This is a genomic window from Streptomyces sp. NPDC096046, from assembly GCF_040303285.1.
Classification (GTDB): Bacteria; Actinomycetota; Actinomycetes; order Streptomycetales; family Streptomycetaceae; genus Streptomyces.
Map to the genome: position 1 here is coordinate 25,736 of NZ_JBEOSZ010000023.1, position 55,339 is coordinate 81,074.

53 protein-coding genes, 2 pseudogenes and 1 riboswitch (1 of these 56 only partly in view) are annotated in these 55,339 nt (G+C 71.6%); of the genes and pseudogenes, 34 read left to right on the forward strand and 21 right to left on the reverse strand.

Annotated features, from left to right (window positions below; all coding sequences use genetic code 11):
- The 3 genes from ABTX62_RS20840 to ABTX62_RS37940 all read right to left on the reverse strand — a co-directional run.
- On the reverse strand, positions 1 to 1,291 hold a 1,291-nt coding region (locus ABTX62_RS20840), incomplete at its 3' end, for a glutamine amidotransferase-related protein (RefSeq protein WP_352117551.1).
- Positions 1,292 to 1,321: 30 nt separating this feature from the next.
- Positions 1,322 to 1,900, reverse strand: a complete 579-nt coding sequence (locus ABTX62_RS20845) for a putative antibiotic biosynthesis monooxygenase (RefSeq protein WP_352117552.1) — start codon at positions 1,898 to 1,900, stop codon at positions 1,322 to 1,324.
- Positions 1,901 to 1,932: 32 nt separating this feature from the next.
- Positions 1,933 to 2,283: a hypothetical protein gene (locus ABTX62_RS37940; protein ID WP_502997987.1), complete on the reverse strand. Its 351-nt coding sequence runs from the start codon at positions 2,281 to 2,283 to the stop codon at positions 1,933 to 1,935.
- A gap of 114 nt (positions 2,284 to 2,397) precedes the next feature.
- On the opposite strand from ABTX62_RS37940, the gene ABTX62_RS20855 reads away from it, so the two are divergent.
- The 5 genes from ABTX62_RS20855 to ABTX62_RS20875 all read left to right on the forward strand — a co-directional run bounded on the left by ABTX62_RS20855 (position 2,398) and on the right by ABTX62_RS20875 (position 7,739).
- Entirely contained in the window at positions 2,398 to 2,751 is a 354-nt protein-coding gene (locus ABTX62_RS20855; RefSeq protein WP_352117553.1) for a hypothetical protein, read from the forward strand.
- 17 nt (positions 2,752 to 2,768) lie between these two features.
- Complete coding sequence (locus ABTX62_RS20860) at positions 2,769 to 3,950, forward strand: glutathionylspermidine synthase family protein (protein ID WP_352117554.1); 1,182 nt, start codon at positions 2,769 to 2,771, stop codon at positions 3,948 to 3,950.
- Between the two features lie 145 nt (positions 3,951 to 4,095).
- Positions 4,096 to 4,181, forward strand: a riboswitch (ZMP/ZTP riboswitch).
- A 33-nt stretch (positions 4,182 to 4,214) separates the two neighbouring features.
- Positions 4,215 to 5,663 carry a glycine hydroxymethyltransferase gene (locus ABTX62_RS20865; RefSeq protein ID WP_352117555.1) on the forward strand — a complete coding sequence of 483 codons (1,449 nt, stop codon included), beginning with the start codon at positions 4,215 to 4,217 and terminating at the stop codon, positions 5,661 to 5,663.
- A 344-nt stretch (positions 5,664 to 6,007) separates the two neighbouring features.
- Positions 6,008 to 7,021, forward strand: a complete 1,014-nt coding sequence (trpS, locus tag ABTX62_RS20870; protein WP_352117556.1) for a tryptophan--tRNA ligase — start codon at positions 6,008 to 6,010, stop codon at positions 7,019 to 7,021.
- Between the two features lie 139 nt (positions 7,022 to 7,160).
- A complete protein-coding gene (locus ABTX62_RS20875) occupies positions 7,161 to 7,739 on the forward strand; it encodes a 2'-5' RNA ligase family protein (protein WP_352117557.1) in 579 nt (192 codons plus the stop codon).
- Between the two features lie 11 nt (positions 7,740 to 7,750).
- Here the strand turns inward: ABTX62_RS20875 and dprE2 are convergent, their stop codons facing one another.
- Together dprE2 and dprE1 are read right to left on the reverse strand one after the other, a co-directional pair.
- Positions 7,751 to 8,506 carry a decaprenylphospho-beta-D-erythro-pentofuranosid-2-ulose 2-reductase gene (dprE2, locus tag ABTX62_RS20880; RefSeq protein WP_352117558.1) on the reverse strand — a complete coding sequence of 252 codons (756 nt, stop codon included), beginning with the start codon at positions 8,504 to 8,506 and terminating at the stop codon, positions 7,751 to 7,753.
- A gap of 22 nt (positions 8,507 to 8,528) precedes the next feature.
- Positions 8,529 to 9,911: a decaprenylphosphoryl-beta-D-ribose oxidase gene (dprE1, locus tag ABTX62_RS20885; protein ID WP_352117559.1), complete on the reverse strand. Its 1,383-nt coding sequence runs from the start codon at positions 9,909 to 9,911 to the stop codon at positions 8,529 to 8,531.
- A gap of 133 nt (positions 9,912 to 10,044) precedes the next feature.
- Here dprE1 and ABTX62_RS20890 point away from each other — a divergent pair, with 133 nt between their 5' ends.
- Genes ABTX62_RS20890 through ABTX62_RS20905 form a run of 4 tightly spaced genes read left to right on the forward strand, consistent with a single transcriptional unit; the run spans position 10,045 to position 12,857 of the window.
- Positions 10,045 to 10,566, forward strand: a complete 522-nt coding sequence (locus ABTX62_RS20890; protein ID WP_283969304.1) for a phosphatase PAP2 family protein — start codon at positions 10,045 to 10,047, stop codon at positions 10,564 to 10,566.
- A complete protein-coding gene (locus ABTX62_RS20895) occupies positions 10,559 to 11,503 on the forward strand; it encodes a decaprenyl-phosphate phosphoribosyltransferase (protein ID WP_352117560.1) in 945 nt (314 codons plus the stop codon). Before ABTX62_RS20890 ends, ABTX62_RS20895 begins: the two co-directional genes overlap by 8 nt.
- Complete coding sequence (locus ABTX62_RS20900) at positions 11,500 to 11,952, forward strand: GtrA family protein (RefSeq protein WP_352117561.1); 453 nt, start codon at positions 11,500 to 11,502, stop codon at positions 11,950 to 11,952. Before ABTX62_RS20895 ends, ABTX62_RS20900 begins: the two co-directional genes overlap by 4 nt.
- Entirely contained in the window at positions 11,940 to 12,857 is a 918-nt protein-coding gene (locus ABTX62_RS20905) for a YihY/virulence factor BrkB family protein (protein ID WP_352117562.1), read from the forward strand. The genes ABTX62_RS20900 and ABTX62_RS20905 overlap by 13 nt, the downstream gene beginning before the upstream one ends.
- Here ABTX62_RS20905 and ABTX62_RS20910 read toward each other — a convergent pair.
- Positions 12,805 to 14,157, reverse strand: coding sequence for a D-alanyl-D-alanine carboxypeptidase family protein (locus ABTX62_RS20910; protein ID WP_352117563.1), 1,353 nt, complete (start codon positions 14,155 to 14,157; stop codon positions 12,805 to 12,807). The two genes, ABTX62_RS20905 and ABTX62_RS20910, sit on opposite strands and share 53 nt — an antisense overlap.
- A 91-nt stretch (positions 14,158 to 14,248) precedes the next feature.
- Between ABTX62_RS20910 and ABTX62_RS20915 the strand changes: the two genes are divergently transcribed.
- The 3 genes and pseudogenes from ABTX62_RS20915 to ABTX62_RS20925 all read left to right on the forward strand — a co-directional run.
- Positions 14,249 to 14,488, forward strand: a complete 240-nt coding sequence (locus ABTX62_RS20915; protein ID WP_352117564.1) for an SCO4848 family membrane protein — start codon at positions 14,249 to 14,251, stop codon at positions 14,486 to 14,488.
- A 23-nt stretch (positions 14,489 to 14,511) separates the two neighbouring features.
- Positions 14,512 to 16,185, forward strand: coding sequence for a metallophosphoesterase (locus ABTX62_RS20920; protein WP_352117565.1), 1,674 nt, complete (start codon positions 14,512 to 14,514; stop codon positions 16,183 to 16,185).
- Between the two features lie 187 nt (positions 16,186 to 16,372).
- Positions 16,373 to 16,596 (forward strand): annotated as a pseudogene (locus ABTX62_RS20925) (ABC transporter substrate-binding protein); the annotation flags it as partial.
- Positions 16,597 to 16,692: 96 nt separating this feature from the next.
- Here ABTX62_RS20925 and ABTX62_RS20930 read toward each other — a convergent pair.
- The 3 genes from ABTX62_RS20930 to ABTX62_RS20940 are packed head-to-tail and all read right to left on the reverse strand — an operon-like array spanning position 16,693 to position 18,416.
- Positions 16,693 to 17,439 carry a TetR/AcrR family transcriptional regulator gene (locus tag ABTX62_RS20930; RefSeq protein WP_283969310.1) on the reverse strand — a complete coding sequence of 249 codons (747 nt, stop codon included), beginning with the start codon at positions 17,437 to 17,439 and terminating at the stop codon, positions 16,693 to 16,695.
- Between the two features lie 32 nt (positions 17,440 to 17,471).
- Positions 17,472 to 17,966 carry a thiol-disulfide oxidoreductase DCC family protein gene (locus ABTX62_RS20935; RefSeq protein WP_352117632.1) on the reverse strand — a complete coding sequence of 165 codons (495 nt, stop codon included), beginning with the start codon at positions 17,964 to 17,966 and terminating at the stop codon, positions 17,472 to 17,474.
- A 42-nt stretch (positions 17,967 to 18,008) separates the two neighbouring features.
- Entirely contained in the window at positions 18,009 to 18,416 is a 408-nt protein-coding gene (locus ABTX62_RS20940; RefSeq protein ID WP_352117566.1) for a hypothetical protein, read from the reverse strand.
- A 119-nt stretch (positions 18,417 to 18,535) separates the two neighbouring features.
- Here ABTX62_RS20940 and ABTX62_RS20945 point away from each other — a divergent pair, with 119 nt between their 5' ends.
- On the forward strand, positions 18,536 to 18,805 hold the full coding sequence (locus ABTX62_RS20945; RefSeq protein WP_352117567.1) for a hypothetical protein: 270 nt from the start codon (positions 18,536 to 18,538) through the stop codon (positions 18,803 to 18,805).
- 181 nt (positions 18,806 to 18,986) lie between these two features.
- Here the strand turns inward: ABTX62_RS20945 and ABTX62_RS20950 are convergent, their stop codons facing one another.
- The 6 genes from ABTX62_RS20950 to ABTX62_RS20975 form a co-directional block, all read right to left on the reverse strand.
- Complete coding sequence (locus tag ABTX62_RS20950) at positions 18,987 to 19,607, reverse strand: Uma2 family endonuclease (RefSeq protein WP_352117568.1); 621 nt, start codon at positions 19,605 to 19,607, stop codon at positions 18,987 to 18,989.
- 152 nt (positions 19,608 to 19,759) lie between these two features.
- Positions 19,760 to 20,539, reverse strand: coding sequence for a succinate dehydrogenase iron-sulfur subunit (locus ABTX62_RS20955; protein WP_352117569.1), 780 nt, complete (start codon positions 20,537 to 20,539; stop codon positions 19,760 to 19,762).
- A complete protein-coding gene (gene sdhA / locus ABTX62_RS20960; protein ID WP_352117570.1) occupies positions 20,539 to 22,293 on the reverse strand; it encodes a succinate dehydrogenase flavoprotein subunit in 1,755 nt (584 codons plus the stop codon). Before sdhA ends, ABTX62_RS20955 begins: the two co-directional genes overlap by 1 nt.
- A 19-nt stretch (positions 22,294 to 22,312) precedes the next feature.
- On the reverse strand, positions 22,313 to 22,795 hold the full coding sequence (locus ABTX62_RS20965) for a succinate dehydrogenase hydrophobic membrane anchor subunit (protein WP_352117571.1): 483 nt from the start codon (positions 22,793 to 22,795) through the stop codon (positions 22,313 to 22,315).
- 5 nt (positions 22,796 to 22,800) lie between these two features.
- Positions 22,801 to 23,181, reverse strand: a complete 381-nt coding sequence (sdhC, locus tag ABTX62_RS20970; protein WP_031107855.1) for a succinate dehydrogenase, cytochrome b556 subunit — start codon at positions 23,179 to 23,181, stop codon at positions 22,801 to 22,803.
- 221 nt (positions 23,182 to 23,402) lie between these two features.
- Positions 23,403 to 23,876, reverse strand: coding sequence for a 2-oxo-4-hydroxy-4-carboxy-5-ureidoimidazoline decarboxylase (locus ABTX62_RS20975; RefSeq protein ID WP_352117572.1), 474 nt, complete (start codon positions 23,874 to 23,876; stop codon positions 23,403 to 23,405).
- Between the two features lie 290 nt (positions 23,877 to 24,166).
- Between ABTX62_RS20975 and ABTX62_RS20980 the strand changes: the two genes are divergently transcribed.
- The 4 genes from ABTX62_RS20980 (at position 24,167) to ABTX62_RS20995 (ending at position 27,593) form a co-directional block, all read left to right on the forward strand.
- The gene (locus ABTX62_RS20980; protein WP_352117633.1) at positions 24,167 to 25,756 is read left to right on the forward strand and encodes a beta-N-acetylhexosaminidase; all 1,590 of its coding nucleotides are present in this window, start codon (positions 24,167 to 24,169) and stop codon (positions 25,754 to 25,756) included.
- A gap of 97 nt (positions 25,757 to 25,853) precedes the next feature.
- On the forward strand, positions 25,854 to 26,396 hold the full coding sequence (locus ABTX62_RS20985) for a hypothetical protein (protein WP_352117573.1): 543 nt from the start codon (positions 25,854 to 25,856) through the stop codon (positions 26,394 to 26,396).
- Between the two features lie 108 nt (positions 26,397 to 26,504).
- Positions 26,505 to 27,059, forward strand: a complete 555-nt coding sequence (locus ABTX62_RS20990; RefSeq protein WP_352117574.1) for a hypothetical protein — start codon at positions 26,505 to 26,507, stop codon at positions 27,057 to 27,059.
- Between the two features lie 138 nt (positions 27,060 to 27,197).
- Entirely contained in the window at positions 27,198 to 27,593 is a 396-nt protein-coding gene (locus ABTX62_RS20995; RefSeq protein WP_352117575.1) for a hypothetical protein, read from the forward strand.
- Here the strand turns inward: ABTX62_RS20995 and ABTX62_RS21000 are convergent.
- Positions 27,590 to 28,837 carry an N-acetylmuramoyl-L-alanine amidase gene (locus tag ABTX62_RS21000; protein ID WP_352117576.1) on the reverse strand — a complete coding sequence of 416 codons (1,248 nt, stop codon included), beginning with the start codon at positions 28,835 to 28,837 and terminating at the stop codon, positions 27,590 to 27,592. The two genes, ABTX62_RS20995 and ABTX62_RS21000, sit on opposite strands and share 4 nt — an antisense overlap.
- Before the next feature lie 214 nt (positions 28,838 to 29,051).
- Here ABTX62_RS21000 and ABTX62_RS21005 point away from each other — a divergent pair, with 214 nt between their 5' ends.
- From ABTX62_RS21005 to ABTX62_RS21020, 4 genes are all read left to right on the forward strand, one after another.
- Positions 29,052 to 29,669: an RNA polymerase sigma factor gene (locus ABTX62_RS21005; protein WP_283969321.1), complete on the forward strand. Its 618-nt coding sequence runs from the start codon at positions 29,052 to 29,054 to the stop codon at positions 29,667 to 29,669.
- A gap of 156 nt (positions 29,670 to 29,825) precedes the next feature.
- Complete coding sequence (locus tag ABTX62_RS21010; RefSeq protein ID WP_352117577.1) at positions 29,826 to 30,617, forward strand: hypothetical protein; 792 nt, start codon at positions 29,826 to 29,828, stop codon at positions 30,615 to 30,617.
- A 384-nt stretch (positions 30,618 to 31,001) separates the two neighbouring features.
- Positions 31,002 to 31,676: an RNA polymerase sigma factor gene (locus tag ABTX62_RS21015; RefSeq protein ID WP_283969323.1), complete on the forward strand. Its 675-nt coding sequence runs from the start codon at positions 31,002 to 31,004 to the stop codon at positions 31,674 to 31,676.
- Positions 31,676 to 32,776, forward strand: a complete 1,101-nt coding sequence (locus tag ABTX62_RS21020) for a hypothetical protein (protein ID WP_352117578.1) — start codon at positions 31,676 to 31,678, stop codon at positions 32,774 to 32,776. The genes ABTX62_RS21015 and ABTX62_RS21020 overlap by 1 nt, the downstream gene beginning before the upstream one ends.
- Positions 32,777 to 32,934: 158 nt before the next feature.
- Here ABTX62_RS21020 and ABTX62_RS21025 read toward each other — a convergent pair whose 3' ends face one another.
- A complete protein-coding gene (locus ABTX62_RS21025) occupies positions 32,935 to 33,789 on the reverse strand; it encodes a L,D-transpeptidase family protein (RefSeq protein ID WP_352117579.1) in 855 nt (284 codons plus the stop codon).
- Positions 33,790 to 33,931: 142 nt separating this feature from the next.
- On the opposite strand from ABTX62_RS21025, the gene ABTX62_RS21030 reads away from it, so the two are divergent.
- Positions 33,932 to 35,512 carry an acyl-CoA mutase large subunit family protein gene (locus tag ABTX62_RS21030; protein WP_352117580.1) on the forward strand — a complete coding sequence of 527 codons (1,581 nt, stop codon included), beginning with the start codon at positions 33,932 to 33,934 and terminating at the stop codon, positions 35,510 to 35,512.
- A 64-nt stretch (positions 35,513 to 35,576) separates the two neighbouring features.
- On the forward strand, positions 35,577 to 36,224 hold the full coding sequence (gene leuE / locus ABTX62_RS21035) for a leucine efflux protein LeuE (protein ID WP_352117581.1): 648 nt from the start codon (positions 35,577 to 35,579) through the stop codon (positions 36,222 to 36,224).
- A gap of 238 nt (positions 36,225 to 36,462) precedes the next feature.
- Here leuE and ABTX62_RS21040 read toward each other — a convergent pair whose 3' ends face one another.
- The 3 genes from ABTX62_RS21040 to ABTX62_RS21050 all read right to left on the reverse strand — a co-directional run bounded on the left by ABTX62_RS21040 (position 36,463) and on the right by ABTX62_RS21050 (position 40,108).
- Entirely contained in the window at positions 36,463 to 37,617 is a 1,155-nt protein-coding gene (locus tag ABTX62_RS21040) for an acyltransferase family protein (protein WP_502997988.1), read from the reverse strand.
- A gap of 173 nt (positions 37,618 to 37,790) precedes the next feature.
- Positions 37,791 to 39,122, reverse strand: coding sequence for an alpha-2,8-polysialyltransferase family protein (locus ABTX62_RS21045; RefSeq protein WP_352117582.1), 1,332 nt, complete (start codon positions 39,120 to 39,122; stop codon positions 37,791 to 37,793).
- On the reverse strand, positions 39,122 to 40,108 hold the full coding sequence (locus ABTX62_RS21050; protein ID WP_352117583.1) for a glycosyltransferase family 2 protein: 987 nt from the start codon (positions 40,106 to 40,108) through the stop codon (positions 39,122 to 39,124). The genes ABTX62_RS21045 and ABTX62_RS21050 overlap by 1 nt, the downstream gene beginning before the upstream one ends.
- 198 nt (positions 40,109 to 40,306) lie before the next feature.
- Between ABTX62_RS21050 and ABTX62_RS21055 the strand changes: the two genes are divergently transcribed.
- From ABTX62_RS21055 to ABTX62_RS21070, 4 genes and pseudogenes are all read left to right on the forward strand, one after another.
- A complete protein-coding gene (locus tag ABTX62_RS21055) occupies positions 40,307 to 41,653 on the forward strand; it encodes a DUF6716 putative glycosyltransferase (RefSeq protein ID WP_352117584.1) in 1,347 nt (448 codons plus the stop codon).
- 35 nt (positions 41,654 to 41,688) lie between these two features.
- On the forward strand, positions 41,689 to 42,963 hold the full coding sequence (locus tag ABTX62_RS21060) for a cytidylyltransferase domain-containing protein (protein WP_352117585.1): 1,275 nt from the start codon (positions 41,689 to 41,691) through the stop codon (positions 42,961 to 42,963).
- Between the two features lie 13 nt (positions 42,964 to 42,976).
- A complete protein-coding gene (locus ABTX62_RS21065) occupies positions 42,977 to 43,915 on the forward strand; it encodes an N-acetylneuraminate synthase family protein (protein ID WP_352117586.1) in 939 nt (312 codons plus the stop codon).
- 47 nt (positions 43,916 to 43,962) lie between these two features.
- Positions 43,963 to 45,021: pseudogene (locus ABTX62_RS21070) on the forward strand (ferritin family protein); the annotation flags it as partial.
- 683 nt (positions 45,022 to 45,704) lie between these two features.
- Here the strand turns inward: ABTX62_RS21070 and ABTX62_RS21075 are convergent.
- On the reverse strand, positions 45,705 to 46,391 hold the full coding sequence (locus ABTX62_RS21075; RefSeq protein ID WP_352117587.1) for a class I SAM-dependent DNA methyltransferase: 687 nt from the start codon (positions 46,389 to 46,391) through the stop codon (positions 45,705 to 45,707).
- A gap of 298 nt (positions 46,392 to 46,689) precedes the next feature.
- Here ABTX62_RS21075 and ABTX62_RS21080 point away from each other — a divergent pair, with 298 nt between their 5' ends.
- From ABTX62_RS21080 to ABTX62_RS21110, 7 genes are all read left to right on the forward strand, one after another.
- Positions 46,690 to 47,922, forward strand: a complete 1,233-nt coding sequence (locus ABTX62_RS21080; RefSeq protein ID WP_352117635.1) for a M20 family metallopeptidase — start codon at positions 46,690 to 46,692, stop codon at positions 47,920 to 47,922.
- Between the two features lie 750 nt (positions 47,923 to 48,672).
- The gene (locus tag ABTX62_RS21085) at positions 48,673 to 49,716 is read left to right on the forward strand and encodes a BMP family lipoprotein (protein WP_352117588.1); all 1,044 of its coding nucleotides are present in this window, start codon (positions 48,673 to 48,675) and stop codon (positions 49,714 to 49,716) included.
- A gap of 274 nt (positions 49,717 to 49,990) precedes the next feature.
- Positions 49,991 to 51,037, forward strand: a complete 1,047-nt coding sequence (locus ABTX62_RS21090) for a BMP family lipoprotein (protein WP_352117589.1) — start codon at positions 49,991 to 49,993, stop codon at positions 51,035 to 51,037.
- 210 nt (positions 51,038 to 51,247) lie between these two features.
- Positions 51,248 to 52,819 (forward strand): ABC transporter ATP-binding protein, encoded by a 1,572-nt coding sequence (locus tag ABTX62_RS21095; RefSeq protein ID WP_352117590.1) that lies wholly within the window; start codon positions 51,248 to 51,250, stop codon positions 52,817 to 52,819.
- Complete coding sequence (locus ABTX62_RS21100) at positions 52,819 to 53,937, forward strand: ABC transporter permease (protein ID WP_352117591.1); 1,119 nt, start codon at positions 52,819 to 52,821, stop codon at positions 53,935 to 53,937. The genes ABTX62_RS21095 and ABTX62_RS21100 overlap by 1 nt, the downstream gene beginning before the upstream one ends.
- Positions 53,934 to 55,199: an ABC transporter permease gene (locus ABTX62_RS21105; RefSeq protein ID WP_352117592.1), complete on the forward strand. Its 1,266-nt coding sequence runs from the start codon at positions 53,934 to 53,936 to the stop codon at positions 55,197 to 55,199. Before ABTX62_RS21100 ends, ABTX62_RS21105 begins: the two co-directional genes overlap by 4 nt.
- Positions 55,196 to 55,339: the beginning of a cytidine deaminase gene (locus ABTX62_RS21110; protein WP_352117593.1), read on the forward strand. Its footprint extends 261 nt past the window's final position; the window shows 144 of its 405 coding nt (coding positions 1-144); the start codon lies at positions 55,196 to 55,198; its stop codon lies beyond the right edge, outside the window. The genes ABTX62_RS21105 and ABTX62_RS21110 overlap by 4 nt, the downstream gene beginning before the upstream one ends.

Sequence of the window (55,339 nt, forward strand, 5' to 3'; positions counted from 1 at the left end):
CTGGGGCCGACGCGGTCCCGCCGGATGTCGCGCCTTCACCGGGCGCTTCCTGCTCTCCGGCTGCGATGGCCCTGCCGGGTGCCGGGGCAATCGGGTGGGACGGGGCTGTGCCGGTGGGTGTCTCCTGCCCTGGGGCCGACGCGGTCCCGCCGGATGTCGCGCCTTCACCGGGCGCTTCCTGCTCTCCGGCTGCGATGGCCCTGCCGGGTGCCGGGGCAATCGGGTCGGGCGGGGCTGCGTCGGTGGGTGTCTCCTGCCCGGGGGCCGACACGGTCCCACGGGCCACCGGGTTTTCACCGGGTGCTCCCCGCCCTCCGGCCGAGACGGCACCCGCGGACGCCGCGGGTGCCGCGGCGTCTTCGTCGGGTGCTCCAAGCCCCGCGGCCGATGCGGCGCCGCCGGATGCCTGTGCAACCGGGCCGGACGCCACGGACCCAGGGTGCAGCCCCACCCCCGCCGACGGAGCCGGCTTGCTCGACGTCGTGGTCTCGCCCAGGCCTGCCGCCCCGGGGCCACCGGACCCGTTCGCCGCCGCCCGTGAGACGGCGGCGACCTGGAAGACGGCCGCGGCCACCGGACGGCGAAGGCCGCCGAGGCCGAGAAGACCCCCCGGAGGGCGCCGGGCCCCCGCGTCGCACTCCGGGACGACGACCCGCCGCCGGACCTGCTCGTGCGAGGGCACGGCCGTGTTCTTCGTGCGCAGCTTGCCCGCCCGCTCGGCGGTGAGGTTGCGGAAGTTCACGAGCATGCGGTGCCCGTACTCCGTGAGGACCGACTCCGGGTGGAACTGCACTCCCCACAGCGGCCGGCTGCGGTGCCGGAGCCCCATCAGGACGCCGTCCTCCGCCCAGGCCGTGGCCTCCAGCGTCTCCGGCAGAGGCTCGCGCACGGCCAGCGAGTGGTAGCGGACGGCGGTGAAGTGCTGCGGCAGACCGTGGAACAGGTCCCGGCCGTCATGCCGGATCATGGAGAGATGCCCGTGCCGCGGCTCCGGAGCGGGCCCCACCAGCCCGGCCTCCCCGAGCGCGATCCCCTGATGCCCCAGACACACACCGAGCACCGGTACCGGGGAGGTCGCGAGCAGCCTGCTGCCGATACCGAAATCACGCGCCTCGCCCGGATGCCCGGGCCCGGGGGACACCACGAGGTTGTCGAACGCCCGGAGATCGGCAAGGCCGTCGACGGGAGCGTCGTTCCGGACGACCACCGGCTCCTCGCCGTTGACCTCGGCGATCAGCTGGAACAGGTTGTACGTGTACGAGTCGTAATTGTCGATGAGCAGGGTCTTCACCCGCCCACCTCCCTCTGTTCGTTCGCGGGCCTATATGGCCCGGCGTTTGTGCCGCCCGCGCAGTGCCTGGAGCGACGGGTACAGCCATTTCCGGAAGAAACGCTGGAGCCGCGGCATGAGAATCCAGGTGACAAGGGCCGTTACGCACAGACACAACAACAGCGTGCGAAACAGTGCATTGAGGTCACCGAGAAAGGGGAGCACCGTCAAATTGAACAGGAGCACCGGCGGAAAAACCGCGCTCATATTCACGAACCACAGTTTCCATTTCGACGGCGGAGCCGGCGGCGGGGGCGTCAGCGTCTGTGCGTCGAACCAGGCCCGAGCGCCCGGCACCCGCCTGCGCTCCGTCTCCTGGGCGACGCCCGCCAGCCGGGCGTCCCATTGTTCCCGGGAGGGTGATCTCTCCCAGGCCAGGGCCAGACCCTCGCTGGCGAAGCGATAGACGACATGCCACTCCGCCCCTCTGTCGACAAGTACCCCACCCCCCATGAATCCCGGCTGCCGCGCGGTCGCGCCCAGCATCGCCCACCCCCACGAGTGGAATTCGGCTGCACGGCCCGGCATCACGCGATAGGCCACGGTGACCGTGACGGGATTGCTGGTCACGCCGTCCCATACGGAAAGCGCTCACCGGGCGTTCAAGATTCAACAAAGAATTTTCCGGTTGCCCGGAAGATCGCCCCGAAGGTGAACGATCTCCGCAGGTCGGAAAGCGCGTCCGCGCAACTCGGCGTGACCGCGCTCTCCTCCGCCTCCACCGGCGCCTCCCCGAACCGCGGCAGAGCCGGCGCCCACGCCACCGCCACCGCGAAACCGATCCCGTCGAGCGCGCGACCGGCCGGGTACCGCCACTGCCGCAGCGCCCGCCACAGCAGTGCCACGTCCCCGCCCGGTCCGGTCGCCGCCGACCGCGCGGCGAATGCCTGCAACACTGTCGCCGTACCGAGACGGACCGCCGCACCAAGGGCGCACAGCATTCCGAACAGCACAAATCGACACCAGGCGAACGGTCATGGGCGGGGGGTCGTGCGCGCCCGTTCACAGCGATCTCTAGGCTGACCGTCTGTCGGTGCACAACGGGGAGAACCGGGGGAGACACACAGATGGCTGAGACACGGCGAAGGCTGCGTTCGAGCACGGTGGTGCTGGGCGGCATGGGCGTCCTCGCGGCGACCCTGTCCGCGTGCGGCTCCGATCCCGACCGCCGCTGTGTGGACCGCGACAGCTACGACTACATCAACGGTTACAAGATCGTCGCCGACAAGAACTGTGCGTCCGGCGCCGCCTCCTCCGGCAAGGGCCGCAAGAAGAGCGGCACGACCAGGGCCACCGACGCCGACTGGTACTACGACGCCGACGTCAGCGGCGGCTACGCCGAGCACGGCACCTTCAGCCGCAGCGAGGCCGTCGACCGGGGCGGCTTCGGCTGCTCCGGCTCCGGCAGCGGCGGCGGCTGACCGGGCGGACGCGAGCGATGGAACGCCGGATCACCGAGCCTCGGCCCGGCTGGCAGCAGATCGTCGAGGAACAGGGCCTGATCTACCCCCTGACCCGCTACCCCGACGACTCCCTGCGCCCCTACTGGGACGAGAGCGCGTACTACGTCTTCTCCCTGGAGGAGATCGAGGCCCTCGAAGAGGTGGTCGAGGACCTCCACCGCATGTGCCTGGCGGCGGCCGACCACATCGTCACCGCGGACCGCTTCGCCGACCTGGGCATCACCGACCCCCGCGTGGCCGACGCGGTCGCCGAGGCCTGGCACCGCCGCGCCGAACTCCCCTCCGTCTACGGTCGTTTCGACCTCCGCTACGACGGCACCGGCCCGGCCAAGCTCCTGGAGTACAACGCCGACACCCCCACCTCACTGGTGGAGGCCGCGTCGCCCCAGTGGTTCTGGATGGAGGACCGTTTCCCCGGCGCCGACCAGTGGAACTCCCTCCACGAACGCCTCATCGACGCGTGGAAGAACCAGGCCGCCCTGCTCCCGCCCGGCAGCCCCCTCCACTTCGCGTACTCCTCCGCCGACGAACTCGGCGAGGACATGATGACGGTGGCCTACCTGAAGGAGACCGCCGAGCAGGCGGGCCTCGCCACCGACTGGATCTCCATGGAGGAGATCGGCTGGGACCGTCTCTCCGGCCGCTTCGTCGACCAGCGCCTGCGCTTCATCCGCAGCGTCTTCAAGCTCTACCCCTGGGAATGGCTCACCACCGACCGCTTCGCCGGCCACGTCCTGGACACCCTCGACAACGGCGGCGGCACGGGCTCCACACTGTGGATAGAACCGGCCTGGAAGATGCTCCTCAGCAACAAGGCCCTGCTGGCCGTCCTGTGGGAGCTCCACCCAGGCCACCCCAACCTCCTCCCGGCCTACCTGGACGGCCCCCGGGACCTCACCACCACGGGCTGGGCGGCCAAGCCCCTCCTCGGCCGCGAGGGCGCCGGTGTCACGATCCACGAGCCCGGCTCCGCCCCCGCCCTCCGCGACGAACCGTGCTGCTACCAGGAACTGGCCCCCCTCCCCGACTTCGACGGCAACCGCGTCGTCCTGGGCGCCTGGGTGGTGGAGAACGAGTCGGCGGGCCTGGGCATCCGCGAGTCGTCGGGTCTGATCACCGACGAGTACGCACGGTTCCTTCCCCACGTGATCCTCTGACCGGGGGTGAGGGCCGATGCCCCAGGGGGCGCGGGGCTGTGTCCTGTGCGGTTCCGCCGCCTGGGCGCGACCAGCCACGAAGCACCCGAACCCGGCAACGCTCACCAACCCGGCCGACGCTTCCCCGGCCCAGCCGGTAGGCTGATCGCCGGGCCGTGACTGGCGCGCTGGGATGGACGAACCATCGGGGAGCGGTCCGTACGACGAGAGCCGTGCGCCTGGGCCGTACCGTGAACGCTGAACGCAACGTCCGGAGGTCCACACATGTCAGCCGAGCCCCTCTGCCCCGCTTCCACCGCCTACCGTGCCGCCCTCGACGTGATCCGCGCCGTCGAGCCCCGCGTGGCGGACGCCATCGGCCAGGAGGTCGCCGACCAGCGCGAGATGCTCAAGCTGATCGCCTCCGAGAACTACGCCTCCCCGGCCACGCTGCTGGCGATGGGCAACTGGTTCAGCGACAAGTACGCCGAGGGCACCATCGGCCGCCGCTTCTACGCCGGCTGCCGCAACGTCGACACCGTCGAGTCCCTCGCCGCCGAGCACGCCCGGGAACTCTTCGGCGCCCGCCACGCCTACGTCCAGCCGCACTCCGGCATCGACGCCAACCTGGTCGCCTTCTGGGCCGTCCTCGGCGCCCGCGTCGAGGTGCCCTTCCTGGAGAAGACCGGTGTCCGCCAGATCAACGACCTGACCGACGCCGACTGGGCCGAGCTGCGCCAGGCCTTCGGCAACCAGCGCATGCTCGGCATGTCCCTGGACGCCGGCGGCCACCTCACCCACGGCTTCCGCCCGAACATCTCCGGCAAGATGTTCGACCAGCGCTCCTACGGCACGGACCCCGCCACGGGCCTCATCGACTACGAGGCCCTGCGCGTCTCCGCCCGCGAGTTCAAGCCGCTGATCATCGTCGCCGGCTACTCCGCCTACCCCCGCCTGGTGAACTTCCGGATCATGCGCGAGATCGCCGACGAGGTCGGCGCGACGCTGATGGTCGACATGGCGCACTTCGCCGGTCTGGTCGCGGGCAAGGTCCTGACCGGCGACTTCGACCCGGTGCCGCACGCCCAGATCGTGACGACGACCACTCACAAGTCGCTGCGCGGCCCCCGCGGCGGCATGGTCCTGTGCGACGACTCCCTCAAGGACCAGGTCGACCGCGGCTGCCCGATGGTCCTCGGCGGCCCGCTGCCCCACGTCATGGCCGCCAAGGCCGTGGCCCTCGCGGAGGCCCGCCAGGAATCCTTCCGGGACTACGCGCAGCGCATCGTCGACAACTCCCGCGCCCTCGCCGAAGGCCTCATGCGCCGCGGCGCGACCCTCGTGACCGGCGGCACGGACAACCACCTGAACCTCATCGACGTCGCCTCCTCCTACGGCCTCACCGGCCGCCAGGCCGAGGTGGCCCTGCTCGAGTCGGGCATCGTCACCAACCGCAACGCCATCCCCGCCGACCCGAACGGCGCCTGGTACACCTCCGGCATCCGCATCGGCACCCCCGCCCTGACCACCCGCGGCCTGGGCACCGCCGAGATGGACGAGGTCGCCGGCCTCATCGACCGCGTCCTGTCCACCACGGAGCCGGGCACGACCAAGTCGGGCGCCCCCTCCAAGGCGGCCCACGTGCTCGACGCCAAGATCGCCGACGAGATCTCCCAGCGCGCCACCGACCTCGTGGCCGGTTTCCCGCTGTACCCGGAGATCGACCTGGGCTGACGCCCCCGGCCCGGTCACGGGTCCCGGTGGATCAGCACCTGACGCGGCTCCTCCCGCGGCGGTCCGGCTTCCCGCCGGGCCGCCGCGCGGCGTATGAGCAGCGTGCCGCCGGCACCGGCCACGAGCCCCAGGACCCCTTGCCGCCACGGCCCACCGCACACCACGCGCACCGGCACCGGGCCGGTCAGGCCCGCCCCGGCCGTGCTCCTCCCACCCCCCTGCGCATGGCCGGGGGCAGCCCCTCCCGGGGTCCTCACCCTTGTTACACCGCCGGAGCGGAACGGGGTCCCCTCTGTTCCCGACCGGTTCCGGATCGGGCCGCGAGACCTGAGAGAATGGTGTGCATGGCCTCTGACCGACCTCGCGTGCTCTCCGGGATCCAGCCCACCGCCGGCTCGTTCCACCTCGGCAACTACCTCGGCGCCGTCCGCCAGTGGGTGGCCCTCCAGGAGACCCACGACGCGTTCTACATGGTCGTCGACCTGCACGCGATCACCATCCCGCAGGACCCGAAGGACCTGCGCGCGAACACGCGCCTGGCCGCCGCCCAGCTCCTCGCGGCGGGCCTCGACCCGGACCGCTGCACGCTCTTCGTGCAGAGCCACGTCCCCGAGCACGCCCAGCTCGCCTGGATCATGAACTGTCTCACCGGTTTCGGCGAGGCCGGCCGGATGACCCAGTTCAAGGACAAGTCCGCCAAGCAGGGCGCCGAGCGCGCCTCGGTCGGCCTGTTCACGTACCCGATCCTCCAGGTAGCGGACATCCTGCTCTACCAGGCCCACGAGGTCCCGGTCGGCGAGGACCAGCGCCAGCACATCGAGCTCACCCGTGACCTCGCCACGCGCTTCAACGGCCGCTTCGGCGAGACCTTCACCCTCCCGAAGCCGTACATCCTCAAGGAGACGGCGAAGATCTACGACCTTCAGGACCCGTCGATCAAGATGAGCAAGTCGGCGTCCACGCCGAAGGGCCTCGTCAACCTCCTCGACGAGCCCAAGGCCACGGCCAAGAAGGTCAAGAGCGCCGTCACCGACACGGACACGGTGATCCGCTACGACGCCGAGAACAAGCCGGGCGTCAGCAACCTGCTGACGATCTACTCGACCCTCACCGGCGAGAGCGTCGGCGAGCTGGAGGCGAAGTACACCGGCAAGATGTACGGCGCGCTCAAGACCGACCTCGCCGAGATCATGGTCGACTTCGTCACGCCGTTCCGGGAGCGCACCCAGCAGTACCTGGATGACCCCGAGACGCTCGACTCGATCCTCGCCAAGGGCGCCGAGAAGGCCCGCGCGGTCGCCGCCGAGACCCTCGCGCAGGCGTACGACAAGGTCGGCTTCCTGCCCGCCAAGCACTGAACCCGCTCCCGCGCACAGCCGTACCCCCGAACAGCGCTGTACATCACTCCGGTTGCGCCTGCCCGTAACCCGGCCGTGGCCGTACAGTCGATAACCGGGTGGTCGTACCAGCGGCCACACTGACACGACAGGAGACGACGTGGGGACCGTAACGATCGGTGTCTCGATCGCGGTCCCGGAGCCTCACGGCAGCGAGCTCCAGCAGCTGCGCGCGGGCTTCGGCGACGCCGCGGCTCACGGCATCCCCACGCACGTCACCCTGCTGCCGCCGACGGAGGTCGACGAGAGCGCCCTGTCGGCCGTCGAGGCGCATCTGGCCGAGGTCGCCGCGGCCGGCCGCCCGTTCCCCATGCGGCTGTCCGGCACCGGCACCTTCCGGCCCCTGTCACCGGTGGTGTACGTCCGGGTCGTCTCGGGCGCGGAGGCCTGCACCCGGCTCCAGCAGCAGGTCCGCGACCCCGCCGGGCCGGCCGCGCGCGACCTGCAGTTCCCGTACCACCCGCACGTCACCGTGGCGCACGGCATCGACGAGGCGGCCATGGACCGCGCCTTCGAGGAGCTCGCCGGCTACGAGGCCGAGTGGCCCTGCACCGGCTTCGCCCTCTACGAGCAGGGCGCCGACGGCGTCTGGCGCAAGCTCCGCGAGTTCCCCTTCGGCGGCTCCGTGGTGCCCCCGCAGGCCGGGCGGGTGGAGCGCGGCTCGGTCCCCACCCTCTGACCCGCCCGGGGTCAGACCGGCAGCCGCCGGAACACCCCGCGCGGCAGGTGCCGCAGCGCCGCCATCACCGCCCGCAGCGCCCCCGGCACCCACACCGTCTCCGAGCGGCGGCGCAGGCCCAGCTCCACGGCCGTCGCGACCGCCTCGGGCGTGGTCGCGAGCGGCGCCTCGGGCAGACCGGCGGTCATCCGCGTCCGGACGAAGCCGGGGCGCACGACCATGACGTGCACGCCCGTGCCGTGCAGCGCGTCGCCCAGGCCCTGCGCGAAGGCGTCGAGCCCGGCCTTGCTGGAGCCGTAGATGAAGTTGGCGCGGCGGGCCCGCTCGCCCGCGACGGAGGACATCACGACCAGCGAGCCGTGCCCCTGCGACTGGAGTGAACGGGCGCACACCAGCCCCGCCGAGACCGCGCCGGTGTAGTTGGTCTGCGCGACCCGCACCGCCGCCTCCGGCTCGCGCTCGTCGCGGGCCTGGTCGCCGAGCAGCCCGAAGGCGAGCAGCACCAGGTCGATGTCGCCCTCGGCGAAGACCTTGCCGAGCACCGCCTCGTGGGAGGCCGGGTCAAGGGCGTCGAAGGCGACGGTGTGCACATCGGCCCCGAGCCCGCGCAGCCGCCCGGCGGCCTCCTCCAGGGCGGGGGAGGGGCGGCCCGCCAGCCAGACCGTACGGGTGCGGCGGGCGACCAGCCGGCGGGCGGTGGCCAGCGCGATCTCGGACGTACCGCCGAGGACGAGCAGGGACTGGGGGAGGCCGAAGGCGTCCTTCATGACAGCAGCTCCTTGAGGTTGCTCACAGACTGAGGCGGCGGGCCAGGTCGGACACGAACACCCCGCGCGGGTCCAGCTCGGCGCGCAGCTCGCGGAAGTCGTCGAGACGCGGGTACATGGTCGCGAGCAGCTCCGGTCGCAGCCGGGCGTCCTTGGCGAGGTAGACACGCCCGCCGGCGGCGGCGACCTCCTCGTCGAGTTCGTCGAGGAACGCGCCGAGGCCGGGCAGCCCCGCCGGGATGTCCAGCGCCAGGGTCCAGCCCGGCACGGGGAAGGACAGCCAGCCCGGGTCGGACTCCCCGAAGCGCTTGAGGACGGCCAGGAAGGACGGACAGCGGCGTTCGGAGATGCGGCGCACGATGCGGCGCAGGGCGTCCTCCCGGCCGTGGCCGACGACGAACTGGTACTGCACGAAGCCGCCGCGGCCGTAGACGCGGTTCCAGTGCGGCACGCCGTCCAGGGGGTGGAAGAAGGCGGAGATGCGCTGGAGTCGGCCGGTGCGGGCGCGGGGGGCCTTGCGGTACCAGAGTTCGTTGAACAGGCCCACGGTCGTCCGGCTGAGCAGGCCTTCTGGCAGCAGGGCGGGCGCGGCGGGCAGGCGTGAGGTGCGGAAGGCCAGCGGGTCCCGGCGCAACCGGGCCGGGAGCGCGTCCGCGGGCGCGTGGTCGCCGCGGGTGAGCACCGCGCGCCCGGTCGAGGCGCCCCGGGCCAGGAGGTCGATCCAGGCCACCGAGTAGCGGTAGCGGTGGTCGGTGGCGGCCAGCCGGGCCATCAGGTCGTCGAGGTCGGTCGCGCGCTCGGTGTCGACCGACACCAGCGAGGTCTCCACCGGCTGCAGCCGGATCGTAGCGGTGAGGATCACCCCCGTGAGGCCCATGCCGCCGGCGGTGGCGTCGAACAGGGGCGTGCCGGGGATCACCGTGCGGATCTCGCCGTCGGCGGTGAGCAGTTCGAGGGCGAGCACATGGCGGGCGAAGGAGCCCGAGACATGGTGGTTCTTGCCGTGGATGTCGGCGCCGATCGCCCCGCCGACGGTGACGTAGCGCGTGCCGGGGGTGACCGGCACGAACCAGCCGAGCGGCAGCAGCACCTCCATCAGCCGGTGCAGGGAGACCCCCGCGTCGCACAGCACGGTCCCGTCGGCGGCGTCGATGGCGTGCACACGGTCCAGGGCCGTCATGTCGAGCACGGAGCCGCCCGCGTTCTGCGCCGCGTCCCCGTACGCCCGCCCCAGTCCCCGGGGGATGCCGCCGCGGGCCCCGCAGTCCCGGACGGCCGCCGCGGCCTCCTCGTACGTCCGTGGGCGGATCAGCCGGGCGGCGGTGGGGGCGGTGCGGCCCCAGCCCGTGACGGTGGTGTGGTCCAGGCCCATGACGTCCGGGTCGAAATCGGTGTCGGCAGACATGTCCGCGACCGTATCGCCCCACTGTGAACGATTAGTTAGCGAACATGGCATCCCTCCCCGAAATGGGTGATTAATGGGATGTCGCCCAATATTGCCGGAGTTCAGGCGCGGTGGGCGTGAACAGTGAGTCCACATGGACGACCTCGACGACCTGCACGACATGGACCACCGGATCGTTTCGGCGCTCAGGGCGTGCGGCACCGACCCGCGCGTCGCCGGTGCCGCGCGTGCCCTGTCCTGGGCGGGGGAGCACGCGGCACTGTGGCTGGTGGCGGGGCTCGCCGGAGCCGCCGTGGACGCCGGCAGACGTGGCGTCTGGCTGCGCGGCACCGCCCTCACCGCCGGGGCGCACCTCGTCAGCATGGGGGTGAAACGGGTCGTGCGCAGGCCGCGCCCCGCGCACGTCGAGCCCCTGGTGCGTACCGCCGGCCGGCACTCCTTCCCCAGCTCGCACGCCACCTCGGCGGCGGCCGCCGCCGTCGCCTTCGGCGCCCTGGGGGCACACGCGGTCCCGCCGCTCGCCGCCGCCGTGTGCGTCTCGCGCCTCGTGGCCGGGGTCCACTACCCCTCCGACGTCGCCGCGGGCGCGGCGCTGGGCGCCCTCACGGCCCGGCTCGGCGCCCGCTGGATGCGGGGAGGCGCCCACCATGGCTGAGACGGCCGTCCTGCGGCAGCGCACCCGCCAGGAGCGGCCGGCACCACCCCGCAAGGGCGGTCTGCCGGCCGGTCTCCTCAGGACCGCGCGCCCCAGACAGTGGATCAAGAACGTTCTCGTGGTCGCCGCCCCGGCCGCCGCCGGCGAGCTCTTCTCCCGGCACGCCCTGATCCGACTCGCCCTGGTCTTCGTCCTCTTCACGGCCTGCGCCGCCGCCGTCTACCTCGTCAACGACGCCCGCGACGCCGACGCCGACCGCGCCCACCCCACCAAGCGGCACCGCCCGGTCGCCGCCGGGCAGGTCCCCGTGCCCGTGGCCTACGCCGTCGGAGGCGCCCTCGGCCTCCTCGCGCCCGCCGCCGCGGCCTGGCTGTGCGGCCCGGCCGTCGCCGCGCTGCTGATCGCCTACCTCGGCATGCAACTGGCCTACTGCATCACTCTGAAGCACGTCCTCGTCGTCGATCTCGCCGTCGTCACCACCGGGTTCCTGATGCGGGCCATGGTCGGCGGACTCGCCCTCGGCATCCCGCTGTCGCGCTGGTTCCTCATCACCACCGGCTTCGGCGCGCTGTTCATGGTGTCGGCCAAGCGCTACTCGGAAGCCGTCCAGATGGCCGGAAAGGCGGGCGCCACACGGGCGTTGCTCACCGAGTACACCACCGGCTACCTCCGCTTCGTCTGGCAGCTCGCGGCCGGGGTCGCCGTCCTCGGCTACTGCCTGTGGGCCATGGAGGAGGGCGGTGTCCCGCACACCAGCGTGCTGCCCTGGCGGCAGCTGTCCATGGTCGCCTTCATCCTCGCGATCCTCCGCTACGCCGTGTTCGCCGACCGCGGCACCGCCGGCGAACCCGAGGACGTCGTCCTGCGCGACCGCGCCCTCGCCCTCATCGGTGTGGTGTGGGTGGCGATGTACGGCCTGGCAGTGGCCAATTGGTGACGACGCGCCCGGGGCGGGGCCCCGTGCTCCCGGGCCGCCGGGAACTGATCGGATTCGCCACCACCGGTCTCCTCGCCTACGCCGTCGACCTCGCCCTCTTCACGCACCTGCGCGGCCCTGCCGGACTCGACCCGCTCACCGCCAAGTCCGTGTCCTTCCTGGCCGCCTGCACGGTCGCCTACGCCGGCAACGCCCTGGGCACCTACCGGACCGCACGACCCCGGGGCCCGCGCCCGTACGCGGTGTTCTTCGCGGTGAACCTCGCCGGAGCCTGCGTACAACTGCTCTGCCTGGCCGTCAGCCACTACGGGCTCGGCCTCACCTCGCAGCGCGCGGACACCGTCTCCGGCGGAGTCGTCGGGATGGCGCTGGCCACAGTCCTGCGGTTCTGGGGTACCCGTACATGGGTGTTCCGGGCGGAGGGCAGAGTCGGATCATGGACTGGCTGAAAAGACTCCCGGTGGTCGGGCCGTGGGCGCAGCGGCTGATGATCACCCACGTGTGGCGGTCGTACGAGCGGCTGGACCGCGTGAAGTGGACGCGGCTGGCCGCCGCGATGACCTTCAGGAGTTTCGTCGCGCTGTTCCCGCTGCTGACGGTGTCCGCCACCATCGCCGCCGCCATGCTCAGCACGGAGCAGGAGGACCGGCTGCGGGACAAGGTCGCCGAGCAGGTCCCCGGCATCTCCGACCAGATGGACATCGCCGGTCTGGTGGACAACGCCGGCACGATCGGGCTCATCGCGGGCGCCCTGCTGTTCTTCACCGGGGTCAGCTGGGCCGGCTCGATGCGCGAGTGCCTGCGGGCGGTGTGGGACCTCGACGACGACGAGGAGAACCCCGCCGTGCGCTACGGCAAGGACGTGGGTGTCCTGATCGGCCTCGGCGGCGCGCTCCTCGTCACCATCGCCGCCTCCGCCGTCGCCTCGGCGCTGATCGGCTGGGTCACCCGGCAACTCGGTGTCGACGAGGGCGGCTGGGGCGGAGTCCTGCTGCACGTCGTCGCGTTCCTGATCGCCGTGCTGGCGAACTTCCTGCTGCTGCTCTACGTCCTCACGCTGCTGCCCGGTGTCGAGCCGACGCGCCACCGCCTCTTCGTGGCGGCGCTGACCGGCGCCATCGGCTTCGAACTGCTGAAGCTGCTGCTCAGCGGCTATCTGCAGGGCGTGGCCGCGAAGAGCATGTACGGCGCGTTCGGGGTCCCCGTCGCGCTGCTGCTGTGGATCAACTTCACCTCGAAGCTGGTGCTGTTCTGCGCCGCCTGGACGGCGACGCGGAGCAAGCAGGACGAAGTCCCGGGTCTCACGGACGAGTCCGACGGCGCACCAGATCCGGCAGCGGCCAGCGGCGGTTGACCAGGAACGCGCCGCCCGCGAGCAGCACCAGCACCCCGCCCGTGATGCCGAGCGCCGTCCCGATGCCGCTGGAGCCGTCCGCGGCCGGTGCGGCGGCCACCGGCTTCGCACCGGTCCCGGCCGTGCCGCCGCCGTCCCCGGAGCCACCGGCCTCGCCGGAGGGGTTCGCGCCGGGCTGCGCACTGGCCTGCGCGGCGCTCCTGGGCGGCACCAGCTCGCCCACCGGCCGTACCTTCCCGGCCGCCTTGAAGCCCCAGTCGAACAGCCGGGCGGTCTCCTTGTAGACCTCGTTGTGCCCGGACTTCTCCGGGTTCATCACCGTCACCAGCAGCACCTTGCCGCCGCGCTCGGCGACACCGGTGAAGGTGGCGCCCGCGTTGGTGGTGTTGCCGTTCTTGACGCCCGCGATGCCCTCGTAGACGGGCACGTCCAAGTCGCCGGTCAGCAGCCGGTTGGTGTTCTGGATCTCGAAGGACTCGCGGACCTTCTTGCCCTTCTTGCCCTTCTTGGTCTTCCCGGGGAACTTGGCGCGGACCGTCGAGGCGTACTCGCGGAAGTCCTTCTTCTGCATCCCGGAGCGGGCGATCAGTGTCAGGTCGTACGCCGAGGAGACCTGTCCCTCGGCGTCGTAGCCGTCCGGGCTGACGACGTGCGTGTCGAGGGCCTGGAGCTCCTCGGCGTGCTCGTTCATCTCCTTGACGGTGTTCTCGACGCCGTGGTTCATGGCGGACAGCACGTGCACGGCGTCGTTGCCGGAGCGCAGGAAGACGCCCAGCCACAGGTCGTGGACCGTGTACGTCTCCTCCTCCTTTATGCCGACCATGCTGGAGCCCGAGCCGATGCCCGCCAGGTCGGAGGGGACGACCTTGTGCTCGGTGTCCCTCGGGAACTTCGGCAGGAGCGTGTCCGCGAACAGCATCTTCAGGGTGCTCGCCGGGGCGAGGCGCCAGTGGGCGTTGTGCGCGGCCAGCACCTCGCCCGACTCGGCGTCGGCGACGATCCAGGAACGGGCGCTGACGTCCTTCGGCAGCACCGGGACGCCGCTCGCCGGATTCACCTGCGTTCCCGGCTTGCCGAGCCGGGCGCCGCCCACGCTCGACATCGACGCCGGGGGAGTGGCCGACGGGCTCGCCGAGGGACTGCCCGAAGGGCTGCCGGAGGGGCGGCTCGAAGGGCTGCCCGAGGGGTTCGGTGCGGCGACGGCGGCGGGCGCGGCCAGGGGCAGGGCCAGGGCCAGGGACGACAGGGCGGCGGAGGTGACCAGCAGGGATCGCCTGGTGGTCTTCTGCGGAGCGGGCACGGTCGGAAACGTACATGCCGTACGGTCGGAAGTCCCGCCTCCGGCCCCACCCCGGGAACGGAACCGGACACGGCCTGGCGATACTGGGTGCATGAAGCTCAGCCGCCCCGTCTCCTGGTTCCTGCTCGCCTTCGGGGTGTGGAGCTGGGTCATCTGGATCACTTTCGTCAAGAACCTGGTCGAGGACGGCAGCGGGCTCGCCTTCGACGACGGTCGTCCCACGGCCTACTTCTGGGTGCACCTGCTGCTCGCCGTCGTTTCCTTCGTATTGGGGACGGTCATCGGGGCCATCGGGTTGCGTGGTCTGCGCGCACTGCGCCGGACGTCATAACGGCGATCGGGAGACACGACACCGTGGTCATCGTTTTCGTACTCGTCGCGAGTCTGGTCCTGGCCGTCGTCGTGACGGCCAACTGGTACGTGTGGCGCCGTCTGTTCCGCGACACGACCAGCGGCCCGGGCCTCGTCCGCCGCGCGGGTGCGGTCCTGATCGCCGGCGGCTGGGTCCTGGCGATCACGGCCCTGGTCGCCGAACGCGCGGGCGCCCCCTTCCGGCTCCAGCAAGCCCTCGCATGGCCGGGCTTCCTGTGGCTGGCCCTGTCGATATACCTGCTGCTGGCGGTGGTGGCGGGGGAACTCGTCCGCCCGCTCCTGCGCCGCTTCCTCGAGCACCGCGCGAGACGCACGAACCAGGACCGGCGCCCGGGGACCACCGCCGAGCAGCCCACTGCCTCCGAGCCCGGCCCGCACGCCCCGGCCGGTGCCACGGCACCCGACTCACCCGCGGGCCGCACTCCCACCGCGAGCCTCTCCCCGGGAGCGGACGGCCCCCAGGGCGACGGCAGCGGCGCCGGGACGCCGACGGCCGCGCCGCGGGAGCACGCCGGCGACACGCCCACCGCGCCCGCGTCCACCGCACCCGTGCCTGCCGCGCCCGTCTCGCAGGCGGGCGGTTCCGGTGGAGCGGCAGCGTCCGGGACGGTGCCCACGACCGCCTCGCGGACGGGCGATTCCGGTGGAGTGCCTGTCTCGGGGACGGCGCCCGCGCTCGCCTCGCAGCCCGGCCGCGGCGACAGCGCGCCCTCCGCGACCGCCTCGCAGCCCGGCCGTGCCCGTTGCGCGACCGCCGTCGACCCGCAGGGCGACCCCGCGGCGGACCCTCCCGAGGCCTCCCCGCAGCCGCCCCCTGCCGCCCCTCCCTCGCCCTCCCGACGGCTCTTCGTCTCGCGGATCGTCGCCGGGGCCGCCGCGGCCGCCGCGGTCGGGACCGTGGGATACGGGACGTACGGCGTGCTGCGCGGGCCGCAGGTCAAGCGGGTCACCGTGCCCCTCGCCAAGCTGCCGCGCGCCGCGCACGGGTACCGGATCGCCGTGGTCAGTGACGTGCACCTCGGCCCGGTCCTGGGACGCGGTTTCGCGCAGAAGGTCGTCGACACGATCAACGCGACCCAGCCCGACCTGATCGCGGTCGTCGGCGACCTGGTAGACGGCAGTGTGAAGGACCTGGGACCCGCTGCGGCCCCGCTCGCCCAGCTGAGGGCCCGTCACGGGTCCTACTTCGTCACCGGCAACCACGAGTACTTCTCCGGTGCGGAGCAGTGGGTCGAGGAGATCCGCCGCCTGGGCATCGACCCCCTCGAGAACGCCCGCCGGGAGATGCCGTACTTCGACCTCGCCGGAGTCAACGACATCGCGGGCGAGGACGAGGGGCAGGGCCCGGACTTCGCGAAGGCGCTCGGCGACCGGGACACCGCCCGCGCCTGCGTGCTGCTCGCCCACCAGCCCGTCCAGATCCACGACGCCGTCGAGCACGGCGTCGACCTCCAGCTCTCCGGCCACACCCACGGCGGCCAGCTCTGGCCCGGCAATCTCATCGCCTCCGGCGCGAACCCCACCCTCGCGGGCCTGGAGCGCTACGGCGACACCCAGCTCTACGTCTCGCGCGGTGCCGGCGCCTGGGGTCCGCCCACCCGGGTGGGGGCACCGTCGGACATCACCGTGATCGAGCTCGCGTCGAAGCAGGCCTGAGCGCGCGCACCCTGTGAGTGGGCTGTGAAACCGGACCGAAACGCGCATCGGTAAGAACTTCCCCAACTCGTCAGATCTCCCTTCCCCCTGGTCAAAACCCTGTGATCGGGTGAGCCCGCCACGAAGGGGTGTGGCATACGCACAAGGGCCGCAACGGGCCTCAGAGGGCCTGGGGAGGGCACAGCCGATGCGATCGGTTCGCATACGGATACTCGCGGGGCTGCTGGTCCTGGCCGCCGCGGGCGTGGGCGCCTGGCAGCTCCTGCCGTCGAAGGGCGACGGGCAGACCATCACGGCGGCACGACGGACGGCGTCACCTCGCTCGACCCGGCCGGTGCCTACGACGCGGGTTCCTGGGCGTTGTTCAGCAACGTCTTCCAGTCGCTGCTGACCTTCGCGCCGGGCGGCACACCAAGCTCTGAACCGCCCGCCGAACCCTTTGAACCCGCTGAACCTCCGAGCCCTCTGAGACCTCCGAACCCCTGACGACCTGGGGCCGGTCGCCGGTCAGGGGTCGGAGCGCCGCCGGGCCGCCGGATCCGGGATGGCGTGCGTCATCCCCGGCAGGAAGTCCGTGAACAGCTCGTGCACCTCGCGCACGAGCGGCCGCAGCACCCGGAAGCGGGCCAGGGCCACGCCCCGCGCGGTGAGCCGGGCACCGCGTTCGGCGAGCCGGTAGCTGCGCTCGCGGCCCTCGGTCCGGTCGAAGATCCAGTACAGGCACAGTCCCATCTGGGACAGCCACATCAACTCGGGCAGGATGTCCCGCAGTTCCTCGGGCACCTTGGTCTTCGTCGCCCCGGCCAGCACGTCCCGGTGGACGCTGATGGCCTCCTCGCGCGCGTGCTCCGACTCCGGGGAGAAGGGGCTGAGCGGGCTGTCGGGGTCGGCGGCGTTCTTGAAGAACTGCACCGCGAACTCGTGGTAGGGCGCGGCGATGTCCAGCCAGGCCCGCAGCACCCCCGCGAGCCGGGTCTCCAGGTCGGTCTCCCGGTCCAGGATCTCCCGGACCGCCACCTGGTGCTCGGCGGCGATCCGGTCGTAGAAGCCCTGGATCAGGTGCTCCTTGCCCGCGAAGTAGTAGTAGGCGTTGCCGACGGAGACCCCGGCCTCCGTGGCGATGGCCCGCATCGTGGTCTTGTCGTAGCCACGCTCCTGGAACAGCCGCATGGCCGTCTCCAGGATCAGGGCGCGGGTCTGCTCGGACTTGGTGGGGGTGGCGCCGTCGTCGGGGCCGTCGTTCTTCGCGGGCACGGGAAGAGAGCCTAACGTCAGCACCCGTGCGGTCACCGAGGGGCGCAGGTGCCGTCGGCGCAGCCCGGGGCGGTGTAGCTCCAGCCGCTGTCCGGGGCGTACGACCATCCGTCCGCCCGCCGGTACACCCGGCCGCCCCACTGCGTCCCGCCGCGCTGCCCCCGAGGCCACCGCGCCCCGCGCCACTTGGCGGCGGCGAGCACCGCGCCCCTGGCGAGCAGAGCGCCGGACGGGGTGCTCAGCCGGTGGGCCAGCGGCCGGTGTTCGCGCAGCGCCCACAGGGTCACCACCCAGGCGGCGGGGCCCTGGTAGACCTGCCCGGCGTCACCGACGACGGTGATCTCGTCGAGGGTGGCGCCGTGGTCGAGGCCGGGAAAGCGTCGCCGGGCCTCCTCGGAGGCGGCCGGGACCAGCTCCAGCGGCACCAGGTGGGACTGCCGCAGGAGCCAGTCGCGCAGGAACGCGCACAGGGAGCACTCGGCGTCGTACAGGACGGTGAGCCGACGGAGCGGTGCGGGTGTGTTCATGCCGGTCGTGCCGGTGCCGGTGGCGTTCACGAGGGCCTCCGCTCAGGCCCGCGCCGACGGGGCGACCCAGCCCTGCGGCGGCACCGGCGGCACCTGCTCGCGCTCCATGGCCCCCCGGCGCCGGATCCGGTTCAGCACATAGACGTTGGCCAGGTGCATCGCACCGAGCACCAGCAGCACCACGCCGAGCTTCGTCGACAGGGCCTCGAAGACGCCGCGGGCGTCGGTGATGGTCCCGTCACCGCTCAGGTACAGGGCGACGAACCCGAGGTTGACCAGGTAGAAGCCGACCACCAGGAGGTGGTTGACGGCATCGGCGAGCTTCTCGTTGCCGTGCAGCACGTCGGCGAGGAAGACCTTGCCGTTCCGGCTGAGCGTGCGGGCCACCCAGACGGTCAGGCCGATGCTGACCAGCAGGTAGATGACGTAGGCGACGACCGTGCGGTCCATTGCCCCACCCTTCTTGAACACGTTCAAAACGCTGTCGGGAGTGACTCTAGACCTACTTTTGAACATGTTCAACACGTGGATCGGGGTGGTTGTCGGTGACGCCTCGTACTGTCGTCGGCATGGGAATGGTGACGTTCGTCGACGAGACCACGGCGGGGGAGCGGCGGACGGCCTGGGGGCTGGAGATCGCCGAAGAGCGCCTGACCGCACGGGAACTGATCCGGCGCCGGGTGTTCCAGGAGGTCGCAGGAGTGCAACGCCCGCAGACCGGAGATCTTCCAGGGCCTCGTACAGCCGGAGGACGCCGAACGCCTGCTGAACGGGTACGCGGTGCGCACGCCCCGCGCGGTATCGCCCCCGAGAGGCAGACGGCCCTGGCCGAGCGATGAGATCCGCAGACGTGTCCTGTTCCCCCGCCAACGGGAACGCTACGTTGAAGGCGCCGGATTCGAGGTCCTGGACATGAACGACGGCGCGGAGGCAGGGCTTACCGACCCCGCCGCGTACACAGGGGCGCGATAACTGACCTACGAAAGTTGACCGGAGTCACGCGAGGACTCCGGCTGGATCTCAGTCACTCGTCCTCGGCTGACCCGCCCTGAGGATCTCGGCCACGTCGAGGGTCACCTTGGCGCCGATGGAGTCGGGGAGGGTGACGAGCTCGCCGGGGGCGTGCGGGCGATGGTTCTCGTAGCCGCTTCCCACCGGGTTGGTCAGGACGTGGAGGCGTTGGTGCTTGCGGTCCACGATGACGTAGACCGGGACCTTGGCGTCGGCGTAGGCGGCAACCTTCGTCTTCAGGTCGTTCTTCCAGTTTGTGGAGGTGACCTCCACTACCAGGCGGAAGCAGACTGGTTCGTAGGCGTTGTTCTCGACGTGATGGTCCTCGAAATCGGCGTCCACGACCGCAAGATCGGGGATGGCGTAATCCTCCGGCTCCATGGGCAGCCAAAGACCGACGCCCTGAAGGACCTCGGTCCCGCCTCCATCCAGGTCGGCTGCCATGAAGGGACGCATGAGTTTGGTCAGCGCGCGAGCATGGGCGCCGTCAGGGGACGGGGTCACGAGGAGATGGCCTCCGATGATCTCGACGCGGTAGCCCGGATGGCGCTCCATGATCTCGTCGGCGATGGTCGTGAGGGTGACCGGCTCTTCGTCGTGGAAGGGCTGCTCGACGGAAGCTGCGGACATCAGGTGCCTCCTGGGAACTGGTGTCGAGAGCATCATCGTAGGCCGGACGACCTCGCTGCGACCCGTTCTGCTGCATTCACCCGATGGTGTGGCATATGCCAAAGGGCCCCGTCTCCAGCGGAAACAGGGCCCTCGAGCGCGGGCGGTCGACCTCAGTAGCGGCGCGTGATCAGCGCACGCTTCACTTCCGCGATCGCCTTCGTGACCTCGATGCCGCGCGGGCAGGCGTCCGTGCAGTTGAAGGTCGTGCGGCAGCGCCAGACGCCGTCGCGGTCGTTGAGGATCTCCAGGCGCTGCTCGCCGGCCTCGTCACGCGAGTCGAAGATGAAGCGGTGCGCGTTGACGATGGCGGCCGGGCCGAAGTACTGGCCGTCGTTCCAGAAGACCGGGCACGACGTGGTGCAGGCCGCGCAGAGGATGCACTTCGTGGTGTCGTCGAAGCGCTCGCGGTCCTCGGCCGTCTGGAGACGCTCACGCGTCGGCTCGTTCGTGTCCTTCGTGATGAGGAAGGGCATGACGTCCCGGTACGCCTGGAAGAACGGCTCCATGTCCACGACCAGGTCCTTCAGGACCGTCAGGCCCTTGATGGCCTCGACCGTGATCGGCTTCTCGGGGTTGATGTCCTTGATCAGCGTCTTGCAGGCCAGACGGTTCTTGCCGTTGATCCGCATGGCGTCCGAGCCGCAGATGCCGTGCGCGCAGGAGCGGCGGAACGTCAGCGAACCGTCGAGCTCCCACTTGATCTTGTGGAGGGCGTCGAGGACGCGCTCCTTGGGGTCGATCTCGACCTGGAAGTCCTCCCAGGTGGCGTCCGCCGCGACCTCCGGGTTGAAGCGGCGGACGCGGAACGTGACCGTGATGTAGGGGGAGTCGGCGAACCCGGGCTCGGGCTTGCCGGCCGCGTCTTCCTTGTCCAGAACAGGGGTAGCCATCAGTACTTACGCTCCATCGGCTGGTAGCGGGTCTGGACGACCGGCTTGTAGTCGAGACGGACGGTTTCGGAGCCGTCGGCGCCGACCTCGCGGTACGCCATGGTGTGCCGCATGAAGTTGACGTCGTCGCGGTTCGGGTAGTCCTCGCGGTAGTGACCGCCGCGGGACTCCTTGCGGGCGAGCGCGGAGACGGCCATGACCTCGGCGAGGTCGAGCAGGTTGCCCAGCTCGACGGCCTCCAGCAGGTCCGTGTTGAACCGCTTGCCCTTGTCCTGGATCGACACGTTCCGGTAGCGCTCGCGCAGCTCCGCGATCTTCTCGACCGCCGTCTTGATCGTCTGCTCGGTGCGGAACACCATGACGTTGGCGTCCATGGTCTCCTGCAGCTCGCGCCGCAGCTCCGCCACCCGCTCGGTGCCGGTGGAGTCGCGCAGCCGCTCCACCTGAGAGAGCACGAGCTCCGCCGGGTTCTCCGGCAGCTCGACGAACTCCGCCTTCTGCGCGTACTCCGCGGCGGCGATGCCCGCGCGCTTGCCGAAGACGTTGATGTCCAGCAGCGAGTTGGTGCCGAGGCGGTTGGCGCCGTGCACGGACACGCAGGCGACCTCGCCGGCCGCGTACAGGCCCGGGACGACCGTGGTGTTGTCCGCCAGGACCTCACCCTCGACGTTGGTCGGGATGCCGCCCATGGCGTAGTGCGCGGTGGGCTGGATCGGGATCGGGTCCGTGTAGGGCTCGATGCCGAGGTAGGTGCGGGCGAACTCCGTGATGTCGGGAAGCTTCGCGTCCAGCTGCTCCGGCGGGAGGTGCGTGAGGTCGAGGTAGACGTGGTCGCCCTCGGGACCGCAGCCGCGGCCCTCACGGATCTCCGTGTAGATGGAGCGGGACACGACGTCACGCGACGCCAGGTCCTTCATCACCGGCGCGTACTTCTCCATGAAGCGCTCGCCGTCCTTGTTGCGGAGGATGCCGCCCTCACCGCGGGCGCCCTCCGTCAGCAGGATGCCCATGCGCCAGATGCCGGTCGGGTGGAACTGGAAGAACTCCATGTCCTCCAGCGGCAGACCGCGGCGGTAGACCGCCGCCTGGCCGTCACCGGTCAGGGTGTGCGCGTTGGACGTCACCTTGAAGAACTTGCCGCAGCCGCCGGAGGCGTAGATCACGGACTTCGCGTGGAAGACGTGGATCTCGCCGGTGGCCAGCTCGTACGCCACGACACCGGCCGACTTCTTGACGCCGTCGACCTCGGTGATCAGCTGGTCCAGGACGTAGAACTCGTTGTAGAACTCCACGCCCTCCTTGACGCAGTTCTGGTACAGCGTCTGGAGGATCATGTGGCCGGTGCGGTCGGCCGCGTAGCAGGAGCGGCGGACCGGGGCCTCGCCGTGGTTGCGGCTGTGACCGCCGAAGCGGCGCTGGTCGATGGTGCCGTTCGGGGTGCGGTTGAACGGCAGGCCCATCTTCTCCAGGTCGAGGACGGAGTCGATGGCCTCCTTCGCCAGGATCTCGGCGGCGTCCTGGTCGACCAGGTAGTCACCGCCCTTGACCGTGTCGAAGGTGTGCCACTCCCAGTTGTCCTCCTCCACGTTGGCGAGCGCGGCGGCCATGCCGCCCTGCGCGGCACCCGTGTGGGAGCGGGTGGGGTAGAGCTTGGTCAGGACGGCGGTGCGGCTGCGCTTGGTCGACTCGATGGCCGCGCGCATGCCGGCGCCACCGGCGCCGACGATGACGGTGTCGTACTTGTGGATCTTCATGATTCTCGCAGCCCCGTGCCTAGCGGATGTTCGGGTCGAAGGTGAAGATCACCAGCGTGCCCAGCAGGATGGTGAACACCGTGGCGGTGTAGAGCAGGCCCTTGAGCCACAGCCGGGTGTTCGCGCGTTCCGCGTAGTCGTTGATGACCGTGCGCAGGCCGTTGGCGCCGTGCAGCATGGCGAGCCACAGCATCAGCAGGTCCCAGACCTGCCAGAACGGGGACGCCCAGCGGCCCGCCACGAAGGCGAAGCCGATCTTGGAGACGCCGCCGTCCAGCACGAGCTGGATCAGCAGGTGGCCGATGACGAGCACGACCAGCACGACGCCCGACAGGCGCATGAACAGCCAGGCCGCCAGCTCGAAGTTGCCGCGGGTGCTCTTCGGGCTCTTACGGGTGCGCTGGCGCGGGGCCTCGATGAGGGGCGCCGGGTTGTCGACGGTGTAGACGGCGCCGCCCTCGACGGGGCCGACGCCGGCGGCGGTCTTCTCAGACGTGGACATTGGCGTCAGCTCCCGAAGAGTTCACGAGCGGCGTGGCCGAGGACGGGGTAGATGGCCCCGAGCATCAGCACGACCCACAGGGCGACGACGGTCCAGAGCATCTGCTTCTGGTAGCGGGCGCCCTTGATCCAGAAGTCGACAGCGATGACGCGCAGACCGTTGAGCGCGTGGAAGAGGATGGCGGCGACGAGGCCGTACTCCAGCAGCGCGACGATCGGCGTCTTGTACGTGGCCACGACGGTGTCGTAGGCCTCCGGGGACACACGGACGAGCGCGGTGTCCAGCACGTGAACGAACAGGAAGAAGAAGATGAGGACGCCGGTGACTCGGTGAGCCACCCAGGACCACATTCCTTCCCGGCCGCGGTACAGCGTTCCAGCCGGCACGGAAGTTTCCTCCGGGAGCGGGGATTGGGGCCGCGCCGGCTTGGTGTGTCGGTCGGGCCCGGCCGGGTACGGTCCACCGGCCCCCAGCATCGTAGCGATGCGCTGCCGCTGGGCTGAGCGGGGGTCCCCCGGTGTGATCAAACTGGCACGCAAAGAGGTACGGGTGGGCTAGTGCGGCGAAGGGGGCGGGAGGGGTCTCCGGGGCCGCGGGGTGCGGGCCGTCAGTGGTCGATCGCGCAGTTCCCCGCACTCCTGAGGGCATCCAGCAGACGTCCCCGGGCGAGGCGCCGGAGCTCCTCCACCGCCACCACCCGCTCTTCCTCCGGATCGTTGGTCAATCGTGACCGGATGGCCGCGAGAAGGCGGTCCAGGGTCTCGGAGGGGGACAGACCGTCCAGGCAGATGACGAACGCGTGTCCGAAGCGGGCCTCGTAGGCGGCGTGGGCCGCGCTCAGGGCCGTGTGGGCCGCGGAGTAGGCGTCCGGCGGAAGGGTGGGCAGCGGCTCGACCGCCAGTGCCTCCGCGAGGTCGGACCAGGTCAGGTCGTAGGCCGCCTCGTCCGCGGCGGCCAGCAGGGAGTCCAGGTCCGGGTAGGGGCGGTGCTCCGCGACACGCCGGGCCCAGCGGTGGCTGCGCAGGCAGGAGAGGAGGGCCTGCTCCAGGTCCTCCTCGGAGGCCGCGTTGAAGTGCTCCACCGGTATGGCGAGCCGACCGGGGAGATCTGGGAGACGGTGCGCAGGCAGCGTGGGTCCTCGTGGGCGTCACGTGTGTCGGCAGGGCAAGCTGTGAGAGATGTGACGTCACGCTATCGAGTGCGACCATGACGTGTCCGAAGGATGCCTGAATTTCACCCGGCGGAGAGAGATTCGCAACGCGTGGTGGACGCGCGCCATCGAGCCCAGGGTTTTAGGTTGGCCGTGTGAGTCAGCACAGGCGCCGGGCTTCGGCGAAGCAGGAGAGCAAGCGGCAGGTGCTGACCGTGGCCATGGCGGTAGCCCTGGTCGTGGTCGCGGCCGGAGTGAGTCTCGGGCTCTGGGCGGCCTCGGGCGGTGCCGGCGGGACCACGGGCCAGGCGGCCGGGTCCTCGCGGGGGGCCACCGCGGCGGCGCCCCCGGACAGAGCGCCGGAGGCGAGCCCGACCCGCTCCTACCCCCTGTCCGAGGCGCCCCGCACCATCCCCGCCGTGCGCGAGCACGAGCCGGCGCGCGGCCCGGGCTGGCGTCCCGAGAAGGGCAACCGGGTGGTCGTGGACGACCCGGCGCTGGCCGACGAGGGGCGGCTGGTCGCCGGCGAGCTGGGGATGGCGTACGCCGGTGAGAAGGACGACCGGCGGGCCGGGGACCTGAGGCTGGCGCTCAACCGTGACAAGGGCGCGAACCCCGAGTCGTACGTGATGACCGTGCGCGACGGGCGGGTGGAGATCGACGGGCCGTCCGACACCGGGGTCTTCTACGGCACCCGCACGCTCAAGCAGGAGACGCGCGACGGCGGCACGGCGCCCGAGGGTGTCGTGAAGGACGAGCCGGCCAAGGCGCAGCGCGGGTTCATGCTGGACATCGCGCGCAAGCACTTCACGGCCGGCTGGATCGAGGACCGGATCCGGGAACTGGGCGACCTGAAGTTCAACCAGCTGGGACTGCACTTCTCCGACGACCAGGGGTTCCGGATCGAGTCAACCTCGCACCCCGAGATCGTGTCGCGGCAGCATCTGACCAAGGCGCAGGTGCGGAAGATCATCGACCTCGCGCAGAGCCGGCACATCACGATCGTGCCCGAGATCGACTCGCCCGGACACCTCGGCGCGGTCCTCGACGCCCACCCCGACCTGCAACTGCGCAGCGCGCAGGGGTCGGCGGTACGGGGCGCCATCGACATCTCCAAGGCCGAGAGCGCCGACCTCATCGACGACCTGCTGAACGAGTACGCGGACCTCTTCCCCGGCGGGCCCTGGCACCTCGGCGGCGACGAGTACCAGGCGCTGACCCGGTCGAACCCGGAGGCCTCGTTCCCGCAGCTGGCCGCCGCCGCCCGGGAGAGGTACGGCTCCGGCGCGACGGTCGCCGACCTCGCCACCGGCTGGCTGAACGACCGGGCCGACACCGTCCGGGCGCATCAGCGCGTCCCACGCGCGTGGAACGACGGCTTCTTCCGCGGCACCTCCGTCCAGGCCGCCGAGGACATCCGGGTCGCCTACTGGACCGGCAAGGAGATCGGCGCCCGGGCGCCCCTGGAGTACCTCCAGGCGGGCCGCGAGGTGATCAACTACAACGACGAGTTCCTGTACTACGTGCTCGGTGAGCCGCAGACCTTCGTCTATCCGACGGGGCAGCGCATCTACGAGCAGTGGACGCCGCGGGTGCTGCGCGGCACCGCGGCCGTGCCGGCGCGTTACGACGGCCAGATCCTCGGCGGGTCCTTCGCGGTGTGGTGCGACCTCGCCGACTCCCAGACGCAGGAGCAGGTGGCGGCCGGGATCCGGATGCCGCTGCGGGCGACCGTCCAGAAGCTGTGGGACCCGGGCAAGCCCGAACTGTCCTGGGCGGAGTTCCGGACGCTGGCGGACAGGCTCGGCTGACCCGGCATGAATTGCCCCATACGGCTGCGAACTCCCGTACGACTGTGGTGGTGTTCTGACCGCAGCAGGAAGCGAACACGCCGGGGGGAACCGGAACATGGGCTACTGGGGATACTTCGTCGTGGGCCGGGGGGAGCGGCCGCTGCCGGAGCTGGACGCGCTGGCGGGGGCCGCGGAGGGACTCGTACGGCACGCCTCGGCGCCGGGCGGCTGGCAGGTGTGGGAGTACCCGAGCGGCGACGGCGACATCGGGAACATGAACGCCCTCGCCCGGGAGACCGGGGCGCCCGCGCTCTTCGGGTACGTCATGAACAGCGAGTGCGTGGTGCTGGAGGCCGCGGCTCCCGAGAGCGGGGCGTGGACCACCTGCCTCGCGCGCTCCGCCATGGCCGGGTACCTGGGGGCGGACCGCGAGGGCCTCACGCTGGAGGACTACTTCCTGGAACCCGGCGACGCCGCCGAGCGTGCCGTGCGCTGGGCCACCGAGGCGGGGTGCGAGGTGAGCGCCGAGTCGCTGCTGGACGTACTCACGGCAGACCCCGATCCTCCCCCACTCTCGGCTTCGCTCGAGCGGGGGGACCCCACGGCCGAAAACCTGCTGTTCCGCTTTCTCGACAGGCTGGGCGTGGTGCCCCTGTGACACTCCGGGGCCGTTGCACGCAGTAAGGGGAAGTGCGGGTTCCGTGAGGGGCGAAGGCCGGTAACGGCCTGATCGGGCCCCCGGGGCGGCCCGCGGAGGGAGACGTGGATGAGCCTGGTGGAGTTGATCGCTCAGGCCGACGAACGCGGGCTGGCCGCGAGCGGGCTGGCTTGTTTGGACCGGTGCGTGCCCCTGCTGGGCGGCGACGACGAGATCCTGCGACCGGTGTGGGCGAGCCTCGGTGACGGCGCGGACGCCGGTGAGTGGGGTGAGCGGCTGGAGCAGGTGCGGGCGAAGCTGGACGCCGTCGGCGACGGGGACGAGGCGGTCGTGCTCGCCCACCGGATGCTGCGGGCCGCTCCCGCCGAGCGGTCCGCCGCCGCGGTGCGTGTGTGGGCCGACGCCTGCTCCGTCGCCGCCCTGCAGATCCACCGGTTCCTGGACACCGCCGAGGACGAGGCCGCGTCCGTGGACTCCCGCCGTGAGGGCCGGACGGAGGGCATGTCGCCCCTCGTCGCCGCCGAACTGCGCCGCCAGATCACCGTGCTGGAGGTCCTGGCCGGACACGGCCCGGCCGGTCTGCGCCGGGCGCTGGAGGTGTCGGTCGAGGGGCGCCGGGTGCTGCGCGCGGTGGTGTCCCGCCGGAGCCGCCGACGGGGCTGACGGTCCCCACCGGCCTAAACCCGCTTCCTGGAAGAGTCCTGTGACTGTCCCTCGAGCAAGGTGGGGCGGTCCTGCGCCGCTTCGGGGGAGCCGCCGATTCCGGGTGACGAAACGCTTCGCCGCAGCGCTTTCCGGAATGTGACGACTCAAGCGGAGACCAGGCCGTCGGCGGCTGCCAAGCCGCGGCGGTGGGCGGCGGACACGGTGGCGACGATGCGCGAGGGAGCACGGCTGCGCCTCGACTACTCGGAGCAGAGCCTGTGGAGCGTCGACCGGATGATCGAGGGGATACGGCGGGAAGGAGCGCCCGGCGCCGCCGTCCAGGAGGTGCTGCGCGGCTTCGGGGCGTACGCCGGTGAGGTGATGGCGCGTCAGACGGGCGCCGAGTGGTGGGCGACCGGCGGAGACCACTGGATCCGCACCCCCGACGGGCGCCTGTGGGACCCCATCGAGGAGGCCCGCCGCTGCTACGCGGGCCACGGATCGCTGCGGCTGCTGTGCCGGGACGCGGGGCGGGCCGCGCCCCGGCGTTAGCGTCGGCGCGCGAGCACGTCTTCGTCCACGTCCACCTCTTCGTCCTCGCCCTCGTCTTCGTCCTCGCTCTCGTCTTCGTCCACGTCCTCGTCCCAGAGTCCCGCTGGCTCCGGGGCGGTCACGGCGGTCACGGCGGGCGTGGCGGGGTTCGCGGCCAGGGTGCGGATCTCGGGCAGGTCGTCGTAGAGGTGCTGCCCGGGGCACGCGGTCGGGTAGCCGTCGCGGTGGCCGGAGATGCGGGGGAACGTCACTTTCTGCCCCAGCTTGTACTTGCCGTTGTCGGCACCGGAGGTCAGTACGACCGTCCCGGCCGGGTCGTGGCCGTAGAGGCCGAGCTTCCAGGCCGCGACCTTCGCGACCGACTTGCGCACGACGGCGCCGGGGACGGCCGTGGAGTATTCGCCGAGCACCGAGACGCTGCTGGTGGCGGTGTTGAACCCGAAGGTGTGCGCGCCGAGGACGGGCTTGTCGATGCCGCCCGCACGGCCCTCGAACACGGTGCCGCACTTGTCGACGAGGAAGTGGTAGCCGATGTCGTTCCAGCCGTTGCTCTTCACGTGGTAGAGGAAGACGCCGCGCACGATCGACGCCGACTCGGAGCACAAGTAGTCGTTGGTGCCCGCCGTGTGGTGGACGAACATCGCCTGGGTGCCACCGGTGTAGGTGGGCGGGTCCTTGACCAGGGACTCGTCGGCGCCCCAGGAGGAGCGCGAGGTCACGACGGGCCGCTCGGCGGCGAGCGGCCCGGCGGCCGGCCCGACCTCCTCCGGCCCGACGACCGAGGTGTGCACGGTGCCCGACCCGGCCTCGGGGTCGACCAGTTCGACCCGCAGCCCCGCCGGCAGGCGCGAGCCCGAGACCCGCACCTGGACGCCGTCCGAGGGCCCGGTCCACAGCGGCTGGGTGCTGCCGCGCACCCCGGCCCGGTCACGGTCGGGGCCGGCCTCGGGCGTCCGGACGTCGGTCTCCAGAGGGCGCCACGTGCTCCAGGCGCCGCTCTCGCGCGAGCGGGTGCGCACGTAGGCGGTGCCGTCCAGGGCCTCGTGCGGGTCGTCCCAGGTGATGCCGAGCAGGCTGAACGGCTCGGTGGTGCGCGGGGCGAGGGACCGCTCGTACGGGTCGCCGTCCGGCACGCGGAGCGTGTGCACCCCGTCCGAGGAGGAGGCCCGGGCAGGCTGGTTCAGGCCGAGGACACCGAGGGCCAGGACGGTGGCGACGGCGGTGCGCAGGAGGCGGGGTGTCATACGGCGCTCGCCTTTCGTGGGCGGTTGCATCGCGAGCAGAGCTCCCCGGTGGCGAACTCGGCCGAAACCTCGGCGGCGCCGGGCTCCCGAGGACGGCGGGCCGGGTTGACCCGAACGGGCGTGGGCCCTCCGCATCCGGCGCGCTGTGACACTTCCGCGCGGACCGGCGCTGATCACCGTGGGAGGGCGCGCTCGGCACGGACGAGGACGGTACTTGGGTCAGGGAGCGGAACCCCGGCGCGGGCAGGCGTACGACGGGGAACTGGGCGCGGCCGTCGCGCGGGCCCAGCAGGGTGACGAGGCGGCCTTCGCGGTCGCCTACCGGTTCGTGCAGCCCGGCCTGCTCGGCTATCTGCGCGGCCTGGTCGGGGACGACGCGGAGGACGTGGCGTCCGACGCCTGGCTGGAGATCGCCCGGGACCTCGGCCGCTTCCGGGGCGACGGGGCCGGCTTCCGGGGCTGGACGGCGACCATCGCCCGGCACCGGGCGCTGGACCACCTGCGCCGGCAGCGGGTACGACCCCGGTCGTCCGCGCTGGAGCAGGACGTCCTGGAACTGCCCGGGCCGCAGAGCACGCACGACCAGGCGCTGGAGGCCCTGTCCACCGAGCGCGCCCTGGAGCTGGTCCGTGGGCTGCCGCGCGACCAGGCCGAGGCCGTGCTGCTGCGTGTCGTGGTCGGCCTCGACGGCCCGGCCGCCGCGCGGGTCCTGGGCAAGCGGCCGGGCGCGGTCCGCACGGCCGCCCACCGGGGCCTGAAACGCCTCGCCGGGCAGCTGGGCGCGGAGAGTGTGACGGATGAAGCCCCCCGGACGCTGGGTGAGTCGACATGAGCGGAACCGGCGGTTTCGCTCACGGTCCGGGCGGGTCGCGTGGACCCGGCGCCCTGAACAGGGCGGACCGGCGGGACGTACTGGTGGAACCCGGCGGCCCGGCCGGCCCCACCGGGGCGGACGGATCGATCGAATCGAGCAGGGACGGATACGGACATGGGTGAACGGCAGAGCGGCGGCGGACTGTCCGGCCGTGGTTCCCGTCACGCCCTCCTGGACTCCGACGTCGAGGCGCTGCTCATCGCCTCCCTCGTCAGGGACGGTGTCGACGCCGAGGCCGAGCAGCGGGCCGTGGCCGCCTTCCGGGCCGCCCGGGACGCCGAGGGCCTGCACACCCGCGGCCACCGCCGGGACGACTGGCGGGCCGGGGAACGGCGGCACCTGGGCCGGTCCCTGAAGACCACGCTCTCCGTCCTGGCCGCCAGTCTCACGCTGGGCGGTGTCGCCGCGGCGGCGATCGGCGTGGCGGGGTCGCCGGAGGAGGGCACCACGGACGCCCCCGACCGCAAGCCCGCCCCGAGCAGCGCCCCGCAGGACCCGGCCGGGAAGCCTCCCCCCGGCGGTCACAGCCCCGGCACCGGCAGCGGCTCGGCCCCGGCCCACCCCGGTCGGCCGTCCCCCGCGCAGGACACCGAGGCCCACTGCCGCGCCTACGAGCGGGCCGGGGGGCGCGGCGAGGCCATGGAAGCGACGGCCTGGCAGCGTCTGGCGACCGCCGCGGGCGGTGAGAGGAACGTCACGGCGTACTGCGCCGGACAACTGGCCGAGCCCAAGAGCGGGAACGGTGGCTCCGGGAACGGCGACCCCGGCCGGGGCGGCGGCTCTTCCACCGCGGACAAGGGCCGGGCGAACCGGCCGGACAACGCCGGGAGCGGTGAGCCGGGCAACGGAACGGGCAAGGAGGGGAGCGACTCCGAGCGCTCCCAGCCCAAAAGCCGTCACCGGTAAGGGATTTCCGCGAGCGCCGGTCGGCACCGCTCAGCGGTGCTGCGGACCCGGCGGTAACCGCCATGGCAACGGCCGGAGCCGCCACCCCCCACAGGAGAGGCCCCGGCCGTCGCGCGGCACGGGCCGCGCGGCGGCCCGTATCCCCTACAGCGCGCGGGGTGCGTTTTCTGTCACACCCCGCCGCGTCACGGCTTAGTTGCATCCCGGGCGGACATGGACGGGGAGTGGTTTCAGGTCGTAACGTGCCATTCGCGCCAACGGCGATGGCGGCAAGACCACCGCAACCACCTGCGGTCTTGTAACCGCAACCACCTATTGGGCAACCACGACGGCGAGAACCCGGTCCGCGCGAGCGGCGCCGGTCGAGGCGCAGAAGGGCGCGCGGTGCTGGGGGACGACGCGGAGCTGACCGCAGCGGTGCGCGCGGCACAGGACGGAGAGGAAGACGCGTTCCGGACTGTGTACCGCACCGTGCATCCGCGGCTGCTCGGGTACGTACGGACGCTGGTCGGCGACCCCGACGCCGAGGACGTGACGTCCGAGGCGTGGCTGCAGATAGCCCGCGATCTGGAGCGGTTCACCGGCGACGCGGACCGGTTCCGCGGCTGGGCCGCCCGGATCGCCCGCAACCGCGCGCTGGACCACATACGCATGCGCGGGCGAAGGCCCGCGATCGGCGGGGACGAGACCGAACTGACCGGCCGGCCGGCCGAGTCCGACACCGCCGGCGAGGCCATCGAGGCGCTCGCCACCGACGGCGCGTTCTCCCTGATCTCCCGACTGCCCCAGGACCAGGCCGAGGCGGTCGTGCTGCGCGTGGTGGTGGGGCTCGACGCGAAGACCGCCGCCGAGACGCTCGGCAAGCGCCCGGGCGCGGTCCGTACGGCGGCGCACCGGGGCCTGAAGCGGCTCGCCGAACTGCTCGGCGACGATCCGCAGGCCGATCCGGAATCGGCCGGGGTGCTCGACGCCCTGCCGCCCCAGAGAGAACCGCGCGGCGGTGCCGTGACGTCCGCAGGTGTGACGCGTAGCGTGACGCGGACGCAGAAGGATGTGTGATGGCCGACGAGCAGTACAGGTGGCTGGACGGCGAAACGGCGGAGCGTTTGCTGAGCGGAGAGCCACCGGAAGCTGTCGAAGGCGCCCACCGCGGCGAGGCCGAACGGCTCGCCAGGACACTCGGCGCGCTGTCCGTGCCACCCGCGCCGACCAGCGAGGAACTCCCCGGTGAGGCAGCCGCGGTAGCCGCTTTCCGCAAGGCCCGCGAGGAACGCGCCGACGCTGTGACCGCCTCCACCGCCCCTCGTGAACAGGCCCCCGCCAGGACCGCCGACGCCGGGCTGGTCCGGATCGGAACCGCGCGCGTCGGCGGCCCGGGTGGCGTCCGGCGCTCCCGCGGGATCCGCCCGGCCGGCCTGGCGCTGGCCGCCTCACTGGCCGTCGGCACGGTCGGCGGAGTCGCCGTCGTGGCCGGAACCGGAGTCCTGGGAACACCGTTCGGCGGCGACGAGACCGACCCCGGTGCCTCCGTCTCGGCCGCCACCACTCCTCCCGAGCGCCTCCTGGTCTCACCCTCGCCGACCGACTCCGGGCGGGGCGAGGGGGTTCCCGGCGACGACGCCCCGAACAACTCCGCGACGGGCGGCGCCGGTGACCCCGGGCGGAACGGGACCCGCGAGGACACCACCGGCAAAGGCGGCGCCGACGCCCGGGAGGACCGACCCGACAGTCGCGAGGCGATCGCCCGGGCCTGCCGCGACCTGCGCGACGGCAAGCGCCTGGACGACGACCGCAGGCGCGCCTTGCGGGACGCGGCGGGCGGCACGCGCGTGTGGAAGTACTGCAAGGGCGTCCTGTTCATGGCCGATCCCCGCTCCGGCGAGCCGGACGAGAAGGACACGGGGCAGGGGCAGGGGCAGGGCCACGGCAAGGGCCGGGACGGGGAGCGGGACCGCGGTCAGGACCGGGAGGCGGACAAGGCGGAGCGGAAGGCCGAGCGGAAAGCCGACCGGAAGCCCGACCGGAAGGACGACCAGAAGGCCGGTCGGCAGGCCGGGGCGAAGAGGACCGACGCCGGCCACCGTCGCACCGGGCACTCCCTCGCACCCCTGCGACCTGCGCTTTTGCACGCTGCGGAAAACTTCTGGCCGAAGGTGTGACGTTTTCGGCTGCCCCGGCGCAGTAATGAGTGAGCCGACTGGTCATCGGCCGTCGCACAGAGCCGGGGTTCCCCCCGTACCTACGGCTCGTGCACCTGAGCGCGGGCGGGACACGTTCCCCCGGTCCCGCCCGCGCCCCTAACCCCGCTCTTCCGCCGTCACCAGGACACGACGACTCTGTCGCCGTCGCGGACCCGCGCGAACAGCTCGGCGATCGCCGCCTCGTCCCGTACGTTGACGCAGCCGTGCGACGCGCCCGCGTAGCCCCGCGCGGCGAAGTCCGCCGAGAAGTGCACGGCCTGGCCGCCGCTGAAGAACATCGCGTAGGGCATGGGCGAGTCGTAGAGCGTCGAGACGTGGTCGCGGGACTTCCAGTAGACGGAGAAGACGCCCTCCCGGGTCGGCGTGTACTGCGAGCCGAAGCGGACCGCCATCGTCGACACCGTCTGTCCGTCGACCATCCAGCGCAACGTCCGGCTGGTCTTGTCGATGCACAGCACCCGGCCCGTTCGGCAGCGCGGGTCCGGCGGGTCGGCCGGCTGGCCGCCCATCAGATACAGGTCCCAGCGGCCCGGCTCCCGCGTCATGCGCAGCAGCCGCTGCCAGGTGACGGCGTCGGCCTTCCCGGTGCGCGGCAGCCCGCGCTTGCCCTGGAAGCCGCTGACCGCCCGCTCCGTCGGCTCGTCGTACGTCCCGGTCGGCCCCTCGAACAGCCAGGCGACCTGCCGCAGCCTGGCCTGGAGCTCCCGGACGTCCCGGCCGGTGTCACCGCGGGACCACAGCACGCGGGGCGGGGCCGGGGCGGCGCCGGGCTTGTCGTCGCCGGACGGTGGCGCGGTGCTCGGCCCGTCGCCGTCATGGTCGCCACCGGCCGCCGTGCGGCCCGGGGACGGGGTGCCGGGCAGCTCGATGTGCACCGGCGAGCGGCCCTTGTCCTCGCCGTCGGGGGCCTGCACCGTGCAGCCGGTCAGCACGGCCGCCACGGCGAGTCCCGCTGCGCACGCTCTCCCCATGTCCGTCCTACGCACACGGCCCCCCACTCGTCTCACGGGTCTGCCCGGATGTCACCTCCAGATGCTTCCCCGGGCGTGACCCGCCGCGAACCAGGGGGCATCGTGGTGAGCGAGGTCACTGCTCTGCGGGAGGCAACCCACCATGGCGCGTGAGTCGGAGTCCGGACTGCCCATCGAACCGGTCTACGGGCCGGGGGCCCTGGAGGGCTGGGATCCGGCGGAGAGGCTGGGGGAGCCGGGGGCGTACCCGTACACGCGGGGGGTGTATCCGTCGATGTACACGGGCCGTCCGTGGACGATGCGCCAGTACGCGGGGTTCGGTACGGCGGCGGAGTCCAACGCCCGCTACCGGCAGCTGATCGCGCACGGGACGACGGGTCTGTCGGTGGCGTTCGACCTGCCCACGCAGATGGGCCACGACTCCGACGCGGCGATCGCGCACGGGGAGGTCGGCAGGGTGGGGGTGGCGGTCGACTCGGTCGAGGACATGCGGGTGCTGTTCGGCGGCATTCCGCTGGATCAGGTGTCGACGTCGATGACGATCAACGCCCCGGCGGCCCTGCTGCTGCTGATGTACCAGCTGGTCGCCGAGGAGCAGGGCGTCAGCGCGGATCGGCTGACCGGGACGATCCAGAACGACGTGCTGAAGGAGTACATCGCGCGCGGGACGTACATCTTCCCGCCCAAGCCGTCGCTGCGGCTGGTCGCGGACATCTTCCAGTACTGCCGGGCCGAGATCCCGAGGTGGAACACCATCTCGATCTCCGGCTACCACATGGCCGAGGCGGGGGCTTCGCCCGCGCAGGAGATCGCCTTCACCCTGGCCGACGGCATCGAGTACGTGCGCACGGCGGTCGCGGCCGGTATGGATGTCGACGACTTCGCGCCGCGGTTGTCGTTCTTCTTCGTGGCCCGCACCACGATCCTGGAGGAGGTCGCCAAGTTCCGTGCCGCGCGGCGGATCTGGGCGCGGGTGATGCGCGAGGAGTTCGGCGCGACGAACCCGAAGTCGCTGATGCTGCGTTTCCACACGCAGACGGCCGGGGTGCAGCTGACGGCCCAGCAGCCGGAGGTGAACCTGGTCCGGGTGGCGGTGCAGGGGCTGGCGGCGGTGCTGGGCGGCACACAGTCACTGCACACCAACTCCTTCGACGAGGCCCTCGCCCTGCCCACCGACAAGTCCGCGCGGCTGGCGTTGCGCACCCAGCAGGTCCTCGCCCACGAAACCGACGTCACCGCCACCGTCGACCCGTTCGCCGGGTCCTACGCCGTCGAGAGGATGACCGACGACGTCGAGGCCGCCGCCGTGGAGCTGATGACCAAGGTCGAGGAACTGGGCGGCGCCGTCGAGGCCATCGAGCGGGGCTTCCAGAAGAACGAGATCGAACGCAACGCCTACCGCATCGCCCAGCAGACCGACTCGGGCGAACGGGTCGTGGTCGGCGTCAACCGCTTCCGCCTCGACGAGGAAGAACCCTATGAACCCCTGCGCGTCGACCCCGCCATCGAGGCCCGCCAGGCCGAGCGCCTGGCGGCACTGCGCGCGGAACGCGACCAGCCGGCCGTCGGCACCGCACTGGCCGCGATGAAGAAGGCCGCCGAAGGCGACGACAACGTCCTCTACCCGATGAAGCAGGCCCTGCGCGCCCGGGCCACCGTCGGCGAGGTCTGTGACGCACTGCGCCAGGTGTGGGGGAAGCACGTCCCGTCGGACGCCTTCTGACCGGCGGGGAGCGTCCCGTACACGTCGTACCCGGCTGTCGGGCCCGCGTGCGACACTCCTTCGCATGCTCGGTGTCGTCGATCTGCCCACCTATCTGGCGGGCCTCGTCCTGATCATTCTGCTGCCCGGCCCCAACTCGCTGTACGTGCTGTCCGTGGCCGCCCGGCGCGGCGTGCGTGCCGGGTACACCGCCTCCGCCGGCGTCTGGTGCGGTGACGCGGTGCTGATGACGCTGTCCGCGGCCGGGGTCGCCTCGCTGCTGCAGGCGAACGCCGTGCTGTTCGCCGTGGTGCAGTACGCGGGGGCCGGATATCTGACGTGGCTGGCCATCGGCATGCTGCGGGCCGCGTGGGGCATGTGGCGGACGCGTGCCGAGCGGACCGCCGACGGTGAGACTCCCACGCCCGCCGGGGAGCGGCCCTTCCGCCGCGCCTTCGTCGTCAGCCTGTTCAACCCCAAGGCGATCCTGTTCTTCGTCGCCTTCTTCGTCCAGTTCGTGGACCCGGCGTACGCCTACCCGGCCCTGTCCTTCGTCGTCCTCGGCGTCCTCGCCCAGCTCGCCAGCGTGCTCTACCTGAGCGCGCTGATTTTCGGCGGCACCCGGCTGGCCGCGGCCTTCCGCCGCCGCAGGCGCCTGTCGGCGGGGGCGACCTCGGCGGCGGGCGCGCTGTTCCTGGGCTTCGCGGTGAAGCTGTCCCTGGCGAGTTCGTAGGGCAGTCGCGCCGACCGGCCGAAGCGGGCCGGGTAGGACCACGACCGGCCCGCGCCGACCGGCCGAAGCGGGCCGGGTAGGACCACGACCGGCCCTTCGAGGAGCGACCCGCCCTCGTGATCGGGGGGATCGGGGCGCGCGCTGTGGGGTCTCTCATGACGCCGTCCGGCGTGTCAGGCCCGTTTCGCGCGAGCCCGCCGCACGGCCCGGGTGACCGGTTGAACGTCCTCTGAACGGATCAGCGGGCCTTCGCCAGCGCCGCCCGCAGCCGGGGCGTCAGCGGCTTCTCCACATATGTGTTCAGCACCCACGCCAGCAGCAGCATCGACGCCACCGTCAGCGCGAACGTCACCCCGGACGCCAGTCCCAGACCGCGGTGCAGGGCGTGGATCACCACCCAGCCGAGGTGCTCGTGGACCAGGTAGAAGGGGTACGTCAGCGCCCCCGCGACCGTCAGCCACCGCCAGTTCACCCGGTTGAGCAGGCCCAGCGCGATCGCGGCGACCGCCACGAAGCCGACCGTCACGACGGCGATGATCCCGAACGCGGAGCGGTGGGAGAAGGCCTCCGGGCCGGGGGCGTGCCAGAGGTCCTGCACGGCGTAGTGCTGGCCGATCAGCCAGCTGACGGCCACGATGCCCCACCCGTAGACGTCCCGCCGGTCGCGGTGCACGAGGTAGAGGCCGACGCCGCCGATGAAGAAGGGCGCGTACTCGGGCATCAGGACGATGTCGAGCAGCGGCATGTTCGCGTTCTCGGCGATCACCGCCGCCAGCGTCCAGCCCGCGCAGAACGTGATCACCCGGCGGCGGTTCGCCCCGGGCAGCACCACGCACAGCGCGAACAGGGCGTAGAAGCGGACCTCGGCCCACAGGGTCCAGCACACGCCGAGCACCCGGTCCACGCCGAGCGGCATCTGCAGCATGGTCAGGTTGACCAGGGCGTCGCTGGGCGAGACCGCCTTGTAGGCCACCACCGGCAGCGCGAACACCGCCGTGACGATGAGCACCGCCGCCCAGTAGGCGGGCAGCAGCCGGGAGGCGCGGGAGGCGAAGAACGACTTCAGGGGCCGGCCCCAGCCGCTCATGCAGATCACGAACCCGCTGATCACGAAGAAGACCTGGACGCCGAGGCAGCCGTAGGCGAACAGCGAGTGCAGAGTGGGGAACTGATCTTTCGGCGAGCTGCCCCAGGCCTGGGCGACCTCACCGCCGCGCCCGCCGTAGTGGTACAGCGCCACCATCAGCGCGGCCAGCAGCCGCAGCCCGTCGAGGGCGCGCAGCCGCCCGCCGGAGTCCTTCTCGCGCCGTGGGACGGTCGTGGCGCCCGGTGTCTCGACCAGCACGGCGACGCCGGGCCGGGGCTTGCGGGTGCTGACGACCGTCTCGGTCACGCTGAAAACCTCTGTGTGGTTCGTATGTCCTTCGCCCGCGCCGCCTGTGGGCGGGCGCCTGTCACCCTAGGACGAGAGGTGACGCGATTTCGTTCGATGGCGACAGGCTTCGCCCGCCGGACTCCATGGGTTCATCTGGATGTCGCCGGAGGGCGCCGATGGGCGGGACCGGCTCAGCGGCGTACCGCCTTGCGCAGCGCCCGGGCCCGCCGGACCACCCGGCGTGCCGTGGAATTGCGCGGCAGGAACGCCAGCCGCTGCGGAATGCCGCCGGGCAGCCCGAGCGCGGTGAGACGGCGCTTCTTGAAGTAGCGCCGGGTGCGCGGGCCGAGATGCCGGGCGAGGAACTGCTCGGCCTGCGGGCGCAGATCCGGGTAGATCTGCGGCTGCATGGCGAACCCGAGGGCGGTGAGGAGCCCGGACAGCCGTTCGGCCGGCAGTGCGTCCTCCTGCCCGCCGTCCTCCAGGCCGGGCAGCAACGCGTCCGCCAGAATGGTCGGCACCCGGTTGCTGTTCTGGTACGGCGTCAGCCGCTCCAGCAGCAACTCGGTGCCGATGCGGGCGACCGGCAGGCCGTAGAACACGGACGCCGTGAACAACGCGGTCGAGAAGCAGCCGACGACCAGTGCGGGCCGGGCCCGGTCGAACAGCGCCTCGGCGAGCACCGGCGTGTCCAGGACCGTGAAATCCACACCGAGTTGCCCGGCCTCGGCCTCCAGGGCGCGGCTGTAGCGGGCCGGTGCGGTCGGGTGCGGTTTGAAGACGACCGTGCGGTGGCCGCGGGCGACGGCGCCCCGCATCATCCGCACGTGCAGGTCCTCCTCCTCCTCGGGGGAGAGGATGTTCAGCGCGGACAGGTACTGGCCGAGCAGCAGCGCCGCGTCGCCGGGCAGGGCGGGCAGTTCGGACACGGTCCCGGTGATCTCGCCGAGCACCTTCAGGAAGGCGGGCGTCGGCACCAGGTGCGCCGGCACGCCGAACTCGGTCAGCAGCATCGGCGTGAGCCCCGGCACGAGGTCGAGGTGCAGCAGCCGCCGCACGCGCGTGCCCACCAGCGGGTCGAGCTTGTTGCGGGTGGGGCCGTAGCTCATCAGCCCGTCGGCGTAGACGTCGATGGGCGCGTCGGTGAACAACTGCGCCACCGTCAGGGCCGGCGCCACCTGGAGGGACTCCAGCACCAGGCTCACCCGGTCGTCGCCGAGGCCCCACAGCAGCCGCAGATAGCGCTCGAAGAGGGGGATGTCGTCGGCGCGCGGCGCCCACGCCCCGGGGTGGAAGGGGCGGATGGCCTCGTTCCAGGACAGCACCTCGTCGAAGTGCTCGCCCAGCGGCGCGAAGCCCGGCATCTCGTCGAGGGCCGGAGCCGTCTCCGGGGTGGTGGTGTTGTTGAACACCAGCAGCACCCGGCGGTCCGGCTCCTCGAAGAAGTCGGAGTCGATCGCGGCGGCCAGGGTGGCGACGCCGTACAGCGTCGAGGCGCAGAAGATCTGAGTGGTCCCGGGCATCAGGCGGTCGCTCCCGTCGTGGTCACCCGGCGCCGCAGCCGCCGCAGCTTGGACGAGCGGTCCATGTCCATGGCCTCCAGTGCGTCGGCGAGTGCGTCCTGCGGCATGCGCTTGATGGCCGCCGCGCTCATCGACCGCAGCTGCCTGGCCACGGCCGGTTCGAACCGGTCTTCGTTGGAGAGGTGGTGGGCGATGATCGCGCAGTAGGTGCGCACCGCCTTGGGCAGCAGCCGGTCGGCGTCGCGGTCCGCGGCCGTCTCCTCGATCACCTGGTCGAAGGCACGGATGAAGTCGAGCTGGCGGACATCGCCGATCTGCGTCAGGGACGAGGCGACCCCGCGCCGGTAGAACACGCCCAGCAGGCTCACCACGGCGAACGACTCCGCCTCACGGTGCAGCTTCCAGATCCACGGCCGGTCCTCGGCCGTGCGCAGCCCGTCGGTGAAGTGGAGCACGCCCTTGTCGACGAGGCGCCGGTGGTAGGCGCCGGCCCAGGCGTAGGCGTAGTCGACGGAGGTGGAGCGGTGGGCGGGGAGGATCGCCTCCCGCGGGTCGAACGCCTCCCAGCGGCGGCCGACCGGGACCCGGTGCACGGAACGGGCGCGCGCGGTGGCCTGCACATGGTCGGTGCGCACGAAGTCGCACGCCAAGTCGTCCATCGCGGACACCAGTTCGGTGAGGTAGCCGGGGGCCAGCCAGTCGTCACCGTCCAGGAACGTCAGGTACTCGCCCTGCGCGGCGTCCAGGCCGGTGTTGCGCGCGGTGGCGAGCCCGCCGTTCCGCTCGTGGCGGATGTACCGCACCCGGGCGACATCCGAAAGCTCCTCGGCCGCTCGTTCGAGAACGGCCGGAGTTCCGTCCTTCGAATGGTCGTCGACCAGGATGAACTCGAAATCGCGGTCGGCGTTCAACCGCAGGCTTCTGAGGGTGTCCGGGGCGTATTGCTGCACGTTGTAGAACGGCACGATCACGGAAAGCTTGGGCACCCGCAAAACGTTAGGAGGCGGCCCGGCAGCGGAAATTGACGATGAAGGTACACCGGGTGAACTCAATGTGTCAGAACCGTGCACCGCGTGTACTTTCCGCCTTCCAGCAGGCCAGTTCGGCTCTCGGTGGGCCGTTGTTAACTTTTCGTTGAGTCGCGGTTCCGCCATACCTAGCATTCGCTTCCTAGCGTCTTCGGCGTGCCAGTAAGTACACCGAAGCGCCCGCGAATCGCGGTCCTGGCGGACTCCGACACCCGATGGAAATGGGGTGCGCTGACCGCCGACCGCATCGCCCCGCGACCGTCCATGGAAGCCGCACCGCGTGAGGGCGCGCAAGCCGGCCCCCTCCTCGACGGATTCCTGCTGCGCGGCCGGGCCACGCCCACCCCGCGCCAGCTGGCGGAAGTGGGCGTGCGCGCCGACTCGCTGCGGGAGGTCACCGCCGTCGAGTTCCTGCGCGCCATGGCCGAGGGGTCCTATGACGTCCTGGTCCTCTCCCTGGTCGGCGGCGGTGTGCAGGCGATGCTGCACGGCCTGGCGCGGGTGTGGGAGGACCGCACCGAGCGGCCCGTCGTCGTCACCGGCTACGTCGGCGTCGTCTACGAGAAGCTCGCCGACGGCCTCCTGCTGCGGCACGGCGCGGACCTGGTCCTCGCCAACTCCCGCCAGGACGCGGACCGTTTCCGCGCGGTCTACGAAGGAGTGGGCGCCGACGCCGCCGCGGTGACCGAGGTGGCCCTGCCGTTCCTCGGCGGCGCGCCCTACGCGGGGGAGCACGACCCCTACACGGTCGTCTTCGCCGCCCAGCCCTCCGTCCCGGACAGCCGCAAGGACCGCACGTACCTGCTGCACCGGCTGGTCCAGCACGCCCGCAGGCACCCCGAGCGCGAGGTGCTGCTGAAGCTGCGCTCCAAGCCGGGCGAACACACCACCCACATCGAGGAACTGCCGTACCAGAAGCTGGTGCAGCGCCTCGACCCGCCGGCCAACTTCCGCCTCGTCTACGGGAACATGGGCGAGGTCCTCGACCGCACGGACCTGCTGGTGACGGTCAGCTCCACGGCCGCCCTCGAGTCGCTGCACCGCCGCGTCCCGACCGTCGTACTGACCGACCTCGGCATCCGCGAGTCCCTGGGCAACCACCACTTCGTGGGCTCCGGCTGCCTCGCCTCCTGGGACCAGCTCGACGCCGGGCACCGTCCGGTACCCGACGAGGAGTGGGTCGCCCGGCAGGGCGTCGCCGCGGACGGCGGCTACGACTCGGCCTTCGACACGGCCCGCGAACGCATCGCGAAGCTCCTCGACCGGCCCGGCGGCATGCCCCCGCTGACCCCGTACTACACCCCCGTCACCGCGCCCGGCTATCTGCCCGGGATCCTCGCCCGCCACCACCTCGGCCCGGACGGCACCCCGCTGCCCGGCGCGCCCGCCGCCGACAAGGAGCCCGGACCGGTCCGGCAGATCGTGCGCCGGGCGGCGCGCGGCGCCTACCGGCACGGCGTGCAGCGCGTGGCGCCCGTCATCCGGCGGATGGGCGAGCTGTGAGCCGCCCCGAGACCCCTGCCCAAGGAGGAGACCCCATGTCCCACCCGGAAGCGGGCCCAGGCGCCTCGGTGCGCCGCGTGCTCGCGGTGATCCCCGCGCGCGGCGGCTCCAAGGGCGTGCCCGCCAAGAACCTCCTCCCCGTCGGCGGCGTCCCGCTGGTGGCACGGGCGGTGCGCGAGTGCCGGGCCGCACGGCTCGTGACGGACGTCGTGGTCTCCACCGACGACCAGGCCATCGCGGCCGCCGCCCGCCAGGCCGGTGCCGAGGTCGTGCTGCGTCCCGCCGCCATCGCCGGCGACACGGCCACCTCCGAGGCCGCCGTCCTGCACGTCATGGACGCCCACGAGGCCCTGCACGGCGCGCCGGTGGACGTGGTCCTGCTCGTGCAGTGCACCAGCCCCTTCATCGTCCGCGAGGACATCGACGGGGTGGCGGGCGCGATCGTCGAGAACGGCGCCGACACCGCGGTGACCGTGGCGCCCTTCCACGGGTTCATCTGGCGGGACGCCGACGACGAGGCCGCGGCCGGCACCGTCGCGGAGACCGGCGCCGAGGTCGGCGGCGGTTACGGCGTCAACCACGACAAGTCCTTCCGGCCCCGCCGCCAGGACCGTCCCCAGGACCTGCTGGAGACCGGCGCCGCCTACGCCATGGAGGCGTCCGGCTTCCGCAAGCACCAGCACCGCTTCTTCGGCCGCACCGAACTGGTCCGCACGGACCCCGCGCGCGTGCTGGAGATCGACGACCCGCACGACCTCGCCCGCGCCCGGGCCCTCGCCCCGCTCTTCGACGCGGACCGGCCCGGCGCGCTCCCGACCGCCGACGACATCGACGCGGTCGTCCTCGACTTCGACGGCACCCAGACCGACGACCGGGTGCTGATCGACTCCGACGGACGGGAGTTCGTCTCCGTGCACCGCGGGGACGGACTCGGCATCGGGGCCCTCCGCGGAAGCGGCCTGAAGATGCTGATCCTGTCCACGGAACAGAACCCTGTGGTCGCCGCCCGGGCCCGGAAGCTCAAGCTCCCGGTGCTGCACGGCATCGACCGCAAGGACCTCGCGCTGAAGCAGTGGTGCGAGGAGCAGGGCATCGCGCCGGAGCGCGTGCTCTACGTCGGCAACGACGTCAATGACCTCCCGTGCTTCGCCTTCGTGGGCTGGCCCGTGGCGGTCGCGAGCGCCCACGACGTCGTGCGCGGCGCCGCACGCGCGGTCACCACCGTCCCCGGTGGCGACGGCGCGATCCGGGAGATCGCCGGCTGGATCCTCGGTCCCTCTCTCGAAGCCCCCGCCAAGTCCAACAAGTAAGGACATCTCTGCCATGAGCACCAACTCCCGTATCCGCCGGTTCGGTTCGCGCGAGGTCGGCCCGGGCCGCCCGGTCTACGTCTGTGGTGAGATCGGCATCAACCACAACGGCGAGCTCGAGAACGCCTTCAAGCTGATCGACGCCGCCGCCGAGGCCGGCTGCGACGCCGTCAAGTTCCAGAAGCGCACCCCGGAGATCTGCACCCCGCGCGACCAGTGGGACATCGAGCGCGACACCCCCTGGGGCCGGATGACCTACATCGACTACCGCCACCGCGTGGAGTTCGGCGAGGACGAGTACCGCGCGATCGACGACTACTGCAAGTCGAAGAGCATCGACTGGTTCGCCTCCCCGTGGGACACCGAGGCCGTCGCCTTCCTGGAGAAGTTCGACGTCCCCGCCCACAAGGTCGCCTCCGCCTCCCTCACGGACGACGAGCTGCTGCGCGCCCTGCGCGCCACCGGCCGCGCGGTGATCCTCTCCACCGGCATGTCGACGCCGAAGCAGATCCGCCACGCGGTCGAGGTCCTCGGCTCCGACAACATCCTGATGTGCCACGCCACGTCGACCTACCCGGCCAAGGCCGAGGAGCTCAACCTCCGTGTGATCCACACGCTGGAGAAGGAGTTCCCGAACGTCCCGATCGGCTACTCCGGCCACGAGACCGGCCTGCAGACCACCCTCGCCGCGGTCGCCCTGGGCGCCACCTTCGTCGAGCGTCACATCACCCTCGACCGCGCCATGTGGGGCTCGGACCAGGCCGCGTCCGTGGAGCCGCAGGGCCTCACACGCCTCGTCCGCGACATCCGCACCATCGAGGCCTCCCTCGGCGACGGCGTCAAGAAGGTCTACGAGTCCGAGCTGGGCCCGATGAAGAAGCTGCGCCGCGTCAGCGGCGTGGTCGCCGAGGCGGAGATCGCCACGGCCGCGGGCGAGCCGGTCGGCGTCTGAACGCACCACCCACACCACCCCCCTTACGACGGGACGGTCGTACGTCGATGAGCCCCCGCGCCGGGAACGCCGGCCCCCACACTCTCGCCTTCGTCGAGAGCCCGGTACAACTGCTGAACGTGCTGGAGTGGGCGCACGCGCACGCCCCCGGCGTGGGGCTCACCCTCGTGGTGCTGTCGCCCGTCGACCCGATGACACGCGGCCAGTTGCGGCGGATGTCCGACCTGGCCCGCGACGAGGGGCACCAGGTCCGCTGGGAGGAAGCACGCGGCGGGCCTCTGGCGCCCTTCCAGACCATCGGCGGCCTGAGCGGCCTGCTCCGCAGGGCCGACCGGGTCGTGCTGGGGGACCCCTTCTCCCGCTACGTCCAACTACTGCTGACGATCACCCGCGCCCATGACCTGGTCGTCGTCGACGACGGCACGGCGACGATGGAGTTCGTCGGGCAGCTGGCCCGGGGCGAGCGACTGGTGCGCTGGCACCGCAAGGGCGGCCGCCCGGGCCCGCGGGACGTGCTCTTCGCGCCGGTGTCGTCCTCGGCGCGGCGCCGGCTGACCCCCGGCGACCGCCGCCGCATCGCGATCTTCTCCTCCATGCCGATGGAGGAGGCCCCGGCGGGCGTCACGGTCGGCGCCAACACCTTTGCCTGGACCCGGTCCCGCTTCGGCCCGCCCTCCATCACCAAGGGCGCCGACATGGTCGGCACGTCCCTGGTGGAGACCGGTGTCGTGGACGACGGCCGCTACCTGGAGGCCGTCCGCGCCCTGGCCAGGGCCCACGGCGCGACCCGCTACTTCGCCCACCGCCGCGAGAGCACGGACAAACTGCACCGCCTCGCGGTCGAGACGGGCCTGGAGATCGTCCGCCCCGAGCTCCCCCTCGAACTGATCGCCCGCCGCGGCCCCATCGGCCGGACGATCCTCAGCTTCCCCTCCACGGTCGTCCACACCCTCCCCCTCGCCCTGTCCGGCACGGAGGTTCGCGTCGCGGTCTGCGACATCGACCCGGCCTGGCTGACCGAGAACGCCTCCCCGCGAGCCCAGGGCTTCCTGTCCGGGGTCAGCGGCACGGCCCGCGACGTCCACCGGCTGCCTCCGACGCCCGCACCCGACCCGACGGCATCGCTGCGGTTGGACCCGAATCCGCCGCATCCGGCCGACCCGACAGCGCCGCTGCGACCGGACCCGCCGAATCCGCCCGAGCCCACGGAGTCGGGGGGCAGGGCGAGTTTCACGGCCCCACCCGGGGCCGCCGGGTCGGCGGGCAGGGCGAACCTCACGGCCTCGCCCGACCCCACCGAGTCGGCGGGCAGGGCGAGTTTCACGGCCCCGCCCGGGGCCGCCGGGGCGGTGGCGGCCGGCTGAGGCGTGTTCGGCGGCCGGGCCACAGGGCATTGCGGGCGCCGACCGCCGCCGCGGCGGCGGTCGGCGGACCATACGGCTGCGTGGGCGTGAGAGGGGCCCGGCTGGTCGCCGGACGCGTCGCCGGGGACCCGGCGCCCGGCGGGCTCGGCACACAGCCCCCTCCGCTGCCGCACCGGCCCGCCGACCCGTGCCGTTGCGACGACGACGCGTACGGCGCCCCCGGCGGGAGCCCCCCGCGGGCGCGGAGGCCCGTCGGCGGGGGCTCGGCACACAGCCCCCTCCGCTGCCGCACCGGCCCGCCGACCCGTGCCGTTGCGACGACGACGCGTACGGCGCCCCCGGCGGGAGCCCCCGCGGGCGCGGAGGCCCGTCGGCGGTCTTCGCACGCACCGGGTCCGCACGGCCCGTCGAACCCAACCGGCCGACTAGCCCGCGGCAGGCTCCCCGGCCGCCACCGGCCTGCGCGCCAGCAGGAACGCGCGGGGCATCTTCTCCCCGGGCTCGGGCTCGCGCAGGACGCGCGCGTACAGGCCAAGACCCGCCCGCGTGAGGTGCCCGGCGACGGCGTCCGGAGTCCGCCAGTAGTAGTCGAGCGAGATCTCCCGGCCGAAGCGCTCGGTCAGGCGCTGGTGTCCGTTCTCCCCTCCGGCCTGGAATCCGAGCAGGACGGGCGCGCCCGGCCGCAGGACGCGGTGGAACCCGGCGAAGACGGACGGCAGGTGATCATCCGGCACGTGGATGATCGAGTAGAGCGCGACGATGCCGCCGAGCGTCTCGTCCGGCAGGTCCAGGGCCGTCATCGAACCGACGTGGAACCGCAGCTCCGGGTGGGCCTTGCGGGCCAGGGCGACCATGCGGGGCGAGGAGTCGACGCCGAACACCGGCAGCCCGGCCTCGTGCAGCCGCGCCGTCACGTACCCGGGGCCGCTGCCGATGTCCGCGACCGGTGGCCGCTGGGCACCACCGGAGGCCCGGGCCTGATCCACGAAGGCCGCGAGGAGCGCCTGCTCCAGCGGTCTCCCGGCCAGGCTGTCCGGGTGCTCGGCGGTATAGGCCTCGGCGATGGCGTCGTACGAGGACTGCGTGGACTGTAAGAACTCGGGGGCGCGCACGTGCGCACACTAGTGTGGGTGAGCGTCCGGCAGATGAACGAGCCGGTGTTCACCGCGCCAGGCGTGGTATCCGTGGAGAAGATGGATGGATGCCGGAGTCGTGACGCTGATGTGATGGAAGTCACACTCCGGGAGGTGGGCGGTTCTGTCGAGCCCAAAAAGCAGGCGAGTTTACCCATCTCATTCGACAGCTATGCGTCCGGCGGTCATATTTTCTTCCCCTATCGGGTTGAAGTTTTGTTGATCCAGGGTCGGTCGACCGCCTTGGCGCCCTACCCTTCAAAGGGTGAAGCCACTGATGTCACTGGAGTCCGAGGTCGACCTTCCCGGAGGAGCCGTACTTCCCGGTGCCCTGCCCGACGTTCTGCGGGCCGAGCTCATCGCGTTCCGACGCGACTTGCACATGCACCCGGAGCTCGGCAACCAGGAGTTCCGCACGACCGCCGCGATCAAGGAGCGGCTCGAGCGGGCCGGCCTCAAGCCGCGCGTCCTCCCCGTAGGGACCGGGCTCTTCTGTGACATCGGCGTGGAGGGGGAGCAGTGGGACGGCGGTCCCAGCATGCTCGCGCTGCGGGCCGACATCGACGGCCTGCCCATCCCGGACACCAAGATGGAGTGCCCGTACCGCTCGACCGTGCCCGACCGGGCCCACGCCTGCGGTCACGACGTGCACACCACCGTCGTCCTCGGCGCCGGCCTGGTCCTCGCCGAGCTGCACCGCCAGGGCGCGCTGCCCCGTCCCGTCCGGCTGATCTTCCAGCCCGCCGAGGAAGTGCTGCCCGGCGGTGCCGCCGACGCCATCAAGGGCGGGGCGCTGGAAGGCGTCGGCGCGATCATCGCCGTGCACTGTGACCCCCGGGTGGACGCGGGGAAGATCGGTCTCCGCGAGGGGCCCATCACCTCGGCGTGCGACCGGCTGGAGATCGGCCTCGACGGCCCCGGCGGTCACACCGCACGCCCGCACCTCACGACCGACCTGGTCACCGCCGCCGCCCGCGTCGTCACCGACGTGCCGGCGCTGGTCGCCCGGCGCTTCGACAGCCGCAGCGGACTCGCGATCACCTGGGGCCGCGTCGAGTCGGGCCACGCGCCGAACGTGATCCCCCAGCACGCCGAGCTCTCCGGCACCGTGCGCTGCCTCGACATCGAGGCGTGGCGGCAGGCCCCCGACGTCGTCGTCGCCGCCATCGACGAGATCGCCAACCTGCACCGCGCCAAGTCGGAGATCAACTACGTGCGCGGCGTCCCGCCCGTCGTCAACGAGCCCGGCGTCACCGAACTGCTGCGCGACGCCATGATCGCCCGGCGCGGCGTCGAATCCGTCGAGGGCACCGAGCAGAGCCTCGGTGGCGAGGACTTCTCCTGGTACCTGGAGCACGTCCCCGGCGCCATGGCCCGCCTGGGTGTCCGGACCCCCGGCGAGCGACAGATCCGCGACCTCCACCAGGGCGACTTCGACGTCGACGAGTCGGCCATCACGGTCGGAGTGGAACTCTTCACGGCCGCGGCCCTGGTCAACGGCCTCCGCTAGCCCCCCATCCTGACGCCGCGCAAACCGCACGACCGTCACGACAGTGCCGCACGCTCCCTCGGGGGCGGGGGGAACCGCGTGAGACCCACGACGCCGCAGCACGGTCCTTCAGGGGCGCGGGGGACTGCGCGAAGGCCCACGACGGCGCGGCAGGTGCCCTCGGGGGCGCGGGGGGGGGCCGTGCGAGGTCCACGACGGCGCCGCACGTGTCTTCCTTCAGGGGCGCGGGGAACTGCGCGCAGGGGCGCGGGGGACTGCGCGAAGGCCCACGACGGCGCGGCAGGTGCCCTCGGGGGCGCGGAGGGCCGCGCGAGGTCCACGACGGCGCCGCACGGTTCTTCAGGGGCGCGGGGAACTGCGCGAAGGCCCACGACGGCGCCGCACATGCCCTCGGGGGCGCGGGGAACTGCGCGAGAAGCCACGACGGCGCCGCACGAGGACGACGACCCAGCACCCCCGCACACCGGGGGCCCGGGGCCGCCCCCGGCCCCACCCCCACCCCGGCGGAGCCTCCGGTTGCGAGCGGCGCGACCTCACGGCAGCCTGGTGCGCGACACGAGGTAGGCACACGCCATGTTCCCGACTACACCTTTCGACCCCGTTCGATCCCGCGGTTCACAAGGGCGTAACCGGCCATCGGCACGAATGGATAACGGCCCCGCGGCGACCCGTTCCCAGGAGTGTCTACGCGCGTTAATGTGCGCCGAACTGAGCACCCACTGCGGAGCTTCGGAGAATGGGGAACTTCAGATGCGTCGGATTTCAAAACTGACCCGCGTCGCGGTGGGGGTCGCGTCGCTGGGGCTCGTCGCCACGGCATGTGGCGGCACCAGCAGTGACAGCGGCGGCAGCGACAGCAGCGACCGCGGCGTCGCCATCGCCTACGACGTCGGCGGCAAGGGTGACCAGTCCTTCAACGACGCCGCCTACTCCGGCCTGACCAAGGCCAAGGATGAGTTCGGCTACAAGACGGCCGACATCGAGCCCACCGAGGGCGAGACGAACGCCGACAAGGAGCAGCGTCTGGCGTCGCTGGCCAAGCAGGGCTACAACCCGGTCATCGGCGTCGGCTTCGCCTACGGCCCGGCGATCGAGACGGTGGCCCCCAAGTACCCGGACACCACCTTCGGCATCGTGGACTCCGTGGTCGAGGGCAAGAACGTCGCCTCCCTCGTCTTCGCCGAGGAGCAGGCCTCGTACCTCGCCGGGGTCGCCGCCGCCAAGGCCACGAAGAGCAACGTCGTCGGCTTCGTGGGCGGCGTGGACATCCCGCTGATCCACAAGTTCGAGGCCGGCTACGAGCAGGGCGTCAAGGACACCAACCCCAAGGTGAAGGTCCTGTCGCAGTACCTGACGCAGACGGCCGAGGAGGGCGGCTTCTCCAGCCCCGACAAGGGCAAGGCCGCCGCCGAGGGCCAGATCGAGAAGAAGGCCGACGTGCTCTACGCGGCCGCCGGTCTGTCCGGTCAGGGTGTGATCGAGGCCGCCGCCAAGGCGAAGGTCTGGGCGATCGGTGTCGACTCCGACCAGTACAAGCAGGCCGCCCTGGCCCCGTACAAGGACTACATCCTGACCTCCGCGCTCAAGGATGTCGGCGGCGCGGTCTACGCGCTGTCCAAGTCGGTCCACGACGACAAGCCGCTGACCGGCACCCAGACCTTCGACCTGGAGGTCAACGGCGTCGGGCTCTCCGAGTCCAACCCGGAGTACGCGAAGGTCCCGGGTCTCGAGGAGGCCGTGAACGAGGCCAAGCAGAAGATCATCGACGGCGAGATCAAGGTCAACACCGAGTGAACCGACCGGTCTGACCAGTCGAAGTGGGCGGGCACCCAGGGGTGCCCGCCCGCTTCGCGCTGTCCGGAAGGCGGATCACCCAGCGCCACCCCTTGTTTGCGGTCGGCAACACCGGGGCCAAGGCCCGGTGAGGGCTAGGCCACGGGCGCATAACAAGGTGGACAGAAGGGGTTTTCAGGCAGGTCTACGCGCGTTAATCTGCGGCGAAGCCAGCGCTGAAGCTGAACCGTCCCGGCGCTGTGCGACCTCGGTTGTACGACAGGAGCACCCACACATGCGCCGGATTTCCCGGATCACGGTCGCAGGCGCAGCGACCGCCTCCCTGGCCCTCGCCCTCTCCGCCTGCGGCAGCACCTCGACCTCCGGGTCGTCCGACTCGAAGGGCGACAAGGGGCTCGCCATCGCCTACGACGTCGGCGGCAAGGGTGACCAGTCCTTCAATGACGCCGCCTACGCCGGCCTGGAGCAGGCGAAGAAGGAGTTCGGGTACCAGACGGCCGACGTGGAGCCCACCGAGGGTGAGACGAACGCCGACAAGGAGCAGCGCCTGGCCTCCCTGGCCAAGCAGGGCTACAACCCGGTCATCGGCGTCGGCTACGCGTACGCCGCGGCCGTGAAGGGTGCCGCGGCGAAGTTCCCCGACACCACCTTCGGCATCGTCGACGACGCCACGATCAACACCAAGAACGTGGCCGACCTGGTCTTCAACGAGGAGCAGGCCTCCTACCTGGCCGGTGTCGCCGCCGCCAAGACCTCCAAGTCGAAGGTCGTCGGCTTCGTGGGCGGTGTGGACATCCCGCTGATCCACAAGTTCCAGGCGGGCTTCGCGCAGGGCGTCAAGGACACCGACCCGAAGGTCAAGGTGCTCTCCCAGTACCTGACGCAGACGGCCGAGGAGGGCGGTTTCGCCAGCCCCGACAAGGGCAAGACGGCCGCCGAGGGCCAGATCGAGAAGAAGGCCGACGTCGTCTACGCGGCCGCCGGTCTGTCCGGTCAGGGTGTCATCGAGGCCGCCGCCGCCAACAAGGTGTGGGCCATCGGTGTCGACTCGGACCAGTACCAGCAGGAAGCCCTCGCCAAGTACAAGGACTCCATCCTGACCTCGGCGATGAAGGACGTCGCCAAGGCGGTGTACAACCTGGCGAAGTCGGTCGAGGACGGCAAGCCCGAGACCGGTATCGTTCGTGGCGATCTGAAGACCGGCGAGGTGAGCCTGTCGAACTCCAACCCGAAGTTCGCGGACGACGCCGAGCTCCAGGCAGCCATCAAGACGGCCAAGGAGAAGATCATCAGCGGCGAGATCAAGGTCAAGAGCAGCTGACGGGCGACTGCCTCGAAGCAGGCGGTAACCCCCGGGGTTACGTCCGCTCGACGGGGTGCGGGGAGCTGCTCCTCGTGCCCCGTTGCCGCGGGGCGTCGGCCCCTTTGCATGCCGTAGGGGCGCTACGCGCGTAGACGGCCCCCGTCCCCAGGAGAGTGCGCCATCAACGCGTCCAGCAGCCCTCCGGCCGGAGCGGCGGTCAACGAATCGGTGACCGCCGTCGAACTCGCCGGGATCACCAAGCGTTTCCCCGGAGTCGTGGCCAACCACGACATCCACCTCAGCGTCCGCAAGGGCACCGTGCACGCCCTCGTCGGTGAGAACGGCGCCGGCAAGTCCACGCTGATGAAGATCCTCTACGGCATGCAGAAGCCGGACGAGGGCACCATCGCCGTCGACGGGCAGCAGGTCGGCTTCTCCTCACCGGCCGACGCCATCGCCCGCGGCATCGGCATGGTCCACCAGCACTTCATGCTCGCCGACAACCTCACGGTCCTGGAGAACGTGGTCCTCGGCAGCGAGAAGCTCTACGGCATCGGCGCCAAGGCCCGCCGTAAGATCAAGGAGCTCTCCGAGCGCTACGGCCTCGACGTCAAGCCCGACCTCCTCGTCGAGGAGCTCGGCGTCGCCGCCCGGCAGCGCGTGGAGATCCTCAAGGTCCTCTACCGCGGCGCCACCACCCTCATCCTCGACGAGCCGACCGCCGTGCTCGTGCCGCAGGAGGTCGACGCCCTCTTCGCCAACCTGCGCGAACTGCGCTCCGAAGGCCTGTCGGTCATCTTCATCTCGCACAAGCTCGGCGAGGTGCTCTCCGTCGCCGACGAGATCACCGTCATCCGCCGCGGCACCACCGTCGGCACGGCCGTCCCCAGCGAGACCACCCCGCGCCAGCTCGCGGAGATGATGGTCGGCAGCGAGCTGCCCACGCCCGAGACGGCCGAGTCCACGGTCACCGACCGCCCGGTCATCAGCGTCGACCGGCTGCGCCTGGCGGCCCCCGGCGGCAAGGCCCTCCTGGACGACATCAGCTTCACCATCCACGCGGGCGAGGTCCTCGGCATCGCCGGTGTCGAGGGCAACGGCCAGACGGAACTGGTCGACGCCCTCATCGGCCTCAAACACGCCGACTCCGGCACCATCCGGCTCGCCGACGAGGAGATCACCGCCTGGCCCACGCGCCGGCGCCGCGAGCAGGGCATCGGCTACATCCCCGAGGACCGCCACCGCCACGGTCTCCTGCTGGAGGCACCCCTCTGGGAGAACCGCATCCTCGGTCACGTCACCGAGAAGCCCCTCGCCAAGGGCGTCTGGCTGGACCCGAAGGCGGCCCAGGAGGACACCCGCCGGATCGTGACGGAGTACGACGTCCGCACCCCCGGCATCGACGTCACCGCGGCCTCCCTGTCCGGCGGCAACCAGCAGAAGCTGATCGTCGGCCGCGAGATGAGCCACAGGCCGCGCTTCCTCATCGCCGCGCACCCCACCCGGGGCGTGGACGTCGGCGCCCAGGCCGCGATCTGGGACCACATCCGCGAGGCGCGCCGCGAAGGCCTGGCCGTGCTGCTGATCTCCGCGGACCTGGACGAGCTGATCGGCCTGTCCGACACGCTGCGCGTGATCTACAACGGCAAGCTGGTCGCGGACGCCGACCCGGCCACCATCACTCCCGAGGAGCTCGGCTCGGCCATGACCGGCGCGGCCACCGGGCACCTCGAGCACGACGACACCCCCGAGACCTCGAAGGCCGACGCCCCCGAGTCTCCGGAAGACGAGGCCCGCTGATGAAGAAGTTCGACAAGGAGCGCGTGCTCCTCGCGGTGGCCGGACCGGTCATCGCGCTGGCCGTGGCCTTCGTCCTGAGCGCGATCGTGCTGCTCGCCTCGGGCAAGAGCCCCTTCGAGCCGTTCGCCCTGATGTTTGAGCAGATCGGCTTCTCGGACATCCAGGTGCTGATCATCAACCAGGCCTCGATGTACTACATCGCGGCCCTCGCGGTGGCCATCGGCTTCCGGATGAACCTGTTCAACATCGGCGTCGACGGCCAGTACCAGCTCGGCGCCATGATGGCCGCCGTCGTCGGCGCCCACGCGAACCTGCCGGCCGGCCTGCAGGTCCCGCTGCTGCTCCTGACCGCCGTCCTCACCGGCGCCTTCTGGGCCGGCATCGCCGGTGTCCTCAAGGTCACCCGCGGCGTCAGCGAGGTCGTCTCCACGATCATGCTCAACGCGATCGCCACCTCCGTGATCGCCTACCTGTGGCTGCCGAACGTCTTCGGTGTGAAGGCCGGCAACAACAACACCACCGGCGAGATGTACGAGTCCGGCTGGATCCCCGGCATCCCCATGGGTGCGGCCGGCGAGATCTACGGCCTGGTGCTCCTCGCCGTGCTGCTCGGCATCGGCTACTGGGTCGTCCTCAACCGCACCCGCTTCGGCTTCGACCTGCGCGCCTCCGGCGCGTCGCAGACCGCCGCGGCGGCCAGTGGCGTGGACCCCAAGCGCATGGTGCTCAGCGCCATGCTGATCTCCGGCGGCATCGCGGGCCTCGCCGGCCTGCCGATCCTGCTCGGCGACACCCACACGTACGACCTGAACTTCCCCACCGGCATCGGATTCCTCGGTATCGGCATCGCCCTGCTCGGCCGTAACAGCCCCGTCGGCATCGCCTTCGCCGCCCTGCTGTGGGCCTGGCTCGACAAGGCCTCGCCCGAGCTGGACTTCCACGGCTACGACAAGGAGATCGCGGTCATCATGCAGGGCCTGATCGTGCTCTCGGTCGTCGTCTCCTACGAGGCCGTCCGCGAATGGGGCCTGCGCCGCCAGCAGCGTCGCGTCGGCGCCGAACTCGCCGCCGGACACGTCCTCGGCGCTCAGAACACGAAGGAGGTGGCTGGCCGATGACCACCGCGACCGACGCCAACCAGCCCACGCTGCAGCCCGCGGCGCCGACCGGCCGCCGCCTGTCGTGGCCCGTCCTGCTGCTCATCATCGCCGGAGGCCTGGCGCTCACCTCGATCGTCCGCCTCATCACCGGCGCCGACGGCATCACCAACGTCAGCCAGATGTCCACCGCGCTCCAGCTCGCCGTGCCGATCGGCCTCGCCGGTCTCGGCGGCCTGTGGGCCGAACGCGCGGGCGTGGTCAACATCGGCCTCGAGGGCATGATGATCCTCGGCACCTGGTTCGGCGCCTGGGCCGGCTTCCAGTGGGGCCCGTGGACGGGTGTCCTGGTCGGCATCCTCGGCGGCGCGCTCGGCGGTCTGCTGCACGCCTTCGTGACCGTCACGTTCAACGTCAACCACATCGTCTCCGGTGTGGCCATCAACATCCTCGCCCTCGGCGCCACCCGCTACCTCGCTCCCCTCGCCTTCGAGGGCCACACGGGCGGCTCCGCCAAGCAGTCGCCGGCGGTGGAATCCCTCGGTCACTTCACCGTGCCGGGGCTGTCCGACGCGCTGCGCGACCTGAACGACCAGGGCTGGTTCTTCATCTCCGACATCGCCGGTCTGCTCGGCGGTCTGGTCACCAGCGTGTCCTGGCTGACCCTGATCGCCATCGCGCTGATCCCCGCCACCTGGTGGATCCTGTGGCGCACCGCCTTCGGCCTGCGCCTGCGCTCCTGCGGAGAGAACCCGGTGGCCGCCGAGTCCCTCGGCGTCAACGTCTACAAGTACAAGTACATCGCCGTCGTCATCTCCGGCGGTCTGGCCGGCCTCGGCGGTGTCTTCCTGTCCATCGTGGCCAACCCCTTCTACCTGGAGGGGCAGGTCAGCGGCCGCGGCTTCATCGGCCTCGCGGCGATGATCTTCGGCAACTGGATGCCGGGCGGTCTCGCCCTCGGCGCGGGCCTGTTCGGCTACACCGACAGCCTCAACCTGCGCGGCGGCTCCGCCAACGTGCACGCCCTGCTGCTGCTCGGCGCGCTCCTGCTGATCATCGGAGCCATCTGGCTGGCCGTGCGCAAGAAGTACGTCCCCTCGGTGATCACCGCGGTCGTGGCCGCCCTGGTGTTCGTCTGGTACGCGACCACCGACGAGGTCCCCAACCAGGTCGTCTCCGCCACGCCGTACGTCATCACCCTGGTGGTGCTCGCGCTGTCCGCCCAGCGGCTGCGGATGCCGAAGGCGAACGGCATGCCGTACCGGAAGGGGCAGGGCAAGTGACCGGCGCCGGCCCGGACGTCGACTGGGAGAAGCTGCGCGCGGTGGCCCGGGACGCCATGTCCCGGGCGTACGCCCCCTACTCCGGTTACCCGGTCGGCGTCGCCGCCCTGGTCGACGACGGCAGGATCGTCTCCGGCTGC

What these genes read in the sequence shown, in the direction of transcription:
- ABTX62_RS20855 (WP_352117553.1), top strand. Translation starts at nt 2,398, where the DNA reads ATGGCTGAGACACGGCGAAGGCTGCGTTCGAGCACGGTGGTGCTGGGC.
- ABTX62_RS20860 (WP_352117554.1), top strand. Translation starts at nt 2,769, where the DNA reads ATGGAACGCCGGATCACCGAGCCTCGGCCCGGCTGGCAGCAGATCGTC.
- ABTX62_RS20865 (WP_352117555.1), top strand. Translation starts at nt 4,215, where the DNA reads ATGTCAGCCGAGCCCCTCTGCCCCGCTTCCACCGCCTACCGTGCCGCC.
- trpS (WP_352117556.1), top strand. Translation starts at nt 6,008, where the DNA reads ATGGCCTCTGACCGACCTCGCGTGCTCTCCGGGATCCAGCCCACCGCC.
- dprE2 (WP_352117558.1), bottom strand. Translation starts at nt 8,506, where the DNA reads ATGAAGGACGCCTTCGGCCTCCCCCAGTCCCTGCTCGTCCTCGGCGGT.
- dprE1 (WP_352117559.1), bottom strand. Translation starts at nt 9,911, where the DNA reads ATGTCTGCCGACACCGATTTCGACCCGGACGTCATGGGCCTGGACCAC.
- ABTX62_RS20890 (WP_283969304.1), top strand. Translation starts at nt 10,045, where the DNA reads ATGGACGACCTCGACGACCTGCACGACATGGACCACCGGATCGTTTCG.
- ABTX62_RS20895 (WP_352117560.1), top strand. Translation starts at nt 10,559, where the DNA reads ATGGCTGAGACGGCCGTCCTGCGGCAGCGCACCCGCCAGGAGCGGCCG.
- ABTX62_RS20905 (WP_352117562.1), top strand. Translation starts at nt 11,940, where the DNA reads ATGGACTGGCTGAAAAGACTCCCGGTGGTCGGGCCGTGGGCGCAGCGG.
- ABTX62_RS20915 (WP_352117564.1), top strand. Translation starts at nt 14,249, where the DNA reads ATGAAGCTCAGCCGCCCCGTCTCCTGGTTCCTGCTCGCCTTCGGGGTG.
- ABTX62_RS20935 (WP_352117632.1), bottom strand. Translation starts at nt 17,966, where the DNA reads ATGAACACACCCGCACCGCTCCGTCGGCTCACCGTCCTGTACGACGCC.
- ABTX62_RS20940 (WP_352117566.1), bottom strand. Translation starts at nt 18,416, where the DNA reads ATGGACCGCACGGTCGTCGCCTACGTCATCTACCTGCTGGTCAGCATC.
- ABTX62_RS20945 (WP_352117567.1), top strand. Translation starts at nt 18,536, where the DNA reads ATGGGAATGGTGACGTTCGTCGACGAGACCACGGCGGGGGAGCGGCGG.
- ABTX62_RS20950 (WP_352117568.1), bottom strand. Translation starts at nt 19,607, where the DNA reads ATGTCCGCAGCTTCCGTCGAGCAGCCCTTCCACGACGAAGAGCCGGTC.
- ABTX62_RS20955 (WP_352117569.1), bottom strand. Translation starts at nt 20,539, where the DNA reads ATGGCTACCCCTGTTCTGGACAAGGAAGACGCGGCCGGCAAGCCCGAG.
- sdhA (WP_352117570.1), bottom strand. Translation starts at nt 22,293, where the DNA reads ATGAAGATCCACAAGTACGACACCGTCATCGTCGGCGCCGGTGGCGCC.
- ABTX62_RS20965 (WP_352117571.1), bottom strand. Translation starts at nt 22,795, where the DNA reads ATGTCCACGTCTGAGAAGACCGCCGCCGGCGTCGGCCCCGTCGAGGGC.
- ABTX62_RS20980 (WP_352117633.1), top strand. Translation starts at nt 24,167, where the DNA reads ATGGCGGTAGCCCTGGTCGTGGTCGCGGCCGGAGTGAGTCTCGGGCTC.
- ABTX62_RS20985 (WP_352117573.1), top strand. Translation starts at nt 25,854, where the DNA reads ATGGGCTACTGGGGATACTTCGTCGTGGGCCGGGGGGAGCGGCCGCTG.
- ABTX62_RS20990 (WP_352117574.1), top strand. Translation starts at nt 26,505, where the DNA reads ATGAGCCTGGTGGAGTTGATCGCTCAGGCCGACGAACGCGGGCTGGCC.
- ABTX62_RS21000 (WP_352117576.1), bottom strand. Translation starts at nt 28,837, where the DNA reads ATGACACCCCGCCTCCTGCGCACCGCCGTCGCCACCGTCCTGGCCCTC.
- ABTX62_RS21010 (WP_352117577.1), top strand. Translation starts at nt 29,826, where the DNA reads ATGGGTGAACGGCAGAGCGGCGGCGGACTGTCCGGCCGTGGTTCCCGT.
- ABTX62_RS21020 (WP_352117578.1), top strand. Translation starts at nt 31,676, where the DNA reads ATGGCCGACGAGCAGTACAGGTGGCTGGACGGCGAAACGGCGGAGCGT.
- ABTX62_RS21025 (WP_352117579.1), bottom strand. Translation starts at nt 33,789, where the DNA reads ATGGGGAGAGCGTGCGCAGCGGGACTCGCCGTGGCGGCCGTGCTGACC.
- ABTX62_RS21030 (WP_352117580.1), top strand. Translation starts at nt 33,932, where the DNA reads ATGGCGCGTGAGTCGGAGTCCGGACTGCCCATCGAACCGGTCTACGGG.
- leuE (WP_352117581.1), top strand. Translation starts at nt 35,577, where the DNA reads ATGCTCGGTGTCGTCGATCTGCCCACCTATCTGGCGGGCCTCGTCCTG.
- ABTX62_RS21045 (WP_352117582.1), bottom strand. Translation starts at nt 39,122, where the DNA reads ATGCCCGGGACCACTCAGATCTTCTGCGCCTCGACGCTGTACGGCGTC.
- ABTX62_RS21060 (WP_352117585.1), top strand. Translation starts at nt 41,689, where the DNA reads ATGTCCCACCCGGAAGCGGGCCCAGGCGCCTCGGTGCGCCGCGTGCTC.
- ABTX62_RS21065 (WP_352117586.1), top strand. Translation starts at nt 42,977, where the DNA reads ATGAGCACCAACTCCCGTATCCGCCGGTTCGGTTCGCGCGAGGTCGGC.
- ABTX62_RS21080 (WP_352117635.1), top strand. Translation starts at nt 46,690, where the DNA reads ATGTCACTGGAGTCCGAGGTCGACCTTCCCGGAGGAGCCGTACTTCCC.
- ABTX62_RS21085 (WP_352117588.1), top strand. Translation starts at nt 48,673, where the DNA reads ATGCGTCGGATTTCAAAACTGACCCGCGTCGCGGTGGGGGTCGCGTCG.
- ABTX62_RS21090 (WP_352117589.1), top strand. Translation starts at nt 49,991, where the DNA reads ATGCGCCGGATTTCCCGGATCACGGTCGCAGGCGCAGCGACCGCCTCC.
- ABTX62_RS21100 (WP_352117591.1), top strand. Translation starts at nt 52,819, where the DNA reads ATGAAGAAGTTCGACAAGGAGCGCGTGCTCCTCGCGGTGGCCGGACCG.
- ABTX62_RS21105 (WP_352117592.1), top strand. Translation starts at nt 53,934, where the DNA reads ATGACCACCGCGACCGACGCCAACCAGCCCACGCTGCAGCCCGCGGCG.